The following is a 57,671-nucleotide window of genomic DNA, read 5'->3' as shown; positions in this document are numbered from 1 at the left end:
CCTCCTCGACGCTGATGACGCGGTATCCCGAGGGGGAGTGCACCGCAGGGAGGACGAGGGGTACGGGGGGTACGGAAAGGCCTCTCGGGGATTCCTCATGAGCCATATCGGCCATCTTTGGTTGCTCCGTGGGGTGAAGTGCCGGTAAGGGGGGCCTGGTGGGGAAAGCGCGGCACGGTCGTGCTGCCGCGGCCGGCTGGGGCGGGCCGGGCCGTCAGGCCGGAGGTGACGCCCACTCAGCGGGTCTCGGCCTGCGGTTCCGTTCGGAAGACGGGCAGGCCCTCGCGCAGCCGGGCGGAGAGCAGGCAATGGTCGAACATCTCCTCGTCATCCTCGTCTTCGTCGACGGCGAACACCTCGTCGACCAGCAGCTCGCGCAACTGCACCTGTACGCCGTCGCCGTACCCCTGCTGGTACTCGTCCAGGTCGAAGTGGAGGTCGGCTCGCACGCTCGCGATCGTCTCGTGCCCGTCCTCGACAACCAGGCGGGCGCGGATCGTGCCCGCCTGGAGCGTGTTGTCGTTGTAGTACCCGTGGACGACCTCGGCCTCGATGTCGCCCCCGACGCACATCTCGCCGTCGGTGAACACCCCGCGGGCCGTCACGCCACCGCCGATCGTCACCACCGACTCGGGGCCGCAGTCGGCCAGCACACCGTCGACCGCCAGCGAGCCGGTGACCACGAAGGGGGCCATCACGTCCAAGCCGCCCTTGACCACCAGGTCGCCGTGGTGGAAGAACGGCACGTCCACCCGTTGATCGCCGGTCAGTGTCTTCGTCGTACCGGTGTCGCCGAGCGCCCTGGCGCACAGCTCGGGGACATGCGACAGATCGTCGGGATCGCAGTTGTCACGCACCCCGATCACGAGATCCTGGTAGCTGTCGTAGTCCGGCCCCACGAGCCTGGTGAGCCAGCCGCTGTCGTCGGGAATCCCGGCGGTCCCACACACCGCCGCCTGCTCGGCCCGCATCGCTCCCGCGACCTCACGGACCGCGTCCATATCGATGGGCAACGGCCCGCCTTCCACGAAGGAATACGGCATATGCGCCGGGGCACCCGCCGCCTGGAGCATGGTCACGATCTCCGCGCGCGCCTGCCGCTGCATCTCGCTGTACTCCGGCAGGCGCAGGGCGATCCCCAGCGGGGTCTTGCCGAGGCCGTTGACCGCGGCGGCGTCGGCGCCGCGCTCCAGCAGCAACTTCACCAGTCCCGGTCGCGCCGAGCGGACGGTGGTGTGCAGCGGTGTGTCGCCGTGCTCGTCGGTCGCGGCGATCGGCGCGCCGTGGTCGAGCAGGAAGGCGTAGAGCGACACGGCCACGGTGCTGTGGTGGGCGAGGGAGCCCCTTGTGGTGAAACGGCTCTTGCCGTCCAGCCGCGCACCGTGGTCGACGAGCAGGGCCAGCACCTCCACCGAACGCTCCGCCCAGGCCGCCGGATCGGAGTCGTTCAAGGCCACGGCCCACACGGCGGAGGTGTCACCGTTGTTGTCGACGGCGTGCACATCCGCGCCGCACTCCAGCAGCGCCCGTATCACCTCAAGGGACGGCAGCGGGTCGTCGGCGCTGTACGGGGCCTTAACCGCCCGGTGCAGCGGGGTGGCGCCCTGCTCGTCGTGCGCCGAGACATCCGCCCCGTCGGCGATCAGTGAACGAACCAGTGCGACGCCCTCGGCGGGGTCACCGCCACGGTCAGGCGCGACAGCAGCAAAAAGGGATTCGCTCATGACTTCGCTCATGGTGAGGACTCCTGGAGGCGCACTGGCAACGGATCCCGGCAGGCCGGACGCCGGACCTGACGGAACGTAGAACAAGTAACCAGGCCGTTGCTCATGAGCAGGCAGGTTCCGGTGGTTTCCGTGGCCGATTGCGTAGTTCTACTGACATGGGCGCCGGTCGATGCGCACGTGGGGGGAGTGCGGCGCGCCCTGCGCTGGGCGCGGTACGCGTCGCGGACCTCACCGGGCGGGAAAGGGAACTTCACCGGCCTGCCGGGCAAGTCCGCGGACACCGGGAACGGGGACGGAAACGAGAGCGGGGGTGAGAGCGGGAGCGGGAGTCGGGGAACCTCGCTGATCGTTCCGCCAAAACGCAGGCCGCCGCGCCATCGGCGCAGCTGGGAGCGGCCTCGAGGGGCACTCGGTCCGCGTCCCGCCGACGGCACTGGTCAGGAGGGCGGCGGCGTACCCGGTGCCGTGACCGTGTGGCGTGCCACCAGGGTGGCCAGGGCGGCGCGGGACGGGACGCCCGTCTTGCGGTAGACGCGGGCGATGTGGCTCTCGACCGTGCGCGGACTGAGGCATAGCCGGGAGGCCACGGCCTGGTTGGTGAGACCCTCGGCGACCAGTTCCGCTACCTCCCGTTCCCGCGAGGTCAGTTGGGCAAGCGCGGCGGCCGGCCCGGACGGCTCCGCCGCCCCGTCCGTGTCACCCAGCACCTCCGGGCGCTGCTGGTCGGCCAGGGCGACCAGCAGCGTGGCCCCGCCCTCGGCGGCCTGCCGACGGGCACGGCGCCACATGGCTGCCGCGCCGGCGCCGTCACCAGCGGCCTTGATGAACACGGCGCCGAGCAGCAGGCTCTGCGCCTCCCGGAGCGTCGCCCCGCACAGCGCGCTCTCCCGGGCGGCTTCGGCGAACGCCCGTGCCGCCGCGGCCCGGTCCCCCCGATGCGCCTCGACCCGGCCCAAAGCGCGCAGCGCCGCTGCCCGGCGGGTCGGCAGGTCGATCCGTTCGGCCTCCTTCAGGGCGCGCTCGGCCGCGTTCTCGGCCTCCTCCGTCTCGCCCACGGCCAAGGCGGCGGCGACGAGCAGTTCCAGGAACTCGGGCAGCAGCGAGGGCTGCAATCGGGGCAGGTCCCTGCCGCCGCCCGCGTCCAGCAGGACGTCCCGTGCGCGGTGCGGGTCACCGGCGCCCATCGCGGCGAAGGCGAGCAGGGACCGTGCCAGCGTGGACCACCAGCTCTCGCCGGTGCCCTCCGCCGCTGCCGCCGCCTCCTCCGCTGCGGCCAGGACGTCCGGGTCGCCCGGCGGGTGGGCCTGCATGAGGAGCAGGGTCCGGATCGCGAGGGTGAAGCCGAGTAGTTCGCCGCTGCCCAGGGCGCGGGCGATGGTCGCGGCCTCGTCGGCCAGCTCCAGCGCCGTGGTGACCCGGCAGGTCAGGAAGTGGGCGTACGCCTTGCACAGCAGGAGCTGCGACAGCATGTAGAGTCGGCCGGTCCGCCTGGCGATGCCCACGCCCCGGTCGGTGTGCCGTTCCGCATCGGCGTACCGGTCGAGCATCACCTCGGCCCAGCCCAGCCTGACCAGGGGTTCGCACAGCCCGGCGAGGTCGCCGTCGGTGAGCGCGTCCGCCAGCCCCGCCGCGGTCCGGGCGAGCCGACGGGCCTCGGCCGTGTCACCCTCGTACGCCTCGCTCATGGCGGCCAGCGTCAGGGCGCCCATCTCGCCGAGTCCGTCGCCCAGATCGCGGGCACCGCGCAGCGCCCCGGCCAGTTCTTCCCGTACGTCCGGGAAGCGGGCGACGAACTGCGCGCGGCAGCACCATTCGATGACGAGACCGATCCGCTGGGCCGGTGACGGCCCGGGCCGCCGGTCTAGTTCGCGGCGCAGCAGCGCGTCGGCCTCGGCGTAGCGCCCGAGCTGACGCTCCATGACGGCACACTGCACGACGGCGGAGGTACGGAGCGCGTCCTCGCCGCCCTCGTTGCCGGCGGGCATGTCGATCATTTGGTGGAAGAGGTCTCTGCTCTCCCACAGCGCCCCGGTCGTGCCGAGCGCCCCGGCGCGCATCAGTATCAACTCACGGCGTTTGTCGCGGTGTCCGGGGGTGTTGGGCAGGATCGCGAGAACGACACCGAGCCAGTGGGCCGAGGCGGCCGGGGCCGTCACGGCGGTCTGTTCGGCGGCGCTGGTCAGGATCGCGGCGGCCTCCGGGTCCCAGCCGGTCAGTGAACGCTCGATGTGGTGCGCCCGCTCGGCGAGGGGTGCGCCGGCCTCGGCCAGTTCGGCCGCCGCCCTGCGGTGGAGCTCCTGCCGCCGCCAGGGGTCGGTGCTGTCGTGGACCAGCGCCCGGATCAGCGGGTGGCGCAGTGCCAGACGGCGTCCGGCCTGGTCCGTGCGGATCAGATCGCGGCGCATCACCCCGCGCAGGGCCTCGACGACGTCGGGGACGGGTGAGCCGGTGAGAGCGGCGATGAGGTCGGCCGTGGCGTGGTCGCCGAGTACGGCGGCGGCTTCCACGGTGCCGCGCTCCAGTGGGTCCAGAGGGGCGAGTTCGTCGAGCAGCAGTGCTTCCAGGCCCGCGGGCGGACCACCGTCCCGGACCGGGGGCCCGGGCAGCCGGGCGGTGCGATGGGCCGTCAGGAGCGCCAGGAAGTACAGCGGGTTACCCTCGCTCGCGGCGTACATCTCGGCCGCTCGCTGCTGCGGCAGGTCGCGGGCCAGTTCCTCGACGCAGTCGCGTTCGTCGAGCGGGCCGAGGGAGATCCGCAGCACCGCGCCGGTGTCGGCCCCGCGCGCCAGCGCCGTGGTGAGCGCCGCCGGGGCCTGGCGGTCGCGGCGCGACACGACGAGCAGGAAAGGGGTCTTCACGGGGTGCCGCACGAGGTGGTCGACGAGTTCCAGGGACGCCGGGTCCGCCCAGTGCAGGTCGTCGAGGACCACGACGAGCCGCGCGCCCCGGATGCGGCGCAGTGCGTCCGCGGTGGCCCGGTAGAGGCCGAAACGGTCCCTGCTCCACGGCTCGCCCGAGGGCTCGGCCCTCCCCCGCAGCACCGGAGGGAGCTCCCGCAGCGACGGGAACACTCTGAGCACCCGCTGGTCGAGGTCGGCGAGCGCGTCGGCGAACGGCTGGAACGGGCTGTGCCGTTCGTACTCGGTGGCCCGGCCGCGCAGTACGGCCGCCCCGCGGCGGCGGGCGAGCGTACCGAACTCCGCCAGCAGCCGGCTCTTGCCGATGCCCGCCTCACCGGTGATGTCCACGACCGCAGGCCCTCCGGCTCCCATGTGTCTCAGGGCCGCGTCGAGCCGGCCGAGCTCCGTGGACCTGCTGACGAACGGCACCCTCTCCGCGCGTTTTGTCGGTCCCCCCCCGTGCGTCTCAGCCACCACGATCTCCCTCGGAACGAACGCCGCCACGGCATGCCGGAGCCCCGGTGACGGCAGCACGGGGAGGGCATCGGTTTCTGTCAGGCAGCTTTCTACAACAGGGGTGTGACAACGCCGTTCCCCTCAGGGCCCGGCCGCGCGACGGCCCGGGCGCATTGTGACCGACGGAGGCGTAGCGCGTCACACTACTGACCAGTCACGATGTGAGGCTCCGCCGCTGACTGGCCACAGCGTGCTCTGCCAGGGTGTGCGGACATGGGCGGTGGCCTTCTCTGCGAAGCGGTCAGGGGTCGTCAGGCCGGCCGGATGGAAGAGCTCCCAGAGGCGACCGGATCGCCGTCACCGAACCGCTCGACCAGCACGTCCAGGGACTCCAGCAGCGGCCGGTCCCCTCCGCGCCGGAGGCCGTGGCGTACGCGGGGCGGGCGCGCGGTGTCCCCGTGACGGTGTTCGCCGCCCTCGACGCCACCCCGGTCAAGGTGGCCCGGATGCGGGACTCTGCGCGGAGGTCATGCAGACAGGAGCGGACTTCGACGAGGCCAAGGACGCGGCCGCCACCCGTCCCGGCTCCGTGCTCGTGGAGGACGGCGACGAGCCGCTCATCGCCGAGGGCGCGGGCACCATCGCCGCCGAGCCGGCCCCGCTCGGCCTCGACACGCTGCTCGTCCCGGTCGGCAACGACGGGCTCATCAGCGGCATCGGCTGCGGCGCACCGGCGTGCCCGAGGCCACCGGCCGGGTGAGCACAATGGCGGACGGCATCGCCGTACGGGCGCCCGTGCTCGGCGCCGTCGCGTGGATGCGCGAGTACGTCGACGCCATGCCGCTCGTCGACGAGAAGGACTGCCGCCGTGCCCTGCGGACGGTACGGGACGCCCTGGGGCTGATCCTGGAACCCTCGGGCGCGGTCGGGATCGCCGCGGCCCTGCGTCACAAACTCCGAGCCGGCTCGCTGGGCACGATCCTCTGCGCCCGAGGCACCCCAATCGACTGCCGTCGGCTTCCGTCTGAACTGGGTACACGACAAGGTACCCAGGATGCCTCTATCCATCCGATAGGGCATGGCATGGACCCCGGCGACGACACTCGGCATACATGTACGCGTCGTCTCGCGTCGCCCCAGTGAGAATTCGATCCGGATCACCCTCGAGGGGCAAATGCCAAGTCGGTCATGAGGTCAGCCCGCCGCGGCAAGCACCAGCGGCAGAACCTGGTCGGCGCCTGCCTGGCGCAGTAGGCGGGCGCCGACTGCGAGGGTCCAGCCGGAGTCGGTGTAGTCGTCCACGAGCAGAACGGGGCCGGGAGAGCCGGCCAGGGCACCAGTCAGCTCCTCAGAAACGTTGAAGGCGCCGGACAGCGCCCTGAGGCGTTGGGCGGAGTTGCTGCGGCGTGCCACGTGCGCGCCGCTCGGCCCCGTGTACGTCAGGGTGCCCAGGAAGGGGAGGCGGCCGATGGTCGCGACTCCTTGAGCGAGGGAACCGACCAGTTGCGGCCGGGTCAGGGACGGCACAGCGACGACTCCTACCGGCCGGGCAGAGGCGTCCGGGACATTCGGCGCCCAGCCGCCCGGCGAGCGCGCCCAGTCGGCGAGGACCGCCACCGCGGCCTGCAGGACATCGTCCGGGACCGGCCCATCGGGCGCGTTCTCAGCCAGCAGCGGGCGCAGCCGGTTGCCCCAGCCGATGTCCGAGAGCCGCCCCAGGGCACGCCCCGTGGAGCACTGCTCCTTGGCCGGGATACGCCCCTTGAGGTCGATGCCCAGTGCGGGCATCCCCGTCGGCCACATCCGGCGCGGCTCGACCTCCACCCCCGGTCGATCCAGTTCCTTCGCCGCCCCCGTCAGCGTCTCCGCCGAAACAGAGGAATCGGCCCAGGCCCCCACGCAGTTGTCACAACGCCCGCACGGGATCGCCCCCTCATCGTCCAACTGCCGGCGCAGGAACTCCATCCGGCACCGGGTCGTACTCACGTAATCGCGCATGGCCTGCTGCTCGGCAGCACGCTGCTTGGCCACCCACGCATAGCGCTCAGCCTCGTACACCCACTCGGCCCCCGTGGCCGTCCAGCCGCCCTTCACCCGCTTGACCGCGCCGTCGACATCCAGCACCTTCAGCATCGACTCCAGCCGACTGCGTCGAAGGTCCACCACCGCCTCCAGAGCCGGCACGGACAGCGGCCGTCCCGCACCGGCAAGGGCCGAAAGAGTCTGCCGAACCTGCGCCTCGGGCGGAAAGGCGGTATCGGCGAAGTAGCGCCAGATGGCCTCGTCCTCCTTGCCCGGCAGCAGAAGCACATCGGCGTGGGCCACACCGCGTCCCGCACGCCCCACCTGCTGGTAGTAGGCGATCGGCGAGGACGGCGAACCGAGATGAATCACAAACCCCAGGTCAGGCTTGTCGTAGCCCATGCCCAGTGCCGAAGTCGCGACCAGCGCCTTGACCCGGTTCTCCTGCAGGTCGACCTCGGCCTGCAGCCGGTCAGCGTTTTCCGTTTTTCCGGTGTACGAAGCCACGCGGAAGCCGCGCTGCCGCAGGAAGGCCGTGGCCTCCTCGGCCGCGGCGACGGTGAGTGTGTAGATGATCCCGGAGCCCTGTAGCTCGTCCAGATGCTCGGCGAGCCAGGCCAGGCGGTGCGCGGCGTCCGGCAGCCGGACCACGCCCAGCCGGAGGCTTTCCCGCTCCAGGGGGCCGCGCAGGACCAGGGCCTCGCCTGCACCGGTGCCCAGCTGCTCGGCCACATCCGCAGTAACTCGCGCGTTGGCGGTCGCGGTGGTGGCCAGCACCGGCACACCGGCGGGAAGCTCAGCCAGCATCGCCCGCAACCGACGGTAGTCGGGGCGGAAGTCGTGACCCCAGTCGGAGATGCAGTGCGCCTCGTCGACCACCAGGAGACCAGTGGTGGCCGCAAGCCTGGGCAGCACCTGATCGCGAAAATCTACAGAATTAAGACGTTCCGGACTTACGAGGAGAACGTCGGTCTCGCCGCGCTCGACCTCCCCATAGATCGTTTCCCACTCCTCCGGGTTGGCCGAGTTGATGGTGCGCGCCTGGATACCGGCCCGCGCCGCCGACTCGACCTGGTTACGCATCAGCGCCAGCAGCGGCGAGATGATCACCGTGGGACCGGAGCCACGTCGGCGCAGCAGAGCGGTGGCGACGAAGTACACCGCCGACTTACCCCAGCCGGTGCGCTGCACCACCAGTGCCCGTCGGCGCTCCTCCACCAGAGCCGCCACCGCCTGCCACTGATCCTCCCGCAGCCGCGCCGAACCCCCCGGGGCACCGACGAGCTCGGCGAGGATGGCATCGGCTTCAGCACGGAGCTCCAGGTTGTCCATGCCCCCATGCAACCCGATGGCACTGACAATCGGCGAATCCAGCGTGACAAAGGGCTAGTGCCGCGTCAGCCAAGGTTCGCCCCGTCGCGACGCCCGGCACGCACTCTCGCCGCACCGGCCGAAAACCCGAGTACGTCCAGTACGAGGACTTCCGGCCGGCCCGCCGAGAGCACGCACCTGACGCCGCTCCTCACCGGGCAAACCTTGGCTGACACAGCACTAGCTGTTCTGTCCATGGAGGTTGGTGACAGCGATCACGGGCGAGTGATCTTGAACGAGTGAAGGCCTTCCGGGTTCGGTGTGGATTGCGATATCTCCACCGACCAGCCGAAGGCCCTCGTGCCCCACCGTAATGCACCCCTGACCAAGCAGGTGCGCCGCACCCTGGACGTTCTGGCCCGTGCGGAGCGGCCGGTCTCCCTCCCCGCACTGGAGCCCTTGGTCGATCTGCGCCGGACCGGATGAAGACGATGCTCAAGGTGTGCTGGACGTCGACGGTGTGGTGAAGCGCGTCAAGGGCGGCTGATCTCCACGGGTGAGCCCTGGCTCTACGACGCCGAGCGCTACGCCCGGATCGCCCGGCAGCGGGAGACCGAGCGGCAGGCCATGCGTGACTACGCCTCCACGACGGCGTGCCGGATGGAGTTCCTGCGGCTCGACGACGAGGAGGCCGCGCCCTGCTGCGCGGGCGCCCGCTTCGACGACAAGGTCTCCACCGCCGCCCTGGACGGAGCGCGCAACGAGCTGGGCCGGCCCGGTGTCGAGGTGGATCCCCGCAAGATGTGGCCCACCGGCCTGCCGGCGGTGGGCATCGATCTCAAGGGGCGCATCCCGCGGCGAACTGCCGCAACTGGTCCAGTCGCTCGGCCGGCGCATCTCCGAGATCGGCCGGATACCGCTGCTCGGGACGGTCTCCCACGCGCCGGGCGCCGAGGACCTGCGGATGTCCCAGACCAACAGTGCGCAGCGGGTGCGCGCACTGCACGAGGCCCTGGTCGTGGAGCCGGAGCTGGCGCAGGCGTTGGCGTCCGCGGGCGGCCCCGTTCTGCTGGTGGACGACCTGTCGGACACCGGCTGGACCCTGGCCGTGGCCGGGCGGCTGCTGCGACGGGCCGGAGCGCGGGGGGTGTTTCCGCTGGTCCTCGCGGTTCAGGGGTGACAGAGGGAGTCATCCTGGGCGGACTTGGGCAGGGATATCAGTGCCATTCCGGCTGATTCCCGTCAGGCGCAGCAATTGCTCGTTGCCGCCTGCCGGTAGGCCAGGGAGAATTGGAGCTGCCCCCGTACAGTTCCTCACCGGGCCCGGAAGGGCTGTGCCGCGGCGCGCCCTCACTCGACCCTGCCCGCACCACGGGCGCGTAGCGAAGGGAGGACCGTGACCTTCGGATTCGCCCCGTCCACAGCCACTTCGACAGCGGCGTCCTCGGTTCCCGCAGACTCCGTCAACCGCCTTGCCCGGATGCTCGAACCAGCGGAGTGGGCCTCGGCGGGCATACCCCTGCTCCGCAGTCCCCGGGAGGTCGTCAGCGGACTGCACTCCCGGCACCGGCCTGCTCCGGCCACCGCTGTGGTCGCGGTCCTCGATCATGAGGAACGGCTCACGGCGAGCGCTTCGTTCGCCCGCCGGGCGACGGTGGCCGCGGACGGCTGGGAGTTCCGCAACGCCCTGCTGGCACAGCTGCGGCGCGTCATCCCGCACGATCTGCGCCGTCGCACACCGGTCCGTACGGCCGTCCTTCTGTACTGCCGTGAGGGCGACGAACGGTGGACCGAGGAGGACGGTGCGTGGATGTGGGGTCTCCGGGACGCCTGCACCCTGCACGGGCTCCGCTGCGGCGCCTACATCACACTCACCCGCGGGGGCTGGCAGGTGCTCGGCGAGGGACGGGGCGGACGGCGGCCGAGTTCGCTGTCGGAGCCCGCGCTCCTGGCCGACGCCGTCGCCGACCACGGGACCGCCCCGACCCGGTCGGGCGGCGGAGCGGTGGAGGCACTGCGCCGCACCGCGGCCCGCTGAGCGGGCGTCCATCCGTCTGGCCCATCCGCCCGGCCCATCCGTCCGCCGGTCGGCCCCGGTCGTGGCCGGGAGACCGGCGGTGGGTGGCGCCGCCGGCCGCCCGTACGGGCGGCCGGGGACACCGTGAAGCGGGGTGTCAGACCCCGGCGCCGAGTGCGGAGTTGATCGTCTGCGGGTCTCCGCAGACGATCAACAGCGCGGCGGCACGGTCACGTGCGACGGGCAGGGTACGGGCCGCCACGGCCCGGTCGGCGTCGTCGTTGACCGCGACGACGACCACGGGGCGGGAGCGGGCCTTCTCCGCCGCGGAGACGTCGGCGAAGAAGACGTCGTCGCCCGCGTCGTGCTGGGCCCAGTAGGCGGCTTCGCCGAAGGACAGCTCGTGGGCGGCCCACGGGTGCTGTTCGCCGGTGGTGAGCACCAGGATGTCGCCCGGTGCTCGACCGGACTCCAGCAGCAGGTCGACAGCTTCCTCGGCCGCGTCGAGTGCACCGGCTGCCGGGGCCGGGATCAGCTGGATCTGCGGCGCGGAACGATTCTCCGCAGGCTCCGGGCGGGTGGGCGCCGGAGCGACGGGTGCCGCCGGGGCGGGGTGGGCGCGGGGCGCCGGGGGCGCGGGACGCGGGCCCGGGCGACCGGGACGCGGGGTGGCCGCGGAACGCGGACCGGGTACGGGACGGGGGGTCGGCGCGGTGCGGCCGGCGGCCGGAGTGACGCGGGGACCCTGGGCGCTCTCGGGAATCTGAGGCTCCTCGGAGATCAGAGGCATGAAGGTGGTCTGTGGCGAACGCCGATGTCGTCGGCGTCGGTAAAAGGGGCGCGTGTGCGCGATCAGAATTCGAAGCCGAGCTGGCCCCCGCTTTCGAGTGCGGCCGCCTCGGCGGAAAAACGGACCTTCTTCAGGTGCTGCCACCGGGGCAGCGCGTCCAGATACGACCAGGAGAGGCGGTGATGGGCCGTAGGCCCCCGCTCCTCCAGTGCGGCCCGGTGCACGGGCGAGGGGTACCCCGCGTTGGCATCGAAGGCGAAGTCGGTGCAGTCCTCGGAGGCGGCGCCCAGCTCGGCCATCATCCGGTCACGGTGCACTTTGGCGATCACCGAGGCCGCCGCGACCGCGATGCAGGACTGATCGCCCTTGATCACGGTGCGGACCTTCCAGGGAACGCCCAGATAGTCGTGCTTGCCGTCGAGGATCACCGCGTCGGGCCGTACCGGCAGCCCCTCCAGGGCCCGCACGGCGGCGAGCCGGAGGGCGGCGGTCATTCCGAGGTCGTCGATCTCCTGCGGGGAGGCGTCACCCAGCGCGTAGGCGGTGACCCAGCTCCGCAGCACGGGGGCGAGTTCGGCACGCCGCCGGGGGGTCAACAGCTTGGAATCGGTGAGACCTTCGGGCGGTCGGCGCAGGCCGGTGACGGCCGCGCACACGGTGACGGGTCCGGCCCACGCTCCGCGTCCGACCTCATCGACACCGGCGACGGTCCTGGCACCGGTGGTAGCGCGAAGCGAGCGCTCGACGGTGTGCGTGGGTGGTTCGTACGGCATGGCGCCAGCCAGCGTACGCCGAGAGCCACGGCAGCAACACCCCGGGGCACCGTGCAGACCGCGAATCATCCATCGGAGGCGAGTTCGAGGCCCCACGGGCCCCCTCAACCCGTGGGCTCGGAAGGTCCGTGGGCCCGGAAGGCCGTCGGCTCAGTACGGGTCGTAGCCGTCGTCGTCCGGCTCGTATCCGTCGCGGGATCCGCCCCTGCCCACGCCGTAGCAGTCGCGGCCGTCACCCTTCACCGGGCGCTTCTCCAGGATCTCCTTCGCCCGCGCCTCTCCCCAGCTGGTCGCGTACCAGGGGGTGTCGGCGTGGATGACCTCGTTCTGGATGATCCGCAGCGCACAGGAGCGTTCCGGTTCGGGGAGTCGGTCCAGGGCCGGTACGGCGTCGGCGGACAGGTCCTCGACGTAGTCGATGTCGATGGCGGTCGACTTGCCGTCCTCGAAGCGCTGGACGTTCTGCTCGGCGATCAGTCCGTCCGGCGAGAGCAGCCCGAAGGCCAGGACACCGGCCGCCGCACTCACCGCGACGGCCCGCGGCAGGAACCGGGCCCCGAAAACCCCGGCCGCCAGGATCAGGACCAGCACCACCCCGAGCCAGAGCTCCATCGCGGCCACGGATATCCGGAGCCTGGTCAGGCCGTACTCGTCGACGTACAGGTCCATGCGGCGCAGCGCGGAGGCGACGACGACGAGGGTGAGCACGCACAGGGTGCCGAGGACGGCGCGCACCAGCGTCCGGTCCCGGGTGCCGCCGCGCGGCGCCCAGCGCAGGGCCAGGGCGATCACGAGGAGCGTGAGCAGGGTGGCCCACAGCAGCTGCCAGAAGCCCTGGCGGGCGTACTCGGCGTGATCGAGCCCGGTCTCCGCCCGCACCTTGTCGTAGCCCCCGAGGAGGACGACGAGCTGGAGCGTGATGAACGCGGCGAAGAGCAGGTTGAGCACGATCAGCGGAAGGGCCCATTCGGCCCGTCCCCGGGGTTTGCCGGGCCGGACGGTGAGCCCGTCCCAGCGCACCGGCGCCGCCGCGGCGTACGCGGCGGCGAGTGCGCCGGCCAGGCCGAGGGCGAACAGGAAGATCCGCCACGGTCCGTCACCGACCGAAGCGTCGGGCAGGAGACTGCCCAGCAGATCGGCGAACGCGGCGTCCGCGCTGGCGAAGAGGGTTCCGAACACCACCAGCAGCACGAGGGCCACCGCGGTGGTGCGCACGGCGGCGCCCCAGCGCGCCCGGGAACCGTCGGCCCGTGCGCGGATCCCCCGTACGCCCCAGATGATGCCGGGGACGACCGAGTCGAACAGCCCCAGCGAGCCGATCAGCACGCCCGGCCAGCTGCGGCTGCCGTGCAGCGCCAGGGAGCCGAGCGCGAAGGCCGACACGACGGCGAGGAAGGTGGGCCAGCCCGCGTCCCGCAGCGCCGGCACCGCGAGCAGCGCGAGCCCTCCGACCGCCCAGGTCGCGGTCCAGGGCCGCAGCCGACGGCCTGCCGACCGGGCGGCGAAGTACGCCGCCAGCGCGGCGGGCGCCGCCACGATCAGGAGGTTCACCCCCAGCCCCTCGCCCAGGAGGAGCGCGCTCAGGACGGCGGTGGCCAGGACCGACCAGAGAACGGCGGGGCGGACAAGGGGCGGAGCGGCCGGCCGGAGCCGGGCCGTCACACCCTCGTCCTTGGCACCGGGTGCCCCCGCGGCGTGCTGCCAGGGGCTGCCCGGCCGCGCGGCTGCCGCGGCCTGCGCCCGGGCGGTATGCGCGGCAGCGCCCCGCACACCGGGTGTCTGCGCGCCGGACGGCTGCGTCTCGGACGGCTGCGTCTCGGACGGCTGCGTTCCGGACGGCGTCGTCTCGGACGGCTGCGTCTCGGACGGCGTCGTCTCGGACGGCTGCGTCTCGGACGGCTGCGTTCCGGACGGCTGCGTTCCGGACGGCTGCGTCGTGTTCACCGGCGGCCTGTCGGCGGCCTCGGACGCCACCGGCGGCTCCGACGGCCGCCGCGGTTCCGGTGGCCTGGGCGTACCGGCCTCCGGGGACTTCTGCGGCGGTCGGGACGCCTCGGACGGCTGATCGGACATGGGACCCCTCCCCCGCCGGGTCCACGCGCGGCCCGCGGCCGTACGCCTTTCCCGGCGTCTCATTCGGCGCACACCCTCAAGATCAACCAGGGGCGGCGTGGGCGAAAGAGTAATCCCGAACTCGCGTTCGCAAACCCTTCACGGACACACAGAGTGATCCTGTGGCAGGACCGTGACAGACAGGGTCAGCGCGAGGACGGGGTCAGCCACGCCGGTGGCTCCTCCGTCTGTGCCAGCCAGTCGGCAGGCGGCGCTCCGGCCTCCCCCGAGGCGACGACCCCACCGACGATGGCGCACGTCGTGTCCACGTCGCCGCCCGCCTGGGCCGTGACCCAGAACGCCTCCTCGTAGTCCCCGAGGCTCCTGGCGGCCGACCAGAGCGCGAACGGCACGGTGTCGTGGGCGCTGGTCCGGCGGCCGTTGCCGAGGACCGCGGCGACCGTCCCGGCGTCCCGGTAGTCCAGCATGTCGCGGGCGCGGCGCAGTCCCGCGCCGACGGCGCTGCGGGGTACGAGCGCGATGACGCCGTCGAGGAGGTCTTCAGGGCTCGGCGGTCCGCCGGGGGCGGCGGCGAGCGACGCGGCCGCGGCGACGGCCATCGCGCCGACGACGGCCTCGCGGTGCTGGTGCGTGGTGTACGAGGAGATCTCCGCCTGGTGCGTGGCCTGCTCGGGATCGTCCGCGTACCAGGCGCCGAGCGGAGCGATGCGCATCGCCGAACCGTTGCCCCAGGAGCCCTGGCCCTTGAACAGCGCCGAGGACAGCTCCCGCCAGTCGCCGCCCTCCCGTACGAGCCTGAGGAGCCGGTTGACGGCGGGGCCGTAGCCCCGGTCGAAGTCGTGGTGCTCGGCGAAGGAGCGGGCGAGCGCGTCCTGGTCGATGCGGCCGTGCGCGGTGAGCACGGCGAGGACCGAGCAGGCCATCTCGGTGTCGTCGGTCCACTGCCAGGGCCCGGGCGGCAGGGCCCGCTGTTTCAGCAGGGGGTAGTTGACGGGGACGAAGAACTGGGAGCCCAGGGCGTCTCCCACGGACAGCCCACGCAGGCTGTCCAGGGCGCGTTCGAAGCGCCGCTCGGAAGCAGAATCAGCGGTCATCGCCCTGCCACTCTATCCGGTGCGGCCGTACGGCTCAGGAGTACGCCAGCGCTGGAAGGGCCGGTCGAGGGTGTAGCGGCCGTTCTCGCCCAGCAGCAGGGTCCGCGTCTCGCCGTTGCCCGGGTTGGACAGCGACTCGAACTCCGCGACCGACCAGTGGAACCAGCGCATGCAGAACAGCCGCATCGTCAGTCCGTGGGTGACCAGCAGGACGTTCTCCGGGTGGTCCGGCTCCTCGAAGCTCCGGTGCAGGCTCTCCAGGAACGCCCCGACCCGGTCGTAGACGTCGGCGCCGGACTCGCCTTGGGCGAACCGGTAGAAGAAGTGCCCGTACGCGTCCCGGTAGGCCTTCTGCAGCCGTACGTCGTCCCGGTCCTGCCAGTTGCCCCAGTCCTGCTCGCGCAGCCGGGGCTCCTCGCGGACCCGGACGCGCGCCGGGTCGAGATCGAAGGCCCGGAACGTCTCGTGGGTGCGGCGGTAGGGCGAGATGTAGACGCTCACCCGTTCCCCGCCGAACTGCTCTCGCAGCCCCTCCCCGGTCTCCCGGGCCTGCCGCAGACCTGTGTCGGTGAGCCGGAGCGCGTGGTCGGGCTCCCGCTCGTACACCGTGTCGTCGGCGTTGCCCTCGGACTCGCCGTGCCGGACGAGGACAATGCGCTGCGGTCGTGCCATGTCCCGAGCCTAGATCGAATCGGGCCCGCGCGACGGGTCGGGGCCTCACGCACCGCGGTCCGCGGTGCGGGCGCGGGTCACACCGTCCAGGACGGTTCCAGCTCCACGACGTCTCCGGTCAGCTCGATCACGTCCGCCTCGGTCTGCGCGCGGGCCGCCAGCCGCTCGGCCCCCGCCGCGCGGTACTTGCCGCGCTCGGCGCTCGACTTCCACAGGGACAGCGCGAGAAACTCGTTGCCTGGCGCCTCGCCGAACACGCCGCGCAGCATGCCGGGTGATCCGGCCATGGCGGGATTCCACACCTGTTTCTGCATCAACACGAAGTGCTCGGCGCGCTCCTCGTGCACCCGGCTGTGCGCGACCCGGACGACGTCCGCCTCCGCGAAGTGGGGCTCGAAGTCCGTCTTCACGTCGAAGCGGCGCTCGAAGAGGGTGACCTGCATGTCGCGGAACATGCCCGACTGCCCGGCGGCCAGTCGGTCGTGCCCGCGAGCCATGAAGGAGTCGTAGAAGACGCGGTTCTCCCAGAAAGCGAAGACATGGGCGACGTCGGGGCGCGTTCGGCTCCACCCGCCGCTCTGTCCTCTGAACCCCGGCTCGCCGAGCAGCCCCGCCCACTTCCGCTGTCCCCGTTCGAAACCATGACGGTCCACCACGGAGCAGCGAATCCACTTCACCAGCACCGCGCCATCGTACGGCGCGGAGCGTGGCGCGCGTCACGGTCCCGGGGAGTGCGCCCCGGCCCACCGTTCCGCTCGCACAATGATCGTCATGACGACGCTGCACGCTCACCCCCTGTTCGGTCGGCTCGCCTCCGCCCGGCGCATCCTCGTCGCGGGGGCCGGAGGGGGCTTCGACATCTATGCCGGGCTGCCGTTGGCCCTCTCGCTGATGCACCAGGGCAAGGAGGTCCAGCTCGCCAACCTCACCTTCAGCGCGGTCGAAGGGCTTCCGCTGGAGTCCTGGGCGGCCCCCGATCTGGCGGTGATCACCCCGGACACCGCCCCGCACCAGCCGTACTTCCCCGAGCGTGCCCTCGCCCGGTGGCTCACCCTGCACGGCTACCCGGGCACGGTGCACGCGCTGTCACGGGTCGGGGTCCAGCCGTTGCGCGCCGCGTACCGGGCGCTGATCGAGCGGTACGACATCGACGCGGTCGTCCTCGTGGACGGCGGCACGGACATCCTGATGCGCGGGGACGAGGCGGGGCTCGGCACGCCGGAGGAGGACCTCGCCGGCGTGGCCGCCCTCGCTGGGATCGAAGGCCCCGAACGCCTCGTCGTGTCCATCGGGTTCGGGGTCGACGCCTATCACGGGGTGAGCCACGGCCTGGTCCTGGAGAACATAGCGGCGCTGGAGCGCGCGGGCGCGTATCTGGGGGCGTTCTCCGTACCTCGTACGACCCGGGAGGGCGCACTGTTCCTCGACGCGGTCGCGCACGCACAAGAACAGACACCGGACCACCCCAGCATCGTCAACGGTTCCATAGCGGCAGCCGTACGGGGGGAGTTCGGGGACGTGCAGTTCACCTCGCGCACCAAGGGGAGCGAGCTCTTCGTCAATCCGCTGATGGCCCTGTACTTCGCGTTCGAACTCGAAGGGCTGGCCGCGCAGTGCCTCTATCTGGACCGGATCGAGGACACGCACCTGATGCGGCAGGTCAGCAGTGCGATCGAGTTGTTCCGCGAGGAGGTACGGCAGCGCCCGCCGCGCAGGATCCCCCACTGAGGCACGGGCGGGGTGCAGCGCGGCCGGCGAATGGCCCGAATCCGCCGTCCGTGACCGGGGCAGTTGGTTCCGAGGCCGGTTCCGTACATGATCGGGTGAATCATGTATCGGGTGATGAGAACGGTCCGCGGGCCGTCGGCCGGGAGGGAAGTCCCTTGAGCACTCCGAACAAGGACATCGAAAAGGTCGAGGTGCGGGTCAAATGGGATCCCAGCCCGCACGGGGCGGCGGCCAACGACCTCGACATCATCGCGGCGACGTATCCGGCCGAGGAGCCGTACGGCGCCCCCGCCTACCTGGTGCACTTCGACAGCCGCTCGCCGGACGGCACCATCACGCTGAACCGGGACAGCCGGACCGGCCTGGGTTTCGGCTTCGACGAGGTCATGACCATCGAGCTGGGCCGGCTGGCGGACCGGTACGGACGCGTGGTGGTCGGTGTCGCCATCCAGCAGCGCGACGGCCACAAGACCTTCGGCGCCATAAGAAGCACGGCAATGGAGATCGGCGAGGGCTACACCATCCTGGCCGAGAACGACTTCTCCGGCGTGGCGTGGGCGACCGCGGCGGTCATCGGGGAGTTCGTCCGGGAGGACGCGGGGCCCTGGGTGTTCCGGTCGTCGGTGCGCGGCTTCGACAGCGACCCCGAGGTGTTCGCCACGGTGATGGGAAGCCGGGCCGCCGAAGCGTGACATCGGCCGTTTCCGGACAACCCGGCGCAGCTGCCGAGGACATGCCGGAGCGGCTCGTTCCGCCGTCGGTCGACCGTCTGCTGTGCTCCTGGCGCGGCATGGTCGGAGGGGTGGAGGAAGACAGTCCGCGCGGACCGTCGGTGATCCCGCGCTGATCACCGCTGGTTCCGCCTCGGCTGCGAGCGCCGTCAGAACCCGGCTCTAAGCAAGCATGTACTGGGCGGCCGGCCGCTCGTCGAGCGGGTGGCCGGTGCTGTGCTCGGCGAGCGGCACCAGGGGCGGCGTGTTCAGGAGCTGTGACGTGAACGTCTACGCCGGCAAGAACCACACCGACTTCATCACTACGGTGAAGCGCGGGTACAAGGGCGCTGGGACGAGGCCCCTGTCAAGACCGTCTCCAACGAGTGGGTCAACTGCGAGTGAGCGAACCACACCCCGAAGGGGAGGTGCGCCGGCCCGGAGCCGGCGCACCTCCCCTTCGGAGATCACACCGCGGGTTCGGCGTCGGATGTCTCATCCGACGCGATCCCGCTCGGTTCAGCTGCAGCCGCTCGTCGAGCCGCAGCCCTCGCAGATGTAGCAGGAGCCGGCGCGCTGCATCTTCGTACCGCAGGAGAAGCAGAGCGGGGCGTCGGCGCTGATGCCGAGCTGCATCTCGACCAGTTCGGCCGACGTGTGCGCCGTCTTCGGTGCGGGCTTCACGGCGGACTCCTGGGGAGCCGCCACCACCTTCAGGGGCTCGGCGTGGACCGGGGCCGACTGGGTCAGGCTGTCCGCGTCCAGGCCGTCCGGCTCGAACGACGGCTCGTAACTGCCGGTGTCCAGGTGACGCTGACGCTCCTCGGCGGAGTGGATGCCGAGGGCCGAGCGGGTCTCGAAGGGCAGGAAGTCGAGCGCCAGGCGACGGAAGATGTAGTCGACGATCGACTGCGCCATCCGCACGTCCGGGTCGTCCGTCATACCGGCCGGCTCGAAGCGCATGTTGGTGAACTTCGAGACGTACGTCTCCAGGGGGACGCCGTACTGCAGACCGACCGAGACGGCGATGGAGAAGGCGTCCATCATGCCCGCGAGGGTCGAGCCCTGCTTGGACATCTTCAGGAAGACCTCGCCGAGACCGTCGTCCGGGTAGGAGTTGGCGGTCATGTAGCCCTCGGCGCCGCCCACCGTGAAGGAGGTGGTGATGCCGGGACGGCCCTTGGGGAGGCGCTTGCGGACCGGGCGGTACTCGACGACCTTCTCGACCGCCGTACGGATGGTCTCCTCGGCCTTCGCGGTGACCTCTTCCTTCTCCTTGTCCTTGGTCTTGGCGGAGAGGGGCTGGCCGACCTTGCAGTTGTCGCGGTAGATCGCGAGCGCCTTGACGCCCATCTTCCACGCCTCGAAGTAGACCTCTTCGACATCCTCGACGGTGGCCGTCTCGGGAAGGTTCACCGTCTTGGAGAGCGCGCCGGAGATCCACGGCTGGATGGCCGCCATCATCCGGACGTGACCCATCGCGGAGATGGAGCGCTCGCCCATCGCGCAGTCGAAGACGCTGTAGTGCTCGGTCTTCAGGCCGGGGGCGTCGATCACGTTGCCGTTCTCGGCGATGTGGGCGACGATCGCCTCGATCTGCTCCGGCTGGTAGCCGAGACGGCGCAGCGCCTGCGGCACCGTGCCGTTGACGATCTGCATCGAGCCGCCGCCGACCAGCTTCTTGAACTTGACCAGGGCGAGGTCGGGCTCCAGACCGGTGGTGTCGCAGGACATCGCGAGACCGATGGTGCCGGTGGGCGCGATGACCGAGGCCTGCGCGTTACGGAAACCGTTCTTCGCGCCGAGCCGGATCACGTCCTGCCAGGCTTCCGTCGCGGCGGCCCAGACCGGCGAGTCGAGGTCGTCGACGTGGACGGCCTTGGCGTTGGCGTCGGAGTGCTGCTTCATGACGCGCTGGTGCGGTTCGGCGTTGCGGGCGTAGCCGTCGTACGGGCCGACGACCGCGGCCAGTTCGGCGGAGCGCCGGTAGGAGGTGCCGGTCATCAGCGAGGTGATGGCGCCGGCCAGGGCCCGGCCGCCGTCGCTGTCGTACGCGTGACCGGTCGCCATCAGCAGGGCGCCGAGGTTGGCGTAGCCGATGCCCAGCTGACGGTAGGCGCGGGTGTTCTCGCCGATCTTCTGCGTGGGGAAGTCCGCGAAGCAGATCGAGATGTCCATCGCGGTGATGACCAGCTCGACGACCTTGGCGAAGCGCTCGGACTCGAAGGACTGGTGGCCCAGGCCGTCGTCCTTGAGGAACTTCATCAGGTTCAGCGAGGCGAGGTTGCACGAGGTGTTGTCCAGGTGCATGTACTCGCTGCACGGGTTCGAGCCGTTGATCCGGCCGGACTCCGGGCAGGTGTGCCAGGCGTTGATGGTGTCGTCGTACTGGATGCCCGGGTCGGCGCAGGCCCAGGCGGCCTCGGCCATCTTGCGGAAGAGGGACTTGGCCTCGACCTCTTCGATGACGTCGCCGGTCATCCGGGCGCGCAGCCCGAACTTGCCGCCCGCTTCGACGGCCTTCATGAACTCGTCGTTCACGCGGACCGAGTTGTTGGCGTTCTGGTACTGGACGGACGTGATGTCGTCGCCGCCCAGGTCCATGTCGAAGCCCGCGTCGCGCAGGGCGCGGATCTTCTCCTCCTCCTTGACCTTGGTCTCGATGAAGTTCTCGATGTCGGGGTGGTCGACGTCGAGAATGACCATCTTGGCCGCGCGGCGGGTGGCGCCGCCCGACTTGATCGTTCCGGCGGACGCGTCGGCGCCGCGCATGAACGAGACCGGTCCCGAGGCGTTGCCGCCGGAGGAGAGGAGCTCCTTGGAGGAGCGGATACGGGAGAGGTTCAGGCCGGCGCCGGAGCCGCCCTTGAAGATCATGCCCTCTTCCTTGTACCAGTCGAGGATCGACTCCATGGAGTCGTCGACGGCCAGGATGAAGCAGGCGGAGACCTGCTGCGGCTGGGGCGTGCCGACGTTGAACCAGACCGGGGAGTTGAAGCTGAAGACCTGGTGCAGGAGCGCGTAGGCCAGCTCGTGCTCGAAGATCTCCGCGTCCGCGGGAGAGGCGAAGTAGCTGTTCTCCTCACCGGCCTTCCGGTACGTCTTCACGATCCGGTCGATCAGCTGCTTGAGACCGGTCTCGCGCTGCGGCGTGCCGACAGCGCCGCGGAAGTACTTGCTGGTGACGATGTTGACCGCGTTCACCGACCAGAAGTCGGGGAACTCGACGCCACGCTGCTCGAAGTTGATCGAGCCGTCGCGCCAATTGGTCATGACGACGTCACGGCGCTCCCACGCCACCTCGTCGTACGGGTGCACGCCGGGGTTGGTGTGGATGCGCTCGATACGCAGACCCTTGCTCGCCTTGGCGCCCTTGGTGCGGGAACCTCGTGCCGGGCCGCTCGCCGTCTCTGTCATGCCGCCTCCCATATGTGGGCGAAAACGCCCTGAAGTGCCCAGATCTTCCCAGGCACAATGTGTGTCAGATGCTCCGGAAGCCGTGCTCGGCAGCCGGAAGCACATCTCATGTCGCCCTGCCGCCGCTCCGCAGAGATACCTCTGCGGGCACGGGCGTCCCGGGCGGGTACCGCTCAGTCGGCGGCAATGGCGGGGGCGGGGACCTCAAGGGTCTCGCCGCTCCCGCAGTCCTCTGCGGAAGGCCGCTGCGCACGCAGTTCCACGATGGCGGCCTCGAAGTCTTCCAGGGAATCGAACGCCCGGTACACGGACGCGAAGCGCAGATACGCGACGAGGTCGAGTTCCTGCAACGGGCCGAGGATGGCCAGTCCCACGTCGTGGGTGGTCAGCTCGGCGCTGCCGGTCGCGCGCACCGCCTCCTCGACCCGCTGGCCGAGCTTGGCGAGGGCGTCTTCCGTGACGGGTCGCCCCTGGCATGCCTTGCGGACGCCGGAGATGACCTTGGTGCGACTGAAGGGCTCGGTCACGCCGCTGCGCTTGACCACCATCAGTGAGCAGGTCTCCACCGTGGTGAAACGGCGGGAACAGTCGGGGCACTGCCGACGGCGACGGATCGACGTCCCGTCGTCGGTGGTGCGACTGTCGACGACCCTGCTGTCGGGGTGCCTGCAGAAGGGGCAGTGCATGGCTCCCAACCCTCCTTCACACGCACGACTGAATAGCCTCTTCAGGGCCCTTCTCGGGCCCCTGGAAGCAGTCCCAGCATAGGCGATGACCACGGCGCGATTGAACCGAGACCACAACTTCTGGGCGACTGGAGCAATCCAACCACTAGATCTAGGGTTGAGTCGCGTTTTCGGCCCTATCGCGTGTCGCGCGCCGGACCTCACTCGGAGGCGTTTCGGGGGGAGCGTGGGCCAGGGAAGAGGGTACGGGAAACGCGGGGCCGTCGAGCCGCCGGGGCTCCGGCACGGGTCCGGATGAAGGACCCCATGGGTCCGGATGAAAGACTGGGTCCGGGACCGCGGCGGAGCCTCCATTGGAGACCGCGCGCGATCCCCATCCTGCCGCTCATACACCTGCCGGTTGCACCGCGGCACCCCTTTATTCGTTTTTCACTCGAACGTGTGTTTGGCGCAACCTTTCGAAAGCTACTACCGTTGTCCAGCTAGGGAGAACATTCGAGAGGGGCCGACGTGACCACCACCGCAGACAGTGCCACCATCACCGCCCGGGACCATCGCTCCCAGAGCCGACTTGAGCCGGTGCATGCCATGAATGACTCAGTCACGAACACGGACGGGCCCGAGCCCGCACGCCCGGGGCGTTCCATGCCCGGCAGGCCTCCCGGTATCCGGGCGGACAGCTCGGGGCTCACCGACCGGCAACGGCGGGTCATCGAGGTCATCCGCGACTCCGTGCAGCGGCGCGGGTACCCGCCCTCCATGCGGGAGATCGGTCAGGCGGTGGGCCTGTCCAGCACATCGTCCGTCGCCCATCAGCTGATGGCCCTGGAGCGCAAGGGCTTCCTCCGCCGGGACCCGCACCGGCCCCGTGCCTACGAGGTGCGCGGGTCGGACCAGTCCAGCACGCAGCCGACCGACACGACGGGCAAGCCCGCCGCGTCCTATGTGCCGCTGGTGGGCCGGATCGCCGCCGGTGGCCCGATCCTCGCCGAGGAGTCCGTCGAGGATGTCTTCCCGCTCCCCCGCCAGCTCGTCGGCGACGGTGAGCTGTTCGTCCTGAAGGTCGTCGGCGACTCGATGATCGAGGCCGCGATCTGTGACGGTGACTGGGTCACCGTCCGTCGCCAGCCCGTCGCGGAGAACGGGGACATCGTCGCCGCCATGCTCGACGGCGAGGCGACGGTCAAGCGCTTCCGCCGGGAGGACGGTCACGTATGGCTGCTCCCGCACAACGCCGCGTACCAGCCGATCCCCGGCGACGAGGCGACCATCCTGGGCAAGGTGGTGGCGGTGCTGCGTCGGGTCTGAGGACGTCGGGTCCGATACGAGCGTCGGCCACGGCGGTCTGCCCCGGGATCTCTGCCTAGGACGTCGATCAAGACGTCGGTCCCGGGGCTTTGCCTTGCCCGCCTGAAAGGCAGGCCTCCTCCTACGCCTTGTCAGCCTTGGCCTTGGCGTCGATCGCGGCCAGGGAGCGGCGCGCCTGGTTCCGGTCGGTGGTGTACCAGAAGTCCGGCAGTGAGGCGCGCAGATAGCTGCCGTACCGCGCGTTGGCGAGCCGCGGGTCCAGCACGGCGACGACGCCCTTGTCGCCCGTGGCCCGGACCAGCCGGCCCGCGCCCTGGGCCATCAGCAGAGCGGCATGCGTCGCCGCCACGGCCATGAAGCCGTTGCCGCCCGCCTCCTCGACCGCCTTCTGCCGGGCGCTCATCAGCGGATCGTCGGGTCGGGGGAACGGGATCCGGTCCATGACCACCAGCTGACAGCTCGGCCCCGGGACGTCGACGCCCTGCCAGAGCGACAGGGTCCCGAAGAGACAGGTCTCCGGGTCTGCCGCGAAGTTCTTGATCAGCTCGCCGAGCGTCTCCTCGCCCTGGAGCAGGATCGGCCTGTCCATGCGGCCCCGCAGTTCCTCGGCCGCCGCCTTGGCTCCGCGCATCGAGGAGAACAGCCCCAGCGTGCGCCCGCCGGCCGCCTCCACCAGCTCGGCGAGCTCGTCCAGCATGTCCGTACGCGATCCCTCCCGACCCGGGGTGTTCAGATGCCGGGCGACATAGAGGATGCCCTGCTTCGGGTAGTCGAACGGGGAGCCGACGTCCAGCCCCTTCCACTGCGGGACGTCCTCGCCGGCCGTGCCCTCGGGGGCCAGCCCGAGGGACGCGCCCACCCCGTTGAAGTCGCCGCCGAGCTTGAGGGTGGCCGAGGTCAGCACCACGGACCGCTCGGCGAAGAGCTTCTCGCGCAGCAGCCCGGAGACGGAGAGCGGGGCGACCCGGACGGAGGCTCCGAACCGGTCGTGCTGCTCGTACCAGACGACGTCGTACTCGGAGCCCTGGGTGATGCGCTCGGCGACGCCGTGGATCGACTCGACCGAGGCCAGGGCCTGCTTGCGTACGGCGTTCTCGTCCTCGACGGACTTGTCCCGGGTGGCGCCGATCGCGGAGATCACCGTGCGCGCCGCGTCGCGCAGCGCCATCAGCGCGTACCCGAGATCCTCGGGCACCTCCTCCAGACGCCCGGGGAGCGCCAGTTCCATGACCCGCTCGAAACCCTCCGCTGCGGTCTGGAGCGCGTCGGCCGCCTTCTCGTTGACCAGCTTCGCCGCACGGCGGACCGCGCGGTTGACCTGGGCGGGGGTGAGCTCCCCGGTGGCCACGCCGGTGACCCGGGAGACCAGCTCATGGGCCTCGTCGACGATCAGCACCTCGTGGGAGGGCAGCACCGGCGCGCCCTCGATGGCGTCGATCGCGAGCAGCGCGTGGTTGGTGACGACCACGTCCGCGAGCTTCGCGCGCTCGCGGGCCGCCTCCGCGAAGCACTCCGCGCCGTACGCGCACTTCGTCGCGCCCAGGCACTCGCGCGAGGAGACCGAGATCTGCGCCCAGGCCCGGTCCGAGACGCCGGGGGTCAGATCGTCCCGGTCGCCCGTCTCCGTCTCGTCCGACCAGTCCCGCAGCCGCAGCAGGTCCTGCCCCAGCTTGCTGGACGGGGCGGCCGCCTCGAACTGGTCGAACAGTCCCTCCTCCTCGTCCTGCGGCACCCCTTCATGGAGCCGGTGCAGACAGAGGTAGTTCGACCGGCCCTTGAGCATGGCGAACTGCGGGCGCCGGCGCAGCAGCGGATGCAGGGACTCGACCGTACGCGGAAGGTCCCGCTCCACGAGCTGGCGCTGGAGGGCGAGGGTGGCCGTGGCCACGACGACCCGCTCCCCGTGCGCCAGGGCCGGCACCAGATAACCGAGCGACTTGCCCGTACCGGTGCCGGCCTGGACGAGCAGGTGGGATTGGTCGTCGACGGCCTCGGCAACGGCCTCGGCCATGGTGACCTGGCCGGGCCTTTCCGTACCGCCGACGGCGGTGACGGCGGCGTGCAGGAGCTCGGGGAGGGATGGCTTAGTCATAGCCCGACCACCCTACGGCGCACCACTGACAACGGCGATCACGCCCGGACGCGGGCGGAGGGGTGCAACGGGTTGGGAACCGTGCCGTGGATCGCCGCGTGCGGGCGGCTGGCACGGTCCCGGTAGCCGTCGACGAGCAGGCGGTTGCGGTTCAGACAGAGGCGCTCGATCTCCGGGGTCAGCATGTCGAAGAGCTCGAACCGCTCCTTCAGCTCCGGAAAGCGGGCGTGGTGGCGGACGATCTCCGCCCGGACGAGTGACCAGAAAGAGTCCTCGGAGACCCCGAGCTGCTCCTCGCACAGAGGAGACAGATAGCGGAAGACGCCGACGAAGAGGCCGGAGTGGATGAACTGGGTGAGGAAGGACGGCTCCTCGGTGAGAAGGACGGCGCGCACCTCGTCGGGCATGGTGCCGTGCTCCGGCAGCGGGTGGGCGCTGACGTTGACGTCGTCGACGAAGTCCTTGATGGCGAGCCGTACGGGCACATCGTTCTCGTCGAACACCACGATGGCGTTCTCGCCGTGCGGGGAGAAGACGGTGCCGTAGCGGTAGAGGAAGTGCAGCAGGGGCGGCAGCAGTGCGGCGAAGAGCCGCTTCAGCCAGGTGTCCGGGGACAGCCCGGAGCGCTCGACCAGCTCGGCGGTGAACGCACGGCCCGCCGGATCCGTATGGAGGAGGGAGGCGAGCGTGCGGGCGCGTTCGCCCGGGGCGAGGCGGGGCGGCAGGGGCTCCCGCCAGATCGCGCCGAGGATTTCCTTGTACTGGTAGGGCGCTTCGGGGAGGTGGTCGTACAGCGGGTGCTCGACGGCGACGGAGGCGACCTCGCCGAGGAGGACGACCCGGCAGGTGTCACGCAGGAACGGGTCGTCCGCGCACAGCCCCTGGACCCAGGCGGTGACCGCGGGGGCGGCGAGGGTCCGCTCGGTCGGCAGGCCGCGCCAGACCAGGGTGTTGAGGATGGAGAGCGGGAGCTTCACGGTGTGCCGCTCGGGCCGTTCCACGTTGGCGAACGTGCGGATGGACTGCTGTGGGAGGCGGGCGTCCCCGTCGGTGTGCAGGGCCACGATGTCGCCGTCGGCGATGGCCGGCGCGAAGAGCGGCACGATCCACTCGTCCCACTGCCAGGGGTGTACGGGGAGGAAGAGGTAGTCCTGCGGATCGTGTCCGCGGGCCCGCAGGACCTCGCCGAAGGCGTCCCGGACGCTCGGGTCGAGCTCACCGGCGTACAGCTGCTCGGGGGTGGTGAGGCGGCCCACGCCCCGGTACTGCGCGATGCGGGTGCTGACCGCGATCCACGGCAGCCGGAGCGGGCTGCGGGTCTCGGGGGTGAAGCGGGCGGCGTCGGCGGCGGAGAAGCCGAGCCGGCCCTTGCTCGCCACCAGCCAGGGGTGGCCGGTCTGATGGCCTTCCAGCTCCGCGTAGTCCAGGGCGGCGAGCCGGTCCGCGGTGAGCGCGGTGTGGTCGAGCCGGGCGTCGGCGGAGAGGGTCAGGGTCAGCTCGCGGATGAGGTGGCCGAGGGTGGTGCCGTCGAGTCCGAGGAGGCCCCGGGCCCGGGTGAGGAACGTCAGCGGGTCGCGGAACGGCCGGGACCCGGTGGCGGAGCCGTTGGACTGGGCGTCGGCGGATCCGGAGGCCGGTGAGCCGTTGTGCTGTGCGTCGGCGTGCGCGGCGGCCGGGGGCTGCGCGGTGACCTCGATCGAGTCGGGGTCGACCCGCCAGCTGCCGTAGACGCCGCGCCGGGCGGTGAAGGCGAGCACTCCCCCGTCGTCGAGGGTCAGTCGGTGGAGTCCGCCGGTCCCGGGCCCCGGGACGGGCTCGATGATCTTCTCGTAGGCGAACTCGCCGAGCATCTTGGCGAGGAGCCGTGCTGCGGCCCGGTCCCAGATCTGTCGGTTCAGCTCCGGAGGGCTGAACAGCTGCGGGGACTCGGCTGAATCACGGCTCGCGGGATATGTCGGCACGGGGACTCCTCCGGATGGAACCTATGAGGTTCGAGCGGTGTGGAAGGTGCGGCGAGTAAGTCACAGTTGGGCTCGGTACGTTCGGTCGCGGATCATCAGCGCGGCGCGTTTGCCGGGGAGGTCCACTTCGGCGGAGAAGCGGAAGCCGGCGCTGAGGAACGCGGATACGGATGGGGTGTTGCGCAGGTCCGGCTCGGCGACGACCCGTCCGCACCGCGGAAGGTTGTCCAGGACGAGGTCGGCGACGGCGCGGAGCAGGGTGGTTCCCACGCCCCGGCCCCGGTTGTTCACGCCCCCGATGAGGAGGTGGACACCGGTGTCGTGGGGGCGGGCCGGGTAGTGGCGGGCCAGCGGGTCGAGGTCGGCGCGGTAGATCTCCCAGTAGCTCATGGGCGTGCCGTCGAGCACGCCGAGGCAGGGGATGCTGCGTCCGTCGCCTTCGAGCTGGGGCCTGAGGTGGTCGGCGGTGACGGACTCCGGTCCGGCGAGCTCCCAGAAGGCCGCCACCGCGGGGTCGTTCATCCAGCGGCTGAGAACGGGCAGATCGCGCTCCGGCCGGACGGGCAGGAGCCGGAACTCCCCCGCCTCCGTGGCCGCCGGCGGCCAGGTGCCCGGGTCCCCCAGCAGCTCGCCGGGGACGGATGCGGGGGCCGTCCCGGTGTGCCGCTCCTCGGCGATCAGGGCGAGGAGCTCCTCGGTGAGCTTCAGGTCGAGGGTGTCCTCGACTCCGATGCTCCCACCGTCGGGTGCGGCGCCGGGTTCCGCTGAGGCGTCGGCGGGAGGCACGGTGGCGCTCTCCTCTCTGGACCGGGTGCGGTCGGTGGGCTGCTCCGGGGCGGTTGCGCTCGGAGTCTGCCTGGTGCGGGTGCTCAGCTGTGCAGCGGGTTGGCGATGGTGACGTACACGGACTGGGTGTCGACCGGTCCGACGAGCTCGTCGAGGCCGTGCAGCCGGGTCAGCAGGTTGGCCTTGCAGCGCAGTTGGCTGTTCTCCAGGAGGTACGCGGGCAGGGGTGAGCCCAGTTCCGCGGTCTCGGTGAGGAATCGGCGCAGGACGGTGAGGAGTTCCTGCTCGTCGGCCAGGCGCTGGGACCCGAACGCCCCGATGAGCCCGAGGACGTTGTTGATGCCGAGGTAGTACGCGAACCGCTCGTCGGTGACCGGGTCGGAGACGAAGGTGTCGCTGACGGTGCCGATGCCGGGGAGCCGCCGTTCCAGCTCGGCGCGGCGGGAGTCACGGAAGTAGTAGCCCTGGTTGTCCCGGTAGCGGCCGCCGACGGGCCAGCCGTCCGGGTCGAGGAGGACGAGGGTGTTCTGCTGGTGGGCTTCGAGGGCGACTCCGCCGTGGGCGTCGAGCCAGAGCACGGGGCGCACGACGTGGTGCAGATAGCGGCGGAACCATTCGGCGGAGACGTCGGTGGTGCCGCGGCCGGTGCGGGCGGCCAGCTGGGAGACGGCTTCGGCGAGCCGGGAGCGCATGCCGGGCCGGCCGGGCCGGGGGCGCTGCGCGGTGAGTCCCGCGATGCAGGCGGCGTCGTCACCCGGGCCGAAGGGGTTGTCGCGGAGCATCACGTCGAGCCCGGTGACGGGTGCGCCCTCGGGGTCGTCGACGGCGAGCCAGGCGGGGTCCCGGACGATGTCGAAACCGGGGTGTTCCCGCTGCCAGCGTTCGGCGAGTCCGGTCGACAGGAGGCGGTGGACCTCGACGCCCCGGTGCAACTCCTTGCGGAGGTTCTCCCGGCGGGAGTTGGTGATGCGTACGCCGAGGGAGAGCTTGAGCATCACCCGCGCGTCGGGCCGGTGCACGGTGCGGATGGAGGAGGTGGGGTGCCACCGCTCGCCGTGCGGGCCGAGGTCGTGGAGCAGGCCGGTGTCGGCGAGGGCCCGGACCTGGGGGCGGTGGAGCAGGTCGGCGGCCTGCCATGGGTGTACGGGGACGGCGACGGTGCCGGGGGGCAGGGTCAGCCCTTCGGCGTGCGGGGCGAGCAGCTCCTCGGCGGTGGCCGGACCGCCGTCGGTCCAGGCGGAGTCGGTGGCGATCAGCGACCGGTCGACGGCGAACCAGTGGAGCGGGAAGGACCCGTGGAGCTCCGGCGAATAGCGGCGGGACTCCGATTCGGAGAGGCCTTCGCGGCTCTTGGGCGTGGGGTGGAGGGGGTGGCCGAGCAGCAGGGACTGTTCGGCGGTGAGGAAGAGGTCGGCCTCGGCGGGGTCCGCCGGGCTGCGCCGCCGCTGCTCGATGAAGCCGGCGGTGTGGCGTACGGAGTCGGCGACCCGGGCGACCAGATCACCCGCGCCGCTCCCGCCGCCCTCGCGGCCGATGAGCACGGCGACGGTGGCGGCGTCGGCGGGCGGGGCGTCGGCGGGGGCGCTCTCCAGGGCGGGTGCGCCGAAGCGGTGGGCACCGGTGGCGGACCAGTAGTGCACGGGGGCCAGGAGGGCGGTGCCACTGGCGGGGAAGGCGATGCGCAGGGTGTCGTCTTCGGGGCGGGGCAGGTCGCTCTCCCGGGTCCAGCACCGCAGGAGGCTCTCGGTGCCCGCCGCGTCGGCGGCCCGCAGCGGGTCCGGATCGTCGAGCGGGTCGGGCCCTCGGTCCAGGTCCTGCTCCGCCGGCGCCTCAGGTCCCGGACCCGGCCCGTACGCCGAGGGGTTCGGGTCGCCGTCGTGCACGGATTTCTGGCGGGGCACGGTCGTCGCCTCGACCGTGCCGGGGGCGGCCGGTCCGTCCTGCCCTCGGTGCTGGGGGGTGCCGGGGCCGTCGGCCTCGGACGCGGGGGTGGGGTTCACGGCGTTCTTCCTTGTGGGGATTCCGGGATCAGGTGGTCGGCCCGGCGGTGGTCCGACGGTGCGGGGAGCGTGTCGCGGCTGCCAGCGCGTCGGCGAGACGGTCGACGACGGCACTCGCCTGCTCGTCGGTGAGGGTGAGGGGCGGCAGGAGGCGGACCACGGCGTCGTGCCGGCCGCCCAGTTCGACGATGAGGCCGCGCCGCAGGCATTCCTGCTGGACCGCGAGGGCGAGGGCCGGGTCGGGCGGCGGGGCCGGGTCCTGGTCGCCGGCTTCGGCGGGCAGGGGCGCGCGCTCGGGGTCCACCAGCTCCAGGCCGATCATCAGTCCCCGCCCCCGTACGTCACCGATGCCCGGGTGGTGCGCCCGCAACTCCGTCAGGCGGGCGAGCATCCGGGCCCCCAGGACCGCCGCGCGGTCCGCCAGTTGATTCTCCCTGACGTACGCGAGCGTGGCCGCGCCCGCCGCCATGGCGAGCTGGTTGCCACGAAACGTACCCGCGTGCGCGCCCGGCTGCCAAAGATCCAGCTCAGCGCGGTAGACGATCACGGCGAGCGGCAGGGAACCGCCGATCGCCTTGGAGAGGACCATGACGTCGGGCACGACGCCGCTGTGCTCGACGGCCCAGAAGGCGCCGGTCCTGCCTACCCCGGTCTGCACCTCGTCGACGATGAGCGGGATGGAGCGGTCCGCGGTGATCGTGCGCATGCGGCGCAGCCAGCCGTCGGGGGCGGGGTTGACGCCGCCCTCGCCCTGGACCGGCTCCACGATCATCCCGGCCGGGGCGGGCACGCCGCCCTTCTCGTCGTCCAGCAGGTGCTCCGTCCACCGTGAGCCGAGGGCCGCGCCGCGCTCGCCGCCGGTCCCGAACGGGCAACGGTAGTCCTGCGGGAAGGGCAGCCGGGTGACGCGTACGTCGGTCGCGCCGCCGGAGGCCTCCAGGGCGCCGGCGGTCATACCGTGGTAGGCACCGGTGAAGGTCAGCAGGCCGGTGCGCCCGGTCGCGGCGCGGACCAGCTTGAACGCGGCCTCGACGGCGTCCGTGCCGGCGGGGCCGCAGAACTGGATCCTGGCGTTGTCGGCGAACTCCCGCGGCAGCGTGGCGAACAGCTCGGTGGTGAAGGCGTCCTTGACCGGGGTGGCGAGGTCCAGCACGTGCAGGGGTGCGCCGGAGTCGATGACCGTACGGATGGCTTCGAGCACGACGGGGTGGTTGTGCCCGAGCGCCAGGGTGCCGGCGCCCGACAGGCAGTCGAGGTAGCGGCGCCCGTCCGCGCCCTCGATGGTGAGCCCGCGGGCGCGCACCGGGACGATCGGCAGGGATCGCGCGTAGGTGCGGGCGGCCGATTCGCGCAGGGACTGGCGGCGGAGGATGCCTTCGTGCGCGGAGGGCGGTGCCACCGGTGCGGGTTCGGTCACGGACACGGCTCTTGATCCTCCTGCGGTAACGGTTGCGTTGCACGTCGGTACGATTTCGCGCGGACGCACCGAGGGCGTGAACGCTGTCCTGGTGTCCCCCGTACGTACCAACGACGCCGTCCGCGATGGATCACGGGTAAATCGGAACATCCTCGCGGCGACGGAACCGCGGACCTGCCGCGCGCCGTCACCATCGGCACCGGCATAGTGGGGGCCGCACAGCGGCCCGGAAGCACCTGCTCCGGCGCCCGGAGTGTCCGCAATGCAGTACGAGTACCGAGTGACGAAGTCCCAGGGGGATCACGAGATGCGACCCATTCGCCCGACCGATACCGCACGGCGTGGGAGGCGCGCACGGCGCATGCCCTCCTCCGCGCTCGCCGCGACCGCCGTCGCCGCTGTGCTGGCGCTCACCGCCACCGCCTGCGGCCCGGAGGAGGACAACGCGGGCTCCACGCCCAGCGCCTCCGCCGAACAGTCTTCCGACGGCAAGGTCACCATTCCGGACGACCTCAAGAACCGTCTCAAGGAGCACGGGATCGACCCCGACAAGTGGCGGGACGGGGAGTGGAAGAACTGGGACAAGGACAAGTGGCTGCGTGAGGCCAAGGACTTCGTCAACCCGGTCATCGACGGGCTGTGGGACCCGGACCGGATGCGGGAGGCCGACAAGCCCCCGGAGAACCCGGTCGAGGACGACATCTCGGGCGACGACGGCGTGACGGACCCGACGCCGGCCCCGGTCCAGGCCGCCGGTGTCGCGACGCCGTACCACGACAACGCCCCGGAGTCCGGGAAGTTGCTCTTCGACGGCCCGCAGGGCTCGATGGTCTGTTCCGCGACCGTGGTGAAGGACCCGGCGAACCCCGGCAGGTCCAACATGGTGTGGACGGCCGGGCACTGTGTGCACGCGGGCAAGAAGGGCGGCTGGTACCGCAACATCGCCTTCGTCCCGGCGTACAACAACGACGGTCTGTCGCTGGACCAGCTGGAGTCCGCGCCCAAGGAGAAGATCGCTCCCTACGGTGTGTGGTGGGGCCAGTGGGCCCAGACCTCCGAGCAGTGGATCGAGCAGGGCGCCGCGGTCGGCGGCCAGGGCGCCCCGTACGACTTCGCCGTGCTGCACGTGACGCCGGAGAAGGGCGCGGGCGGCAAGTCGCTGGAGGAGACGGTCGGTTCCGCACTGCCGGTGGAGTTCAACGCCCCCGTCGTGCCGGAGATCGCCGGTATGACGGCCACGGGCTACCCGGCCGCGCCGCCGTTCGACGGTCAGAAGCTGCTCCAGTGCCAGGACAGGCCGGGCCGGCTCTCCGTCTTCCAGGACCAGCCCACGATGTACCGCATCGGCTGCACGATGACCGGCGGTTCCTCCGGCGGCGGCTGGGTCGCGGCGGGCAAGGACGGCAAGCCCGCCCTGGTCTCGAACACCTCCATCGGCCCGGTCACGGCGGGCTGGCTGGCCGGTCCGCGGCTCGGCAAGGAGGCCGAGGGCATCTACCGCGCGGTCAGCGAGAAGTACGCGGGTCAGTAGGTCCCGGTCACGGAATGCTCCGCACCGATCTCATGCGCGGCCCCCCGGCACGGCAGTCGCCGTGCCGGGGGCCGCGCATGACCGGCGGTGGATCCCGGCCAACGCATGACAAGCGCATGACAGAATGCACGACCGCATATCCGTGCACGCGTGCCAACCGCACGACTCAGGTTCTCGGGGGGATCTCTTCCATGCGATCGATACGTCCGCTGCTGGCCGTCACCGGCCTCGTCGCGGCGCTCATACTGACGGCCACGGCCTGCGGCCCGGAGGAGGACGCCGCCGCGAAGCCGTCGGCAACCGACGGAGCAGCCGGCAAGGACCCCGCCGCCGGTCTTCCCGGTGATCTGGGCGACGCCCTGGACAAGCACGGGGTGGACCCGGAGGAGTGGAAGGACGGGGGGTGGAAGGACTGGGACAAGGACGGCTGGCTCCGCAAGGCCGAGGACTTCGTCAACCCGGTCATCGACGGCCTGTGGAAGCCGGACCGGATGGCCGCGGCCGACGAGCCCGCCAAGACGATGACGGCCGGTGACCTCTCCGCCGGCCAGGACGTCAGCGATCCGGAGCCCGCGCCCGTGCAGGCCAAGCCGGAGAAGCTGCCCTACCACCGGCACGCCGCCCCGGTCGGCAAGGTCTTCTTCGACTCGCCCAAGGGCTCCATGGTCTGCTCGGGCACGGTCGTGAAGGACCCGAAGAACCCCGGCAGGTCCAACCTGGTGTGGACCGCCGGACACTGCGTGCACGCGGGTGCTGGCGGCGGCTGGTACCGCAACATCGTCTTCGTGCCCTCGTACAACGACCAGGGCAAGAACGCGGCGCAGCTGCGGACCGCGCAGCCGCAGGAGGTCGCCCCCTACGGCACCTACTGGGCGGACTGGGCCGCGTCCTCCGGAGAGTGGATCTCCGGCGGCGGCCCGACGGGCGGAGCAGGCGCGCCGTACGACTACGCGATCCTGCATGTGAAGCCGGAGAAGGGCACGAAGTCGCTGGAGGAGACGGTGGGCAACGCGCTGCCGGTCTCCTTCGACGCTCCGGAGATCCAGCAGATCAGCGGCATGGGCGCCTGGGGCTACCCGGCCGGTCCGCCGTACGACGGACTGCTGATGCACCAGTGCGTCGACCGTCCCGGCCGGCTCTCGATCGCCCCCGGCACGCCGACGATGTACCGCATCGGCTGCACCATGACCGGCGGCTCCTCCGGTGGCGGCTGGTTCGTCGCCGGGCCGGACGGGAAATCGATGCTGGTGTCCAACACCTCGATCGGCCCGGTCACCTCGGGCTGGCTGGCCGGTCCTCAGCTCGGTGAGGACGCCCGGCGCACCTTCACGATGATGAGCGACAAGTTCGCCGGCCGGTAGTCCCGGCCGCTGTACGTACGCCGAAGGCTCGGCCCTCCTGGAATTCACCGGAAGAGGGCCGGGCCTTCGGCTTGTCGCGTGGCTACGCGGCTGTCAGTGCGCGGCGGGGACGAAGGTCCCGAGCTCCGCGGCCAGTTCCTCGTGGACCTGAGCCTTGAGCAGGGTGCCCTCGGCGGTGTGCTCCTCGGAGAGCACCTCGCCCTCGGCGTGCACCCGGGAGACCAGGGCCCCCTGGATGTACGGCACGAGCACCTCGATCTCGACGGACGGACGGGGCAGCTCGGCGTCGATGAGCGCGAGCAGCTCGTCGATTCCGGCGCCGGTCCTGGCCGAGACCGTGATGGCGTACTTCTCGTTGCGCAGCAGCCGCTGGAGGACCAAGGGGTCCGCCGCGTCCGCCTTGTTGATCACGACGATCTCGCGTACGTCCACCGCACCGACATCCCGGATCACCTCGCGCACGGCGGCGAGTTGCTCCTCCGGCACCGGGTGGGAGCCGTCCACCACGTGGAGGATGAGATCGGACTCGCCGACCTCCTCCATGGTGGAGCGGAACGCCTCGACGAGGTGGTGCGGCAGGTGCCGTACGAACCCGACGGTGTCGGCGAGGGTGTAGATGCGGCCGCTCGGTGTCTCAGCCCGGCGCACGGTCGGGTCCAGGGTGGCGAACAGGGAGTTCTCCACCAGGACACCGGCTCCGGTGAGGCGGTTGAGCAGCGAGGACTTGCCGGCGTTGGTGTATCCGGCGATGGCGACGGAGGGCACCTTGTTGCGCTTGCGCTCCTGCCGCTTGATCTCGCGGCCGGTCTTCATCTCCGCGATCTCCCGGCGCATCTTCGCCATCTTCTCGCGGATCCGTCGCCGGTCCGTCTCGATCTTGGTCTCACCCGGACCACGGGTTGCCATGCCGCCACCGCCGCCGGAACCGGCGCCGCCCATCTGGCGGGAGAGCGACTGACCCCAGCCTCGCAGTCGCGGCAGCATGTACTGCATCTGCGCCAGCGAGACCTGCGCCTTGCCCTCACGGGACTTGGCGTGCTGGGCGAAGATGTCGAGGATGAGGGCGGTCCGGTCGACCACCTTCACCTTGACGACGTCTTCCAGGTGGATCAGCTGGCCCGGGCTGAGCTCACCGTCGCAGATGACGGTGTCGGCCCCGGATTCGAGGACGATGTCGCGCAGTTGCAGCGCCTTGCCCGAGCCGATGTAGGTGGCCGGGTCGGGCTTGTCGCGCCGCTGGTACACCGCGTCGAGCACCTGTGCGCCCGCCGTCTCCGCGAGTGCGGCGAGCTCCGCGAGGGAGATCTCCGCGTCACGCACCGTCCCCGAGGTCCAGACGCCCACCAGCACCACGCGCTCCAGACGCAGCTGGCGGTACTCGACCTCGGTGACGTCCTCGAGCTCCGTGGAGAGACCGGCCACGCGTCGCAGCGCGGCACGCTCGGAGCGGTCCAGCTGTTCGCCGTCCCTCGCTCCGTCGATCTCCTGGCTCCAGGCGACGTCCTCTTCCATCAGGGCGTCGGCCCGAAGGCTCTCGGTGAGGCTCTCGGGGGTGTTCTCCGTAGCGCTCTGCGCGTCCTGCGCGTCCTGGGGAAGGGAAGAAGAGGAGGTCATTGGATCCTTACGTCGATAGAAGTCTTTACGTCAGTCACAACGTGTGATCTTCCCGGATGATTCCCTTCCGGGAACTCCGGTGCGGTCCGCCGCGCCGACGCGTCGATAGTGGCACGGCCCCACCGGACCCGTCACGCGGGTTTCGCACTGCTCCAGTCGGGGTGTCCGGGCATCGGCGGAGTCTTCTGCCCGTACAGCCAGCCGTCGAAGAAGGCGGTCAGGTCCCGTCCCGCGATGCCGGACGCCAGCCGGGTGAAGTCCGCGGTGGTCGCCGTGGAGTCCCGGTGCACCCGGACCCAGGCGCGCTCCAGCCGGTCGAAGGCGGCCTCGCCGATCTCCTGGCGCAGGGCGTAGAGTACCAGCGCGCTGCCGTCGTACATGACCGGGCGGAACAGGCTGAGCTTTTGCCCCGGGGCCGGTCCTTCCGGGTGCGCCGGGGGGCCGCCGTCCGCGCGCCAGCCGTCGGAGAGCCTGTACGCATGCCGCATCCGCCGCTCCAGGGTCCCGCCGCCGTGCTCCTCGGCGTACCGCGCCTCGTACCAGCTGGCGTGTCCTTCGTTGAGCCACAGGTCGGACCAGGTCGCGGGCGAGACGCTGTTGCCGAACCACTGGTGGGCCAGCTCGTGGATCATCACCGAGTCGACGTACCACTCCGGGTAGCCGGGCTCGGTGAAGAACGACTTCCCGAACAGCGAGAGCGTCTGGGTCTCCAGGGCGAAGCCGATGGGACTGTCGGCGACGAGCACCCCGTACGTCTCGAAGGGGTAGCGCCCGACCTGCTCCTCCATCCACTCCAGCTGGGCCGGGGTCTTCTTCAGCCAGGGCTCCAGCGTCTTCCGGTCGGCTGCCGGGACGACGTCGCGGACCGGCAGCCCGTGCGGTCCTGTGCGGTGCAGGACGGCGGAGCTGCCGATGGAGACCTGGGCCAGCTCGGTGGCCATGGGGTGTTCGCTGCGGTAGGTCCAGGTGGTCGTGGCCCCGCGCCGGGTCTTCCCCGCGGGCCGCCCGCCCGCGACCGCGGTCAGTTTCTCCGGGGCGGTGATCCGGAAGGTGAACCAGGCCTTGTCCGAGGGGTGGTCGTTGCTCGGGAAGACGCGGTGGGCGGCGTCGGCCTGGTTGGCCATGGCGAGCCCGTCGGCGGTACGCACCCAGCCGCCGTCGTCCCCGGATCCGCTCGGATCGCTGGTGTGCCGGACGGTGATGTTCAGCGCTACGCCCGCGGGGAGCCGGCGGGGGGCTTGGACGACCAGGTCCTCGCGCTTGCTGCCGAAGTCGGCGGCGAGACCGTTGACCTCGACCCCGTGGACGGTGCCCCGGGCGAAGTCGAGGTTGATCCGGTCCAGCGGGGCGGTGGTGCGGGCCCTGATCTTCGTGACGGCGTCCAGGGGCTCGGTGTTGCTGCCGTGGTACGTGAGGGCGATGTCGTACGCGAGGACGTCGTATCCGGGGTTGCCCAGCTCGGGGAAGAGCCGGTCGCCGATGCCCAGGGGCTCGGGGGCGGGCAGGGTGGCGGCTACGAGAGTGGCCGAGGCGGTCGCCAGCAGGGCGGCACGCAGGCGGCGGGGCAGGAGCGGCATGGACTACCGCTATCAGCGCTCGGCGGTCCCGGCGGGGAGCCGCGCGCCGCGCCACCCGAACGAGAACGCGCCGCCCGTGCGGGGAGCGGTCGGCCGGCCGGGACGGGCTGCTGCCGGACGGGGCGTTTCCGACGTGCTCAGCCGGCCGGGGCCGGGTGCTGGGCCCGGCTGACGTCGTAGACGCCGGCGACCTCGCGCATGGCGCGCATCAGGGCGGGAAGGCCTGCCGCGTCGGGGAGCTGGAGGGTGTAGGTGTGGCGGACCCGCTGCTCGCTGGGCGGTTCCACGGTGGCGGAGACGATCGCCGCTTCGGCGGTGGCGATGGCCTCGGTGAGGTCGGCGAGGAGCCGGGGGCGGCCGAAGGACTCGGCGACGAGGGTGACCCGGCAGCCCGCGTCGGACTCCCGGCCCTCGGCATCCGCCCAGCGGGCACCGACCGGGGCGCGGCCGATCCCCTGCATGGCGGCCCCGGCGGGGCACTCGCGGCGGTGCACGGTGACCGCTCCGCCGCGGACGACGAAGCCGGTCAGCTCGTCGGGGGGCACCGGCGTGCAGCAGCCGGCCAGGCGCACCGGCCCGCCGCCCCCGTCGACGACGACGCCCGTGGCGCGGGGGCCGGACCGGGTTCGCGCCGGTGCCGTGGCCTGGGGCTCGCGTTCCGGGGCGCCTGCCGCGGGCACGGCCTGGCCGGGTCCGCCCGCGTCCACGGTCTCCGGATCGGGCTTCGCCTCGTCGGGGTGGTCGGTGAGCCAGCCGGTGATCGCGATCCGGGCGGCGGGGGTGCGCACATGGTCGAGCCAGTCGGGCGAGGGGCCGGAGGCGGTGTCCTGGGCGAGCAGCAGCTGCACGGTGTCGCCGTCGCTGAGGACGGTGCTCAGGGTGGCGAGGCGGCCGTTGACCCGGGCCCCGATGGAGGTGTGCGCCCGGTCGCCGTACTGCGCGTAGGCGGCGTCGACGCAGCTGGCCCCGGCGGGCAGCCCGAGGGTGCCGCCGTCGGTGCGGAACACGGTGATCTCGCGGTCCTGGGCGAGGTCGTCGCGCAGGGTCGTCCAGAAGGTGTCGGGGTCGGTGGCGGACTCCTGCCAGTCCAGCAGCCGGGAGAGCCAGCCGGGCCGGGTCGGGTCGGCGCGCTCGTCGGACGGCTCGGTCTGCGGGGTGGCGGTGTGGTCGTGGACGTACGGGTTGCCCAGCGCGACGACGCCCGCCTCGGCGACCTTGTGCATCCGGTGCGTACGGATGAGGACCTCGGCTACGGCGCCCCCGGGGCCGACGACCGCGGTGTGCAGCGACTGGTACAGGTTGAACTTGGGGGCGGCGATGAAGTCCTTGAACTCGGAGATCACCGGGGTGAAGCAGGTGTGCAGTTCACCGAGGACGGCGTAGCAGTCGGAGTCCTCGCCGACGAGGACGAGCAGCCGGCCGAAGTCGGTGCCGCGCAGCTCGCCGCGTTTCCTGCGGACCCGGTGCACGGAGACGAAGTGGCGGGGCCTGATGAGGACTTCGGCGCTGATGCCGGCGTCCCGCAGGGTGTGCCGTACGTTGTCGGCGATGGTTTCGAGGGGGGCGTCCGGGCCTGCCGCGGCGGCGATCAGGGCGCGGGTGCGCTCGTACTCCTCGGGGTGCAGGATCGCGAAGACCAGGTCCTCCAGCTCGGTCTTGAGCGCCTGCACACCGAGCCGTTCGGCGAGCGGGATGAGGACGTCCCTGGTGACCTTGGCGATCCTCGCCTGCTTCTCGGGGCGCATCACACCGAGGGTGCGCATGTTGTGCAGCCGGTCGGCGAGCTTGATCGACATGACCCGGACGTCGTTGCCCGTGGCGACGAGCATCTTGCGGAAGGTCTCCGGTTCCGCGGCGGCGCCGTAGTCGACCTTCTCCAGCTTGGTGACGCCGTCGACGAGATAACAGACCTCGTCACCGAACTGCTCGCGTACCTGATCGAGCGTCACTTCCGTGTCCTCGACGGTGTCGTGGAGCAGGGAGGCGGTCAGTGTCGTGGTCTCGGCGCCGAGCTCGGCGAGGATCAGGGTGACGGCCAGCGGGTGCGTGATGTACGGCTCGCCGCTCTTGCGCATCTGGCCGCGGTGCGAGGACTCCGCGAGGACGTAGGCCCGGCGCAGGATGGTGAGGTCGGCGTCGGGGTGGTGGGCGCGGTGCGCCTCGGCGACATGGCCGATGGCGTCGGGCAGCCGGTCGCGGGAGACGGGGCCGCGCAGTGCCACCCGGCCCAGTCTGCGCAGATCGATCCTGGGGCGGCTCCGCCTGCGAAGGGGAGCGCCCGGATCGGCGGCCTCTGCACTCATGGGCACCTCCGGCGACGTCGACCGGCACGGGGGAGGAGCGGATGCCCCTCGGGGCCGGTGCTTGATGCTATCGACCCCACCACGTGGCGCAGTACAGCTCTCGCCCAGCGTGAAACGGATCACCCATTCGAGCGAAGCTCCGGCCGATCACCGTTTCGAGCAGATCCGGCCGGGTGGCTGCTTCGGACCGGTCGAAGGGCTCAGTCGGTCACGGTGTCGAGCCAGGACGGGTCGATGACGCCCTCGGCGACGATCACGGCGGGGCCGGTCATGTCGATCGCGCCGTCCGGGTGCTCGGTGATGACGAGGGTGCCGCCGGGGAGATCCACCCGGTACGTGACGGGGAGCCCGGTCCCCGCGGGGTCGGCGCCGTCACGGCGGGCGGTGGCGACGGCGACCGCGCAGGCGCCGGTGCCGCAGGAGCGGGTCTCTCCGGAGCCCCGCTCGTGGACGCGCATGCCGACGTGGCGCGGGCCCCGGTCGACGACGAACTCGACGTTGACGCCCTCGGGGTAGACGGCCTCGGGGCTGACGGGCGGGGCGGTGAGCAGGTCACCGGCGTGGTCCAGGTCGTCGACGAAGGCGACCGCGTGCGGGTTGCCCATGTTGACGTTGCGGGTGGGCCAGCTGCGGTCGCCGACGCTGACCGTGACGCTGTCCTCGGGCAGTAGGGCGCGTCCCATGGAGACCGTGATGTCGCCGTTCTTGGCGAGGTGCACATGCTTGGGGCCGCCCCGGGTGGCGACGGTGAGATCGCCCTCCTCGACGAGGCCGGCGCGCTGGAGGTAGTGGGCGAAGACACGCACGCCGTTGCCGCACATCTCGGCGATCGAGCCGTCCGCGTTGCGGTAGTCCATGAACCACTCGGCCGCGTCCGCCATGTCCCGTGCCTCGGGGTGCGCGGCGGACCGCACGACGTGCAGCAGGCCGTCCCCGCCGATGCCGGCCCGGCGGTCGCAGAGCCGGGCGACGACGGCGGCGGGCAGCGTGAGGGCGTTGTCCGGGTCCGGGACGATCACGAAGTCGTTCTCGGTGCCGTGACCCTTGAGGAAGGCGATCTGCGAGGTGCTCACACGCCAACTGTACGAGGCGGCGCCGACAACCCGCACGAGCGGCCCGGTCGTGCGGGCCTCACCGCGACGCCGTCAGCGCAGTCGGGCCACGCGCCAGACGGCGAGGGCGACCAGGACGAGGCCGGTCGCGACGTACAGCGCGATCACCCGCCAGTCGGGGCGGTCGCCCGAGCCGCGGGAGGGCAGTCCCGGCCAGGTGTGGCCGACGCGGCGGGCCGCCATCATGCCCCAGCCGGCCGCGCAGCAGCTGATCAGGAGCCCCAGCATGGCGACGATCGCTCCGCCGTCACCGAACTCGAAGGCGAGGGGGAAGGCGAACATCAGCGAGCCGACCGCGGCCAGCACGACGATGGGCGCGAGCTGCCAGATCCGCAGCTTGCGGGTGGGCCGCAGCTCGACCTCGACCTCGGGGGTCAGGTCCTGCTCGTCGGGCCCGTCCGGACTCAGCCGTCCCGCGTTCTCCCGCGGTGACGGCACGTCGTGCTCTGTGTCGCGCTGCTCCGTGTCGCGAGGGCCGGCCTCCATCGCCACGCGCCCTCCCAACTCGGACTCCACTGGTGGATCGATGCTCGATGATGGCACGATCACGGGTGCCGAATTGACGGGCGGAGCTTCCCGATGCCATCACGTGATCAGGCTGTGACCGCTCGTTCGACCAACGTCAGCGCCCGGTCCGGGAGTTCCCCCCGGTCGCGGTGTCCGCCGCCGAGCCACACGACACGCGGGTCACGACGGAACCACGAGTCCTGACGGCGGGCGAAGCGCTTGGTGGCGCGCACGGTCTCGGCCCGCGCGTCGTCCTCGGTGCACTCCCCCGCGAGCGCCGCGAGGATCTGCTGATATCCGAGGGCCCGCGAGGCCGTGAGCCCCTCGCGCAGCCCGGACGCCTCCAGGGCGCGTACCTCGTCCACGAGTCCTTCCTCCCACATCCGGTCGACGCGCAGGGCGATGCGCTCGTCCAGTTCGGGGCGGTCCACGTCGACGCCGATCTGTACGGCTTCGTAGACCGGCTCGTCGCCGGGGAGGTTCGCGGTGAAGGGCTTGCCGGTGATCTCGATGACTTCGAGGGCGCGGACGATGCGGCGGCCGTTGCTCGCCAGGATGGACCGGGCGGCGTCCGGGTCGGCGGCGGCGAGGCGTTCGTGCAGGACGCCCGAACCGCGCTCGGTCAGTTCCGCTTCGAGGCGGGCGCGCACCTCGGGATCCGTACCGGGGAACTCCAGGGCGTCGATCGCGCCCTTCACGTACAGGCCGGAGCCGCCGACCAGGACAGGCGTGCGCCCTTCGGTGAGCAGCCGGTCGATCTCCAGGCGGGCCAGGCGCTGGTACTCGGCGACGCTGGCGGCCTCGGTGACGTCCCAGATGTCCAGCAGCCGGTGCGGCACGCCGTCGCGCTCGGGGAGCGTCAGTTTCGCGGTGCCGATGTCCATCCCCCGGTAGAGCTGCATGGAATCGGCGTTGATCACTTCGCCGCCGAGCCGCTGGGCGAGAAAGACCCCCAGATCCGATTTTCCGGCGGCGGTGGGGCCTACGACGGTGATGACGCGGGGGGCGGAAGCGGGAGGGGTCACCCGGACAGTCTCCCAAATATCCCGGCCGTCCCGAACACGCCGGGTGCGGAGGGCGGGCGACCCCGTACGGGGCGGAGGGCGATGTCAAGGATGCGCTCGAAAACACTGCAGAACGCTATAGGGCGAGTAGAAACGGCAGGAACGGACAGGTGACGGACAATGGGGGCGGGAGAACGCTCCCGCGAACAGTCCTCACTGCACGGAAGGTGACCCAATGGGGTTCCTGGACAACCTGAAGGCCAAGCTGGGACCGGCCAAGGACAAGGTCGGCGACCTCGCGCAGCAGCACGGGGGCAAGATCGAGCAGGGCCTCGACAAGGCCGCGCGCACGGTCGACCAGAAGACCAAGGGCAAATACAGCGACAAGATCGATTCGGGTACGCGCAAGGCCAAGGGGGCCGTGGACAAGCTGGGGCAGAAGGGCGGAGGCACGCCCGGCACCACGCCTCCCCCTCCGCCGCCCGCTTCCTGACCCGCCAGCAGCAGGCCCTTGACGGCGGCACCGGTTCTCCCCGGTGCCGCCGTCGGTCTGTTCAGGACCAGGCGGCGACGGTGTAGCCCACGCCGTACGGGGCGTCCTCGTACAGCAGCCGTCCGGCGAGCCCGGCGTCCCGCGCGGCGCCGCCGAGCAGCTGCCAGGGGGCCCGTCCGGCCGCCTTGAGCTCGTGGGCGAGCGTCGCGTCGAGCGCCGCGAGGGCGTCGAGGTCCGCGGAGCCGAGCGCTTCGGAGGCCCGTACGTCGAAGGCGGCGGCCCGGTCGTCGAGGTAGCCGGGGGCCTTGAGGGTGCGGCAGGCACTGCCGTCGCCCATCACCAGGAGCGCGACCCGCTCGGCCCGGCCGGCGAGGGAGCGTCCGGCCTCCGCGCACTCCTCGGCGGCCTCCCGCTCCGCCACGGCGAGCCCTTCGACGGGAGCGCCCGCCCATCGGGCCCGGTCCAGCAGCCACGCGCCCACGGTCAGGGACTGCGGCAGCGGCCGGTCCGGGGCGGCGAGGTCCCCAGGTGTGTCGCCGAGCGTCACGTCGAGGTTCACGCCGACGCCCCGGAAGGAGCCGTGCGCTCCCGCCGGGTAGGTCCCGGCGGACCGGTCGTCGCCCGGGCCCACGACGACGAGCAGGTCCGGGCGCGAGGCGGCGAGCACCCCCACGGCGTCGAGACACGCGTCCCGCGCGGCGTCGAGCTCGGGGGCGGCCCCGGCGGCGACCTCGGGCACCAGGAGCGGCGGACAGGGGCACACGGCGGCGGCGACAAGCATGCCGGTCAGCGTACTTGTCGGGAGCCGTCGGCCGATCCCGCACGCTGGGCCGTGGTCGGCGACCCGCCGCCGGGCCGGAAGCCGTCAGCCGAAGCCGCAGGCCGGAGCCGTCAGCCGATGCCGCAGGCCGGGGCCGCGGCGGCCGGGAGCGGGTCCGGGGCGCCGATGCCGGGGAGGCCGAGCATCACTCCGGCGGGCTTGGCGGCGGCCTCGGTGGTGCGCTTCTCCCAGGCGTCGCCCGCGCGGGTGGACCGTACGGCGAGCGGCGTGCCCTCGGCGAGCAGGTGGTGCGGGGCGGCGTAGGTGATCTCGACGGTCACCACGTCACCGGGGCGCACGGCCTTCCCGGGCTGCGTGAAGTGGACCAGCCGGTTGTCGGGGGCGCGGCCGGAGAGGCGCCGGGTGGCGCCGTCCTTGCGGCCCTCGCCCTCCGCGACCATGACGTCCAGTGTCCGTCCGACCTGCTTCTTGTTCTCCTCCCAGGAGATCTGCTCCTGGAGGGCGGACAGGCGCATGTACCGCTCCTGGACGACCTCCTTGGGGATCTGACCGTCCATGTCGGCGGCGGGGGTCCCGGGGCGCTTGGAGTACTGGAAGGTGAACGCGTTGGCGAACCGCGCCTCCCGGACGGCGTGCATCGTCTGCTCGAAGTCCTCCTCGGTCTCGCCGGGGAAGCCCACGATGATGTCCGTGGAGATGGCGGCGTCCGGCATCGCGGCGCGCACCTTCTCGATGATTCCCAGGAAGCGCTCCTGGCGGTAGGAGCGGCGCATCGCCTTCAGGATGCGGTCCGAGCCGGACTGCATCGGCATGTGCAGCTGCGGCATCACGTTGGGCGTCTCGGCCATGGCGGCGATGACGTCGTCGGTGAAGTCGCGGGGGTGCGGCGAGGTGAAGCGGACGCGCTCCAGGCCCTGGACGGAGCCGCAGGCGCGCAGCAGCTTGGAGAAGGCCTCGCGGTCGCCGATGTCGGAACCGTACGCGTTCACGTTCTGGCCGAGCAGGGTGATCTCGGAGACGCCCTCGGCGACCAGGGCCTCGATCTCGGCCAGGATGTCGCCGGTGCGGCGGTCCTTCTCCTTGCCGCGCAGCGCCGGGACGATGCAGAAGGTGCAGGTGTTGTTGCAGCCGACCGAGATGGAGACCCACGCGGCGTAGGCGGACTCGCGGCGGGTGGGGAGCGTCGAGGGGAACGCCTCCAGGGACTCGGCGATCTCGATCTGCGCCTCTTCCTGGATGCGGGCGCGCTCCAGGAGGACCGGCAGTTTGCCGATGTTGTGGGTGCCGAAGACGACGTCGACCCAGGGGGCCCGCTTGACGATGGTGTCGCGGTCCTTCTGCGCGAGACAGCCGCCGACGGCGATCTGCATCCCGGGGCGCTTGGTCTTCATGGGCGCGAGGCGGCCGAGGTTTCCGTAGAGCTTGTTGTCGGCGTTCTCCCGCACCGCGCAGGTGTTGAAGACGACGACGTCGGCGTCGCCGTCGGAGCCCTCGGGGGCCCGGACGTAACCGGCGCCCTCCAGGAGACCCGACAGCCGCTCGGAGTCGTGGACGTTCATCTGGCACCCGTAGGTGCGCACCTCGTAGCTCTTCTGGACGTCCACTGCTTCGCTCCGGTTGCCGCTGCTCATGGGACAAGGGTAGGCGGTTGCCGGGCAGCGCCCTCCCGTCGCCCGCCCCTGCCCCTCCCGCCCCGCCCCGTCCGCTGTGGGCCGGGCCTCACGGGGAAGCCTGGCCAGGGGGCGGATGAGCTGGCAGGATCGCGCGCATGTCCCACGCTCTGTCCCGATTCGGCCGTCGGCGCACCCTGCAGACGGGCGCCGTCCTCGCGGTCGTGCTCGGGCTGCTCGCGTGGTGGCTGCAGCCCCAGGGGGACGGGAGGGACCCGAGCGGGTCGCTCACCTTCTCCACCGGGGTGCCCAGCGGTGTCTACCAGCGGTACGGGGAGCGGCTGGAGGGCGCGCTCGCCAAGGACATGCCGGAGGTGTCGATACGGCTGCGGACCAGCGAGGGGTCGCAGCAGAACCTCGCCCGGGTGGCGACGGGCGACGCGGACTTCACCATCGCCACCGCCGACGCCGTGGCGACCTATCTGCGCGACGGCAGGCCCGGGGCCCAGCGGCTGCGCGGCTGCGTCCGGCTCTACGACGACTACGTCCAGCTGGTCGTCCCCCGCGACTCCGACATCCGCAAGGCCTCCGACCTGCGGGGCAAGCGGGTGGGCGTCGGCCAGGAGGGCTCCGGGGTGCGGCTGGTCGCGGACCGGCTGCTGACGGCGGCGGGGCTCGATCCGGCCGACGACATCACCCCGGTGCCGGTCGGCATCGACACCATGCCCGTACGGCTGACCCAGGGCCAGCTCGACGCCTTCTTCTGGTCGGGCGGGCTGCCGACCGCGGCCGTCCAGGAGCTGTCGGAGCGCTTCGACATCCGGCTGGTGCCGCTGGAGGCCGCCCTGGTCGCGAAGTTGCAGGCCGCGACCGGGCCCACCCGTTTCTACCGGTCGGCCATGATGCCCGCCGACGCCTATCCGCAGGCCCAGCAGGGTCAGTCGGTACCCACGGTCGCCGTCGCCAACCTGCTCGTCACGACCGACCGTACGGACGCGGCCATGACGGAGGCCTTCACCCGGACGGTGATCAACAGCCGGGACCGGATCGGCCGCGAGGTCCACGCGGCGCAGTTGGTCGATCTGCGGACGGCGATCTACACGGATCCGCTGGACGTGCACGACGGGGCCAAGGACTACTACCGCTCGGTGAAGCCGTGACCGCTCTTGGATGAGGGCATGAGGGCACCCGCCCACCCTTCGGCTCAGCCACCGCCCGGCAGGTCGCGGGGGACGGAGACGGTCACCCGCAGACCGTGCGGTTCGTGGTGCTCGTACGCGATGGAGCCGCCGCCCGCCGCGAGCAGCACCCGGGAGATGGAGAGGCCCAGGCCCGATCCGCTGACGTTCTGGTGGCGGGTGCTGCGCCAGAAGCGGTCCCCGACGCGCTCCAGCTCCGCCTCGGTGAGGCCGGGGCCCCGGTCGGCGACGACGACGGTCGCCGCGAGGGCTCCGGCGGCGACGGTGACGGTGACGTCCTCTCCGGCGGGGGTGAACTTCAGGGCGTTGTCGATCACCGCGTCCAGGGCGCTGGAGAGCGCGATGGGGTCGGCCCAGGCAGTGGCCGCCGGGGCGCCGTCCAGGGTGAGGGCCACCCCCTCCCGCTCCGCCATGGGGCGCCAGGATGCGACCCGCTCGGCGGTGAGCGGAACGATGTCGATCAGCTGGAGGTCGGCCTCGGCATGCTCGGCCAGCGCGAGGTCCAGGAGGTCGTCGAGGACCCGGGCCAGCCGCTTGCCCTCGGTGCGCACGGCCGCGATCTCCTCGCTGCCCTCGGGCAGCTCGAGGGCGAGGAGCTCGATACGCAGCAGCAGGGCGGCGAGCGGGTTGCGCAGTTGGTGCGAGGCGTCGGCGACGAAGGCGCGCTGCTGCTCCAGCACGTCCTCGACGTTGTCCGCCATCTCGTTGAAGGAGCGTGCCAGATGCCTGAGCTCCGGCGGCCCTGCGGAGGCGGCGACCCGGGAGCGCATGCGGCCGCCGGCGATGTCGCGGGTGGCCGCGTCCAGGGTCCGCACGGGCAGCAGGACCCAGCCGGTGAGCCGGACCGCCGCCCCGACCGCCACCAGCAGGGCCAGCGCCTCGCCGAGGCCGATGGCCAGCCACGTCCGCAGGGTCCGGGACCGCATCTCGCCGGTGGGCGAGTCGATGACGACCACGGCGACCACGTCACCGTCGCGCACGACGGGCGAGGCGACGACGACACGGCCCTCGCGCCAGGGCCAGACCTGCGGGGGGTCGTGCGAGCGGCGGCCCAGCAGCGCCTCGTTGAAGGCCGTGCGTCCCTCCCCCTCGGCGGGCAGGGCCCAGGAGCCGGGGGCCTTGCCGAGGGCCCGGTCGTCCGGGAAGAAGACGCCGGCGCGGATGTCGTACACCGAGGCGTAGAGCTCCAGGTCGGTCTGGAGGGTGCGGCGGCGCTCCTCGCTGTCCGGGGAGGTGTCGGTGATGGACTGCGCCAGGGCGGCGAACCGTGCGGTGTCGTCTATCCGGTCGATCACCAGGCGCTGCTGTTCGGCCGCCGCCACGCTGACCGCGAGCGGAAAGCCGAGGGTGAGCAGCACGGCGGCCATCAGGACGATGAGCAGTGGGAGCAGACGGGAGCGCACCGGGAGAACGTACCCGCCGGTCAGGCGGACGGCGCGACGAGCCGGTAGCCGACGCCCCGCACGGTCTCGATCAGGGCGGGCAGTCGCAGCTTGGAGCGCAGGGAGGCGACATGGACCTCCAGGGTGCGCCCGGTGCCCTCCCAGCTGGTGCGCCAGACCTCGCTGATGATCTGCTCGCGGCGGAAGACGACGCCGGGGCGCTGGGCGAGGAGGGCCAGCAGGTCGAACTCCTTGCGGGTGAGCTGGACTTCCGCACCGTCGACGCTGACCCGGCGGGTCGGCAGCTCGATGGTGACCGGCCCGAGGCGCAGGGCGGCGACGGGGGTCGGCGCGGTTTCCTCACCGCTGGTGGTGCGCCGGGCGACCGCGTGGATACGGGCGAGCAGCTCGCCGGTGTCGTACGGCTTGGTGACGTAGTCGTCGGCGCCGAGGTTGAGTCCGTGGATGCGCGAGCGCACGTCGGCGCGGGCTGTGACCATGATCACGGGGGTCGCGGTGCGCCTGCGGATCTTCCCGCACACCTCGTAGCCGTCCTGGTCGGGCAGGCCTAGGTCGAGGAGGATCACCCCGAAGGGCTCCTTCTCGGCGGGCAGCAGCGCGCGCAGGGCCTCCTCGCCGTTGCGTGCGTGCACGACCTGGAATCCGTGCCGGGCGAGCACGGCGGACAGGGCCGCCGCGACATGGTCGTCGTCCTCGACGAGCAGCAGTCTCATGGCCCTCCTCATCCGTGTCTCCCGGGGCCGTAGGGCTCTTCGGGTTCGTTCGTACAACCGTTGCACGGTGTCACCGGGCGTTATCTCACGTTTCACCCTGCTCCACCCGGAAGATCCTTGGCGAGACCTTCCGTTCACCGACGCTTCGCGTCCACCTCTCCCAAGGCATCCACGCCGATGAGCGGCACGTCAGTCAAGAGCCTGCCGGTTACAGCAGGGTTTCCGTTATGCACCCGGTACGCCCCGGCGCGGCGCGGGCCGTCCTGTTCACACGGAGTGTCCGGTTGCCGCCGGATCGTTATGCTCAATTTCCGCTCAGATGTAATGACGTTGGTAGCACTGCGTCATTAGTGTCCTTCTTCAACCGAGGAGGACGGAGCAAGAAGCCGATGAGCGGAGTTTCAGTGACCAAGGCCGCGGAGGATGCCGCGCCTGCGGCGAACGACCTGGTCGTACTGAGCGACGTCAACAAGCACTTCGGCGCGCTGCATGTGCTCCAGGACATCGACCTGACCATCGCCCGTGGCGAGGTCGTGGTCGTCATCGGGCCTTCCGGGTCCGGCAAGTCCACGCTGTGCCGCACGATCAACCGCTTGGAGACGATCGATTCGGGAGCGATCTCGATCGACGGCAAGCCCCTGCCCCAGGAGGGCAAGGAGCTGGCCAGGCTGCGTGCCGACGTGGGCATGGTCTTCCAGTCGTTCAATCTCTTCGCACACAAGACGGTGCTGGAGAACGTCATGCTGGGCCAGATCAAGGTCCGCAAGGCCGACAAGAAGGCGGCGGAGGAGAAGGCCCGAACCCTGCTCGACCGGGTGGGCGTCGGTGTACAGGCCGACAAGTACCCGGCGCAGCTCTCCGGTGGCCAGCAGCAACGCGTCGCGATCGCACGGGCGTTGGCGATGGACCCGAAGGTCATGCTCTTCGACGAGCCCACGTCGGCTCTCGACCCGGAGATGATCAACGAGGTCCTCGAAGTCATGCAGCAGCTGGCCCGGGACGGGATGACGATGATCGTCGTCACCCACGAGATGGGCTTCGCCCGATCCGCCGCCAACCGCGTCGTGTTCATGGCCGACGGGAAGATCGTCGAAGAGGCGACCCCCGACCAGTTCTTCAGCAACCCGCGCAGCGACCGGGCCAAGGACTTCCTGTCGAAGATCCTTCACCACTGACGACAACGACCTACGACCTAAGGATTGTTCACATGAAGCTCCGTAAGTCCGCCGCCGTCGCGGCCATCGCCGTCCTCGCCCTGACCGCGACCGCGTGTGGTGGCAAGGAGGGCTCCGCCGGTGACAAGCCGGGCGGCACGAAGCCGGGTTCCTCCGAGGCTCCCGCACTCCCCACGTACACCGCCGCCACCGGCGTCGACCTGGACTCGCCGGTCTTCAAGAAGGCCAAGGAGCGCGGCAAGCTGATCCTCGGCGCCAAGGCCGACCAGCCGTACCTCGGCTTCGAGGACCAGTCGACCAAGGAGCGCTCGGGCTTCGACATCGAGATCGCCAAGATGGTCGCGGCCGACCTCGGCTTCTCCGACAAGCAGATCGAGTGGAAGACCGTCGACTCCGGCGTCCGTGAGACGGCCATCTCCAAGGGCCAGGTCGACTACTACGTCGGCACGTACACGATCAACGACGAGCGCAAAAAGCAGGTCGGCTTCGCCGGGCCGTACTACAAGGCCGGCGCGGACCTCCTGGTGCGCAAGGACGAGGAGTCGATCACCGGTAAGGATTCGGTGAAGGGCAAGAAGGTCTGCTCGATCGTCGGCTCCACGCCGCTCCAGGAGATCAAGAAGCCGGAGTACGGTGCGAGCGTCGTCGAGCTGGCCAAGTACTCCGACTGCGTGCAGCAGCTGCTGACCAAGCAGGTCGACGCCGTGACCACGGACGACTCGATCCTCAAGGGCTACGCCGCCGCCAACTCCGGCAAGCTCCGCGTCGTCGGCAAGCCGTTCACCGACGAGCCCTACGGCATCGGTCTGGACAAGGACGACAAGGTGCTCCGCGAGGCCATCAGCAAGTCGCTGGAGGAGCGCGTCAAGGACGGCACGTACAAGAAGATCTACGAGGCCACGCTGGGCCTGTCCGGTTCGGACTACGTCGACCCGCCCGCCATCGAGCGCTACTGACGCCGTCGGCCGTCGGACCGCAGGCTCCGTCCCGCCGTCCGACGGTCGCCCCCGTCACCCCGTCACCGACGCCCCGCGAGTGACCCAGGCGTCCCGTACGCCCCCGCCGTCCCGGCGTTCCCAGGGACGGCGGGCGTACGGGGCGCCCCTTCCCCTGCCCTGATGCCGCTGACCGCCGACGCGGAGACCTCATGAACGTACTGCTCGACAATTTCCCAGAGTTCCGCGACGGCTTCATAGGAACCGTGTCGATCACCGCCGTCAGCTCGGTTATCGCCCTGGTCCTCGGTGTGCTCATCGCCGGATTCCGGGTCTCGCCGGTGCCGCCGCTGCGGTACTTCGGCACCGCCTGGGTGACGCTGATGCGCAACACCCCGCTGACGCTGCTCTTCCTGATCTTCTTCTTCGTCGTACCCGAGATCCTCTTCCCGGGGATGAGCTCGTTCGTGCTCGGCTCGCTGGCGCTCGGCTTCTACACCTCCTCGTTCGTGTGCGAGGCGGTCCGCTCCGGCATCAACACCGTGCCGCTGGGACAGGCCGAGGCCGCGCGCTCGATCGGCATGACGTTCGCGCAGACGCTCCAGATCGTGGTGCTCCCCCAGGCGACCCGGACCGTGATCCCGCCGCTGAGCAGCATCTTCATCGCGCTCACCAAGAACTCCGCGATCGCCGGAGCCTTCAGCGTCGCCGAGCTGTTCGGCTGGCAGAAGCTGATGAGCGACAAGGGTTACGACATCGTCCCCGTCTTCATCTGGGTGGCCCTCGGCTACCTGGTCGTCACGTTTACCATCAGCGGCCTCTTCCGGCTGCTGGAGCGTCGCATGGAGGTCGCCCGATGAGCGCCAGCGTTCTCTACGACGCCCCGGGCCCCAAGGCCGTCGTCCGCAACCGGATCTACGCCGTCGTCGGCACCCTCGCCATCGCGGCGCTGATCACCGTCAGCATCGTGCGGCTCGCCGACAAGGGGCACCTCGCCCCGGCGATGTGGGACATCTTCAACTACACGGGCATCCGGCAGAACATCGCCGACGCCCTGCTCGCCACGCTCAAGGCGTTCGGCCTCGCCGCGATCGGCTCGCTGGTCCTCGGCGTGCTCCTGGTGGTGGGCCGGCTCTCCGACCACAAGCCGATTCGCTGGGCGGCGACCACCTTCATCGAGCTGTTCCGCTCGCTGCCGCTGCTGATCACCATCTACGCCATCTGGGTCGGCTTCCTCACCGACTACTCGATGTGGGCGCTGGCCGCCGGCCTGTCCGTCTACAACGGCTGTGTGCAGGCCGAGGTGCTGCGGGCCGGCATCAACTCGGTGCCCAGGGGGCAGAGCGAGGCTGCGTACGCGCTCGGCATGAGCAAGACGCAGGTCATGGTCAGCGTCCTGATGCCGCAGGCCGTCCGGTCCATGCTGCCGACGATCATCGGTCAGCTCGTGGTGACCCTCAAGGACACCTCGCTCGGCTTCATCATCCTGTACCCGGAGCTGCTCCAGACCGCGCGTCTGATCGCCTCCAACACCCAGGTGAACGGCCAGTACCCGTACGTCTCCACGATCGTCGTCATCGGAACGATCTACATCGCGATGTGTCTGCTGCTCTCGGCGCTGGCGACGTGGATCGAGAAGCGCGGCCGTCGCGCCAAGACCGGCATCAAGGTGGCGCCCGGCGCCCCGGCCTCCGGCATCCCCACGATGGACGCCGTTCCCGGCCCGGACCTGGGGGGCGCAGGGGGCGCGGGCCCGACGGGCGACGGTGCCGGTGGGACCGGTGTGACGAAGAACTGACCTCCCCGGGGCCCTGTCGGCCCTTCCCGGCAGGAGCATTCGAGGCAGCGGCGCACGCGTCGCTGCCTCGGTCACTTGACGCAAGCACCACCAGTGGGTTGCATACGTTCTGTGATCACGCACCCGGCTTCCTCTGCCACGTTCCGCATGACCGTACGGGCCGGAGGGTACGCGCCGTGGACCCGGTGATCGTCGTCGGCGCCGGGCCCGTCGGCCTGACGCTGTCGCTGGCCCTCGCCGCCCAGGGCGTCCCCTCGGTCGTGCTCGACGAGGGCCCCGGCACGGAGGAGCCCCGTCCCGCCCGCACGGTCGTGCTGCGCGAGGACACCGCCGACCTGGTGGGCCGTCTCGGCTGCCGGGAGCTGGACCGGGTCGGGCTGCGCTGGGCCGGGTGGCGTTCGATGCGCCGGAAGCAGCTGGTCCGGAACGTGCCGCTGGGCGGGGCCCGGAGGGACGGGGAGGGTCCCCTCCCCGGACTCCTTCCCGGGCCGCTCCATGTTCCGCAGCATGCGCTGAGCGCCGCGCTGCGTGCGGCGGTGGACAAGGCGCCGCTGATCCAGCTGGCACCGATGAGCCGGATCGACACGCTGGAGCAGGACCCCGACGGCATCACGGTGCACACCAGGGAGCCGGGATCGACCTGGTGGCGCGGGAGCTATCTGGTCGGCTGCGACGGTGCCCGGTCGACCGTGCGCAAGCTGCTGGACATCCGCTTCCCCGGCCGTACCGCGGTGGAGCGGCATGCCGTCGCCGCCCTCCGGGCCGAACTGCCCTGGCCCGACGAGGCCGTCCTGCACCGGCAGCCGCCCTGGCGGACCGGGGGCGCGGAGGTCTCCGCCAGGCCGCTGCCGGACGGCGTCTGGCGGCTGGACTGGCTGCTGCCGCCGCGCGGCGAACTGGTCACCCCCGAAGCCCTGATCACCCGGATCCGGGACACCCTGGCCGGCTGGTGCGGCGAGACCCCGGCGTACGAACTGCTGGACACCGGCGTCCACACGCTCCACCACCGGCTCGCCCGGCGCTGGCGCGAGCAGCGGGCCTTCCTGGCGGGGGACGCGGCACACCTGCTGGGTGCCCTGGGCACGCAGGGGCTGGACGAGGGCCTCCGGGACGCCGAGAACCTGGCCTGGAAGCTGGCCCACGCCTGGCACCACGGCCCCGCCGAGCAGCTGCTCGACAGCTACCAGGCCGAGCGCCGGGCCGCGGTGGCCTCCCGGCTCCGCGCCGCCGACCAGTCGCTGCCGATACTGCGCGGCGGAGGCGGCCTGCGGACCCTGGTCCCGGGCACCGTACGCGGTCACGACACCCTGCTCGCCGACGGCCATCTGGGCTGCGGAGCGCTGGGGGCGCCCCCTTCGTACTCGCACTCCCCCCTTTCACCGCCGCACGCCGAGGCGCACACCGTTGTCGGTACGCCCCCCGGTGCGCCGGTCACCGACGTGACGGTGACAGCACCGGACGGGACGACGACGCGTCTGCGGGAGCGGCTCGGGCAGGGGCACTTGCTGGTGATCCTGGTCGCGCCGGGGACCGGTGTCTGGGACCGGCGGCACTGGCGGACCGCGGGCGTCATGCCCCGTCTCACCGACGCCGTGGCAGCCCTCCCGGGGACGACGGAGCTGCTGGTCACCGAGAACTATCCGGGGGCATCGGCCCATACCGTCCTGCTGGTCAGGCCGGACGGGCACCTGGTGGCCGCCTTCGGCGGGGTACGGCCCGCGGAGCTGTTCACCGCGGCACAGGCCGCTCTGGGTGGTGCGCCCCTCAGCGCGCAGGAGCCCGTGGGGCCGGAGGACGGCGGGGACGAACGAGGCCCGGGGCGCGAGCAACGGCACGGGGCACGGGTCCATGCCGACGGGGCCGCCGGGATCCATTGACGATGGACCGTCACAGGCGCGCATGCTGTCCAGATCATGACCGACACCGATGTGCGCCTGTGGCGGAGGGCTCATGTGGACCTCGTCCGTTACGCGGGCTGCGCGTGTCGCCCGTCCTGCTGAATCGTCTCCCTCTGGCCGGTACGTGCCGCTTTCCGCGCGGCCGGAACCCCGCGCCGGTGGGCATCGACGAACTGCTGGAGCGGGTCCGGGCCTTCTCGACCGGATCGGCCCGCCCGAGGCCGCCGAGGCGGCGGAGGCCGGTGCCCTGCTGGTGGACATCCGGTACGCGGCGCTCCGCGATCGGGACGGACTGATCCCGGGCGCGCTGGTCTTCGAACGCAATGAGCTGGAATGGCGGCTCGACCCCCAAGGCAGCCACCGCGCCGCCGAGGCGGTCGGCCAAGACCTCCGGGTCGTCGTCATCCGCAACGAGGGTTACGCCTCCAGCCTTGCGGTCGCCTCGCTGCGACAGCTGGGACTGTACCGGGCCACCGATCTGATCGGCGGCTTCCAGGCGTGGCGCGCCGCGGGACTCCCGGTCACGTCCGCCTGACACCCGGGGCCTGACGACACCCGGGGTCTGACATCCGGGCCTGGCACCTGAGCTCAGGTGCCAGCTGTCAGGTGTCAGGCCCGCGGGTGCCACACACCCGAACGCCACGTTCCGCTGGAGCAATCGCCGTGCGTGACCGACATTCGCCTCACACAGAGGACCGAAATGTACGGAGATGACGCACTTATGGCGATCGCAGTCCTCACCCCCGACCAACTCGACGGCCAGGCCTCGCGGCTGCACGACACCCAGGCGTGGCAGCAGATCGTCACGGGGTGGGAGTGCACCGCCCCGGAGCCCGTGATCACCCCGGCGGAGCCGACGCCTCCACGGCTCGTGGAACCCCCGGAACTCGAGCCCGCGGAGCCCTCCGACTGGCGGAACCTGCTGTCCGTGCCCGTGGAGCGGCTCGTCGACGACACTCTGCGCACCCTGCCCGCTCCGCCTCCGCACGAGCGCCCGCTGCCCGGACGGCTGGGTGCGATGCTGCCCGATCGCGTCCACCTCTGGCGGCGGGTCGGGCAGCGCGACCTGCGGCCCTCGACCCACCTCGGCTACGCACGGCAGATCCTGGCCGAGTGGGGCTGGCAGAACACCCCGTACCGGTTGCGGAACGCCCGTGGCGCACGCTGCGTCTGCGGTGCCCTGATCTCCGCGCACCGCCTCGGCTACGGCTCCCTCGACACCGTGGACCGGGCCGGCGCCTGGCTGATCACGGAGCTGCGCGCGCAGGGGTGGACCGGGCTGATCGGCCCCTGGAACCGCGTGCCGGGACGAACCGCGGCGGACGCGCTGGCCCTCGTCGACGGGGCCGCCCGCCGCGCGGCCTCGGCCGGACACTGACCTGCCGACGGATCCTGCCCCCGCTTTCCTCAGAAAGGCTCGTCCAGGCCTTCCGTGTCCTCGCCCTCCTCCTCCAGCGCCCGACGCACCACCCGAAGGGCCATGCCCTCCCCGTATCCCTTGCGTGCGAGCATTCCCGCCAGACGGCGCAGCCGCTTGTCACGGTCCAGGCCCCGCGTGGAGCGGAGCTTGCGGGCCACGAGCTCGCGTGCCGTCTCCTCCTCCTGATCCGCGTCGAGCTGCCCGACCGCCTCGTCGATCACGGCGGAGTCCACGCCCTTCGTCCGCAGCTCACGAACGAGGGCACGGCGTGCGAGCCCCCGGCCGTGGTGCCGGGACTCCACCCATGCCCCGGCGAACGCCGCATCGTCGATCAGCCCGACGTCCTCGAAGCGCGCGAGCACTTCCTCGGCCGCCTCGTCCGGGATCTCCCGCTTGCGCAGGGCGTCCGCGAGCTGCTTGCGCGTGCGCGGCGTCCCGGTGAGCAGGCGCAGGCAGATGTTGCGCGCCTGCTCGACCGGGTCACGCGGCTCCCCCTTCTCGGCCCTCGACGAGGAAGGGGAGCCGCTGCTTCTGGATCCGGAGCGGGCACGGCGGCCCGCCCCTTCGCCGAATCCGCTCCCGACGCCCGCTCCACCGCGTGAGCGGCCGGACCGCGCCCCGGCACCTGCCCCCGGCTCGGTGACGGAAGCGTCGGCGGGCCCGTAGCCGGATTCGGGGCCGGATTCGGGGCCGCCGCCGGGCTCGGCAGGCCTGCCCGGCCACTCCGTACGACGTGTCACGGCCTAGCTCTTGGCCGCCGCGGTCTTGGCCGGCTTGGCCTTGGCGGCCGCAGTGGTCGCCGGCTTCGCCGCCCACCGAGGCGTAGAACTTCAGCGCCCGGCCACCGGTGGTGGTCTCCGGGGAGCCGAACATCACGCCGATCTTCTCGCGGAGCTGGTTGATGAAGATCGCGGTGGTCTTGGACTGGTTGAGCGCGCTGGTGATCTTGCGGAGGGCCTGGCTCATCAGACGGGCCTGGAGACCCACGTGCGAGTCGCCCATCTCGCCCTCGATCTCCGCACGGGGCACCAGGGCCGCCACGGAGTCGATGACGATCAGGTCCAGGGCACCGGAGCGCACCAGCATGTCGACGATCTCCAGCGCCTGCTCACCGTTGTCCGGCTGGGACAGGATGAGGTTGTCGATGTCGACGCCGAGCTTCTTCGCATACTCCGGGTCCAGCGCGTGCTCGGCGTCGATGAACGCCACCGAGCCACCGAGCTTCTGCGCGTTCGCCACGGCGTGCAGCGTCAGCGTCGTCTTGCCGGAGGACTCCGGTCCGTACACCTCCACCACA

The 57,671-nt window shown here is 71.4% G+C and carries 46 protein-coding genes and 3 pseudogenes (1 of these 49 running past the window's edge); 20 read left to right on the top strand and 29 right to left on the bottom strand.

Annotated features, from left to right (window positions below; translation table 11 throughout):
* From IG90_RS0103330 to IG90_RS0103320, 3 genes are all read right to left on the bottom strand, one after another.
* Positions 1–43, bottom strand: partial view of a leucine-rich repeat domain-containing protein gene (locus tag IG90_RS0103330; RefSeq protein WP_030577187.1) — the 5' portion only. The gene continues 2,252 nt to the left of window position 1, outside the view; the window shows 43 of its 2,295 coding nt (coding positions 1–43); it begins with the start codon at positions 41–43; the stop codon falls past the left edge of the window.
* Between the two features lie 193 nt (positions 44–236).
* Positions 237–1,736 carry an ankyrin repeat domain-containing protein gene (locus IG90_RS0103325; RefSeq protein WP_051860208.1) on the bottom strand — a complete coding sequence of 500 codons (1,500 nt, stop codon included), beginning with the start codon at positions 1,734–1,736 and terminating at the stop codon, positions 237–239.
* 428 nt (positions 1,737–2,164) lie between these two features.
* Entirely contained in the window at positions 2,165–5,056 is a 2,892-nt protein-coding gene (locus IG90_RS0103320; RefSeq protein WP_030577180.1) for a helix-turn-helix transcriptional regulator, read from the bottom strand.
* Between the two features lie 556 nt (positions 5,057–5,612).
* Here IG90_RS0103320 and IG90_RS45490 point away from each other — a divergent pair.
* Together IG90_RS45490 and IG90_RS45485 are read left to right on the top strand one after the other, a co-directional pair.
* Positions 5,613–5,843 carry a pyridoxal-phosphate dependent enzyme gene (locus IG90_RS45490; RefSeq protein WP_051860207.1) on the top strand — a complete coding sequence of 77 codons (231 nt, stop codon included), beginning with the start codon at positions 5,613–5,615 and terminating at the stop codon, positions 5,841–5,843.
* Positions 5,844–5,848: 5 nt separating this feature from the next.
* A complete protein-coding gene (locus IG90_RS45485; RefSeq protein WP_051860206.1) occupies positions 5,849–6,226 on the top strand; it encodes a PALP domain-containing protein in 378 nt (125 codons plus the stop codon).
* Positions 6,227–6,277: 51 nt separating this feature from the next.
* Here the strand turns inward: IG90_RS45485 and IG90_RS0103310 are convergent, their stop codons facing one another.
* On the bottom strand, positions 6,278–8,437 hold the full coding sequence (locus IG90_RS0103310; RefSeq protein ID WP_030577177.1) for a RecQ family ATP-dependent DNA helicase: 2,160 nt from the start codon (positions 8,435–8,437) through the stop codon (positions 6,278–6,280).
* 357 nt (positions 8,438–8,794) lie between these two features.
* Between IG90_RS0103310 and IG90_RS41360 the strand changes: the two are divergent.
* A pseudogene (locus IG90_RS41360) lies at positions 8,795–9,596 on the top strand (recombinase RecQ); the annotation flags it as partial.
* A 216-nt stretch (positions 9,597–9,812) separates the two neighbouring features.
* A complete protein-coding gene (locus tag IG90_RS0103295; RefSeq protein ID WP_030577168.1) occupies positions 9,813–10,454 on the top strand; it encodes a hypothetical protein in 642 nt (213 codons plus the stop codon).
* Positions 10,455–10,590: 136 nt separating this feature from the next.
* Here IG90_RS0103295 and IG90_RS0103290 read toward each other — a convergent pair whose 3' ends face one another.
* The 3 genes from IG90_RS0103290 to IG90_RS0103280 all read right to left on the bottom strand — a co-directional run bounded on the left by IG90_RS0103290 (position 10,591) and on the right by IG90_RS0103280 (position 13,658).
* Positions 10,591–11,223 (bottom strand): hypothetical protein, encoded by a 633-nt coding sequence (locus IG90_RS0103290; RefSeq protein WP_030577165.1) that lies wholly within the window; start codon positions 11,221–11,223, stop codon positions 10,591–10,593.
* A gap of 62 nt (positions 11,224–11,285) precedes the next feature.
* Entirely contained in the window at positions 11,286–11,996 is a 711-nt protein-coding gene (locus IG90_RS0103285; protein WP_030577162.1) for a ribonuclease HII, read from the bottom strand.
* A 150-nt stretch (positions 11,997–12,146) separates the two neighbouring features.
* Positions 12,147–13,658, bottom strand: a complete 1,512-nt coding sequence (locus IG90_RS0103280; RefSeq protein WP_233436064.1) for a DUF4153 domain-containing protein — start codon at positions 13,656–13,658, stop codon at positions 12,147–12,149.
* 10 nt (positions 13,659–13,668) lie between these two features.
* On the opposite strand from IG90_RS0103280, the gene IG90_RS45480 reads away from it, so the two are divergent.
* Positions 13,669–14,061, top strand: a complete 393-nt coding sequence (locus IG90_RS45480; RefSeq protein WP_233436063.1) for a hypothetical protein — start codon at positions 13,669–13,671, stop codon at positions 14,059–14,061.
* 193 nt (positions 14,062–14,254) lie between these two features.
* On the opposite strand, the gene IG90_RS0103275 is transcribed toward IG90_RS45480, so the two are convergent.
* The 3 genes from IG90_RS0103275 to IG90_RS0103265 form a co-directional block, all read right to left on the bottom strand.
* Entirely contained in the window at positions 14,255–15,163 is a 909-nt protein-coding gene (locus tag IG90_RS0103275) for an ADP-ribosylglycohydrolase family protein (protein ID WP_030577156.1), read from the bottom strand.
* A 12-nt stretch (positions 15,164–15,175) separates the two neighbouring features.
* Positions 15,176–15,835, bottom strand: a complete 660-nt coding sequence (locus tag IG90_RS0103270) for a histidine phosphatase family protein (protein ID WP_030577153.1) — start codon at positions 15,833–15,835, stop codon at positions 15,176–15,178.
* A gap of 77 nt (positions 15,836–15,912) precedes the next feature.
* Positions 15,913–16,518, bottom strand: a complete 606-nt coding sequence (locus IG90_RS0103265; protein ID WP_030577150.1) for a YdbC family protein — start codon at positions 16,516–16,518, stop codon at positions 15,913–15,915.
* A gap of 88 nt (positions 16,519–16,606) precedes the next feature.
* Between IG90_RS0103265 and IG90_RS0103260 the strand changes: the two genes are divergently transcribed.
* Together IG90_RS0103260 and IG90_RS0103255 are read left to right on the top strand one after the other, a co-directional pair.
* Positions 16,607–17,563 (top strand): DUF1152 domain-containing protein, encoded by a 957-nt coding sequence (locus IG90_RS0103260; RefSeq protein ID WP_030577147.1) that lies wholly within the window; start codon positions 16,607–16,609, stop codon positions 17,561–17,563.
* A gap of 155 nt (positions 17,564–17,718) precedes the next feature.
* Complete coding sequence (locus IG90_RS0103255) at positions 17,719–18,255, top strand: TerD family protein (RefSeq protein ID WP_030577144.1); 537 nt, start codon at positions 17,719–17,721, stop codon at positions 18,253–18,255.
* Positions 18,256–18,792: 537 nt separating this feature from the next.
* On the opposite strand, the gene IG90_RS0103250 is transcribed toward IG90_RS0103255, so the two are convergent.
* Both IG90_RS0103250 and nrdR read right to left on the bottom strand, forming a co-directional pair.
* Positions 18,793–21,690 carry a vitamin B12-dependent ribonucleotide reductase gene (locus IG90_RS0103250; protein WP_030577141.1) on the bottom strand — a complete coding sequence of 966 codons (2,898 nt, stop codon included), beginning with the start codon at positions 21,688–21,690 and terminating at the stop codon, positions 18,793–18,795.
* Positions 21,691–21,863: 173 nt separating this feature from the next.
* A complete protein-coding gene (gene nrdR / locus IG90_RS0103245; protein WP_030577138.1) occupies positions 21,864–22,376 on the bottom strand; it encodes a transcriptional regulator NrdR in 513 nt (170 codons plus the stop codon).
* 510 nt (positions 22,377–22,886) lie between these two features.
* On the opposite strand from nrdR, the gene lexA reads away from it, so the two are divergent.
* Positions 22,887–23,684 (top strand): transcriptional repressor LexA, encoded by a 798-nt coding sequence (gene lexA, locus IG90_RS0103240; RefSeq protein WP_030577135.1) that lies wholly within the window; start codon positions 22,887–22,889, stop codon positions 23,682–23,684.
* Positions 23,685–23,805: 121 nt separating this feature from the next.
* Here lexA and IG90_RS0103235 read toward each other — a convergent pair whose 3' ends face one another.
* The 5 genes from IG90_RS0103235 to IG90_RS0103215 form a co-directional block, all read right to left on the bottom strand.
* Complete coding sequence (locus IG90_RS0103235; RefSeq protein ID WP_030577132.1) at positions 23,806–25,776, bottom strand: ATP-dependent DNA helicase; 1,971 nt, start codon at positions 25,774–25,776, stop codon at positions 23,806–23,808.
* A gap of 38 nt (positions 25,777–25,814) precedes the next feature.
* Complete coding sequence (locus tag IG90_RS0103230) at positions 25,815–27,737, bottom strand: IucA/IucC family protein (RefSeq protein ID WP_030577128.1); 1,923 nt, start codon at positions 27,735–27,737, stop codon at positions 25,815–25,817.
* A 60-nt stretch (positions 27,738–27,797) separates the two neighbouring features.
* Positions 27,798–28,523, bottom strand: a complete 726-nt coding sequence (locus tag IG90_RS0103225) for a GNAT family N-acetyltransferase (RefSeq protein ID WP_030577125.1) — start codon at positions 28,521–28,523, stop codon at positions 27,798–27,800.
* An 83-nt stretch (positions 28,524–28,606) separates the two neighbouring features.
* Positions 28,607–30,523, bottom strand: coding sequence for an IucA/IucC family protein (locus IG90_RS0103220; RefSeq protein WP_030577122.1), 1,917 nt, complete (start codon positions 30,521–30,523; stop codon positions 28,607–28,609).
* Between the two features lie 28 nt (positions 30,524–30,551).
* A complete protein-coding gene (locus tag IG90_RS0103215; protein ID WP_030577119.1) occupies positions 30,552–31,946 on the bottom strand; it encodes a diaminobutyrate--2-oxoglutarate transaminase family protein in 1,395 nt (464 codons plus the stop codon).
* Positions 31,947–32,301: 355 nt separating this feature from the next.
* On the opposite strand from IG90_RS0103215, the gene IG90_RS0103210 reads away from it, so the two are divergent.
* Positions 32,302–33,471, top strand: a complete 1,170-nt coding sequence (locus IG90_RS0103210) for a trypsin-like serine peptidase (protein ID WP_030577118.1) — start codon at positions 32,302–32,304, stop codon at positions 33,469–33,471.
* A gap of 191 nt (positions 33,472–33,662) precedes the next feature.
* The gene (locus IG90_RS0103205) at positions 33,663–34,832 is read left to right on the top strand and encodes a trypsin-like serine peptidase (RefSeq protein ID WP_030577116.1); all 1,170 of its coding nucleotides are present in this window, start codon (positions 33,663–33,665) and stop codon (positions 34,830–34,832) included.
* 93 nt (positions 34,833–34,925) lie between these two features.
* On the opposite strand, the gene hflX is transcribed toward IG90_RS0103205, so the two are convergent.
* From hflX to miaA, 6 genes are all read right to left on the bottom strand, one after another.
* Complete coding sequence (gene hflX / locus IG90_RS0103200; protein ID WP_030577113.1) at positions 34,926–36,446, bottom strand: GTPase HflX; 1,521 nt, start codon at positions 36,444–36,446, stop codon at positions 34,926–34,928.
* Between the two features lie 131 nt (positions 36,447–36,577).
* Complete coding sequence (locus IG90_RS0103195; RefSeq protein WP_030577111.1) at positions 36,578–38,023, bottom strand: M1 family metallopeptidase; 1,446 nt, start codon at positions 38,021–38,023, stop codon at positions 36,578–36,580.
* A gap of 137 nt (positions 38,024–38,160) precedes the next feature.
* On the bottom strand, positions 38,161–40,326 hold the full coding sequence (locus IG90_RS0103190) for a RelA/SpoT family protein (RefSeq protein ID WP_030577109.1): 2,166 nt from the start codon (positions 40,324–40,326) through the stop codon (positions 38,161–38,163).
* A 200-nt stretch (positions 40,327–40,526) separates the two neighbouring features.
* On the bottom strand, positions 40,527–41,399 hold the full coding sequence (gene dapF / locus IG90_RS0103185; protein ID WP_030577105.1) for a diaminopimelate epimerase: 873 nt from the start codon (positions 41,397–41,399) through the stop codon (positions 40,527–40,529).
* A gap of 72 nt (positions 41,400–41,471) precedes the next feature.
* A complete protein-coding gene (locus IG90_RS0103180) occupies positions 41,472–41,924 on the bottom strand; it encodes a hypothetical protein (RefSeq protein ID WP_030577101.1) in 453 nt (150 codons plus the stop codon).
* Positions 41,925–42,031: 107 nt separating this feature from the next.
* Positions 42,032–42,970 carry a tRNA (adenosine(37)-N6)-dimethylallyltransferase MiaA gene (gene miaA / locus IG90_RS0103175; RefSeq protein ID WP_030577099.1) on the bottom strand — a complete coding sequence of 313 codons (939 nt, stop codon included), beginning with the start codon at positions 42,968–42,970 and terminating at the stop codon, positions 42,032–42,034.
* Positions 42,971–43,184: 214 nt separating this feature from the next.
* Here miaA and IG90_RS0103170 point away from each other — a divergent pair, with 214 nt between their 5' ends.
* Positions 43,185–43,442, top strand: coding sequence for an antitoxin (locus IG90_RS0103170; protein WP_030577096.1), 258 nt, complete (start codon positions 43,185–43,187; stop codon positions 43,440–43,442).
* Between the two features lie 61 nt (positions 43,443–43,503).
* Here the strand turns inward: IG90_RS0103170 and IG90_RS0103165 are convergent, their stop codons facing one another.
* Together IG90_RS0103165 and miaB are read right to left on the bottom strand one after the other, a co-directional pair.
* Positions 43,504–44,223 carry a class III extradiol dioxygenase subunit B-like domain-containing protein gene (locus IG90_RS0103165; protein WP_030577093.1) on the bottom strand — a complete coding sequence of 240 codons (720 nt, stop codon included), beginning with the start codon at positions 44,221–44,223 and terminating at the stop codon, positions 43,504–43,506.
* Positions 44,224–44,333: 110 nt separating this feature from the next.
* The gene (miaB, locus tag IG90_RS0103160) at positions 44,334–45,854 is read right to left on the bottom strand and encodes a tRNA (N6-isopentenyl adenosine(37)-C2)-methylthiotransferase MiaB (RefSeq protein WP_051860205.1); all 1,521 of its coding nucleotides are present in this window, start codon (positions 45,852–45,854) and stop codon (positions 44,334–44,336) included.
* 137 nt (positions 45,855–45,991) lie between these two features.
* Between miaB and IG90_RS0103155 the strand changes: the two genes are divergently transcribed.
* Complete coding sequence (locus IG90_RS0103155) at positions 45,992–46,993, top strand: TAXI family TRAP transporter solute-binding subunit (protein WP_030577087.1); 1,002 nt, start codon at positions 45,992–45,994, stop codon at positions 46,991–46,993.
* A 44-nt stretch (positions 46,994–47,037) separates the two neighbouring features.
* Here IG90_RS0103155 and IG90_RS0103150 read toward each other — a convergent pair whose 3' ends face one another.
* Together IG90_RS0103150 and IG90_RS0103145 are read right to left on the bottom strand one after the other, a co-directional pair.
* The gene (locus IG90_RS0103150; RefSeq protein ID WP_030577085.1) at positions 47,038–48,435 is read right to left on the bottom strand and encodes a sensor histidine kinase; all 1,398 of its coding nucleotides are present in this window, start codon (positions 48,433–48,435) and stop codon (positions 47,038–47,040) included.
* 20 nt (positions 48,436–48,455) lie between these two features.
* Entirely contained in the window at positions 48,456–49,148 is a 693-nt protein-coding gene (locus tag IG90_RS0103145; protein WP_030577081.1) for a response regulator transcription factor, read from the bottom strand.
* A gap of 389 nt (positions 49,149–49,537) precedes the next feature.
* On the opposite strand from IG90_RS0103145, the gene IG90_RS0103140 reads away from it, so the two are divergent.
* The 8 genes and pseudogenes from IG90_RS0103140 (at position 49,538) to IG90_RS0103110 (ending at position 56,332) form a co-directional block, all read left to right on the top strand.
* The gene (locus IG90_RS0103140) at positions 49,538–50,323 is read left to right on the top strand and encodes an amino acid ABC transporter ATP-binding protein (RefSeq protein ID WP_030577079.1); all 786 of its coding nucleotides are present in this window, start codon (positions 49,538–49,540) and stop codon (positions 50,321–50,323) included.
* 32 nt (positions 50,324–50,355) lie between these two features.
* A complete protein-coding gene (locus IG90_RS0103135) occupies positions 50,356–51,279 on the top strand; it encodes a glutamate ABC transporter substrate-binding protein (RefSeq protein WP_030577076.1) in 924 nt (307 codons plus the stop codon).
* A 191-nt stretch (positions 51,280–51,470) separates the two neighbouring features.
* Positions 51,471–52,118: an amino acid ABC transporter permease gene (locus tag IG90_RS0103130; RefSeq protein ID WP_030577073.1), complete on the top strand. Its 648-nt coding sequence runs from the start codon at positions 51,471–51,473 to the stop codon at positions 52,116–52,118.
* A complete protein-coding gene (locus IG90_RS0103125) occupies positions 52,115–53,056 on the top strand; it encodes an amino acid ABC transporter permease (RefSeq protein WP_030577070.1) in 942 nt (313 codons plus the stop codon). The genes IG90_RS0103130 and IG90_RS0103125 overlap by 4 nt, the downstream gene beginning before the upstream one ends.
* A gap of 176 nt (positions 53,057–53,232) precedes the next feature.
* Entirely contained in the window at positions 53,233–54,933 is a 1,701-nt protein-coding gene (locus tag IG90_RS0103120; RefSeq protein ID WP_030577067.1) for an FAD-dependent monooxygenase, read from the top strand.
* A gap of 36 nt (positions 54,934–54,969) precedes the next feature.
* Complete coding sequence (locus IG90_RS47010) at positions 54,970–55,056, top strand: putative leader peptide (RefSeq protein ID WP_411572642.1); 87 nt, start codon at positions 54,970–54,972, stop codon at positions 55,054–55,056.
* An 11-nt stretch (positions 55,057–55,067) separates the two neighbouring features.
* Positions 55,068–55,489 (top strand): annotated as a pseudogene (locus tag IG90_RS39085) (rhodanese-like domain-containing protein).
* A gap of 186 nt (positions 55,490–55,675) precedes the next feature.
* Positions 55,676–56,332: a DUF6197 family protein gene (locus IG90_RS0103110; RefSeq protein ID WP_030577064.1), complete on the top strand. Its 657-nt coding sequence runs from the start codon at positions 55,676–55,678 to the stop codon at positions 56,330–56,332.
* 29 nt (positions 56,333–56,361) lie between these two features.
* On the opposite strand, the gene recX is transcribed toward IG90_RS0103110, so the two are convergent.
* Positions 56,362–57,114: a recombination regulator RecX gene (gene recX, locus IG90_RS0103105; RefSeq protein WP_030577061.1), complete on the bottom strand. Its 753-nt coding sequence runs from the start codon at positions 57,112–57,114 to the stop codon at positions 56,362–56,364.
* Positions 57,115–57,187: 73 nt separating this feature from the next.
* Positions 57,188–57,671 (bottom strand): annotated as a pseudogene (locus tag IG90_RS0103100) (recombinase RecA family protein); the annotation flags it as partial.

This window comes from Streptomyces anulatus (assembly GCF_000721175.1).
GTDB classification, from domain to species: Bacteria; Actinomycetota; Actinomycetes; order Streptomycetales; family Streptomycetaceae; genus Streptomyces; species Streptomyces anulatus_C.
The sequence above is the reverse complement of the archived record's forward strand: the minus strand, read 5'-3'. Positions and strand labels throughout refer to the sequence as shown.

What these genes read in the sequence shown, in the direction of transcription:
- miaB (WP_051860205.1), bottom strand. Translation starts at nt 45,854, where the DNA reads ATGAGCAGCGGCAACCGGAGCGAAGCAGTGGACGTCCAGAAGAGCTAC.
- IG90_RS0103275 (WP_030577156.1), bottom strand. Translation starts at nt 15,163, where the DNA reads ATGACCGCTGATTCTGCTTCCGAGCGGCGCTTCGAACGCGCCCTGGAC.
- IG90_RS0103210 (WP_030577118.1), top strand. Translation starts at nt 32,302, where the DNA reads ATGCCCTCCTCCGCGCTCGCCGCGACCGCCGTCGCCGCTGTGCTGGCG.
- IG90_RS0103235 (WP_030577132.1), bottom strand. Translation starts at nt 25,776, where the DNA reads ATGACTAAGCCATCCCTCCCCGAGCTCCTGCACGCCGCCGTCACCGCC.
- hflX (WP_030577113.1), bottom strand. Translation starts at nt 36,446, where the DNA reads ATGACCTCCTCTTCTTCCCTTCCCCAGGACGCGCAGGACGCGCAGAGC.
- IG90_RS0103165 (WP_030577093.1), bottom strand. Translation starts at nt 44,223, where the DNA reads ATGCTTGTCGCCGCCGCCGTGTGCCCCTGTCCGCCGCTCCTGGTGCCC.
- IG90_RS0103260 (WP_030577147.1), top strand. Translation starts at nt 16,607, where the DNA reads ATGACGACGCTGCACGCTCACCCCCTGTTCGGTCGGCTCGCCTCCGCC.
- IG90_RS0103140 (WP_030577079.1), top strand. Translation starts at nt 49,538, where the DNA reads ATGAGCGGAGTTTCAGTGACCAAGGCCGCGGAGGATGCCGCGCCTGCG.
- IG90_RS0103135 (WP_030577076.1), top strand. Translation starts at nt 50,356, where the DNA reads ATGAAGCTCCGTAAGTCCGCCGCCGTCGCGGCCATCGCCGTCCTCGCC.
- IG90_RS0103325 (WP_051860208.1), bottom strand. Translation starts at nt 1,736, where the DNA reads ATGAGCGAAGTCATGAGCGAATCCCTTTTTGCTGCTGTCGCGCCTGAC.
- IG90_RS45485 (WP_051860206.1), top strand. Translation starts at nt 5,849, where the DNA reads ATGGCGGACGGCATCGCCGTACGGGCGCCCGTGCTCGGCGCCGTCGCG.
- IG90_RS0103190 (WP_030577109.1), bottom strand. Translation starts at nt 40,326, where the DNA reads ATGAGTGCAGAGGCCGCCGATCCGGGCGCTCCCCTTCGCAGGCGGAGC.
- IG90_RS0103250 (WP_030577141.1), bottom strand. Translation starts at nt 21,690, where the DNA reads ATGACAGAGACGGCGAGCGGCCCGGCACGAGGTTCCCGCACCAAGGGC.
- IG90_RS0103110 (WP_030577064.1), top strand. Translation starts at nt 55,676, where the DNA reads ATGGCGATCGCAGTCCTCACCCCCGACCAACTCGACGGCCAGGCCTCG.
- nrdR (WP_030577138.1), bottom strand. Translation starts at nt 22,376, where the DNA reads ATGCACTGCCCCTTCTGCAGGCACCCCGACAGCAGGGTCGTCGACAGT.
- IG90_RS0103170 (WP_030577096.1), top strand. Translation starts at nt 43,185, where the DNA reads ATGGGGTTCCTGGACAACCTGAAGGCCAAGCTGGGACCGGCCAAGGAC.
- IG90_RS0103130 (WP_030577073.1), top strand. Translation starts at nt 51,471, where the DNA reads ATGAACGTACTGCTCGACAATTTCCCAGAGTTCCGCGACGGCTTCATA.
- IG90_RS0103290 (WP_030577165.1), bottom strand. Translation starts at nt 11,223, where the DNA reads ATGCCTCTGATCTCCGAGGAGCCTCAGATTCCCGAGAGCGCCCAGGGT.
- IG90_RS45490 (WP_051860207.1), top strand. Translation starts at nt 5,613, where the DNA reads ATGCAGACAGGAGCGGACTTCGACGAGGCCAAGGACGCGGCCGCCACC.
- IG90_RS0103195 (WP_030577111.1), bottom strand. Translation starts at nt 38,023, where the DNA reads ATGCCGCTCCTGCCCCGCCGCCTGCGTGCCGCCCTGCTGGCGACCGCC.
- IG90_RS0103285 (WP_030577162.1), bottom strand. Translation starts at nt 11,996, where the DNA reads ATGCCGTACGAACCACCCACGCACACCGTCGAGCGCTCGCTTCGCGCT.
- IG90_RS0103180 (WP_030577101.1), bottom strand. Translation starts at nt 41,924, where the DNA reads ATGGAGGCCGGCCCTCGCGACACGGAGCAGCGCGACACAGAGCACGAC.
- IG90_RS0103270 (WP_030577153.1), bottom strand. Translation starts at nt 15,835, where the DNA reads ATGGCACGACCGCAGCGCATTGTCCTCGTCCGGCACGGCGAGTCCGAG.
- IG90_RS0103145 (WP_030577081.1), bottom strand. Translation starts at nt 49,148, where the DNA reads ATGAGACTGCTGCTCGTCGAGGACGACGACCATGTCGCGGCGGCCCTG.
- IG90_RS0103205 (WP_030577116.1), top strand. Translation starts at nt 33,663, where the DNA reads ATGCGATCGATACGTCCGCTGCTGGCCGTCACCGGCCTCGTCGCGGCG.
- IG90_RS47010 (WP_411572642.1), top strand. Translation starts at nt 54,970, where the DNA reads ATGACCGACACCGATGTGCGCCTGTGGCGGAGGGCTCATGTGGACCTC.
- IG90_RS0103125 (WP_030577070.1), top strand. Translation starts at nt 52,115, where the DNA reads ATGAGCGCCAGCGTTCTCTACGACGCCCCGGGCCCCAAGGCCGTCGTC.
- IG90_RS0103155 (WP_030577087.1), top strand. Translation starts at nt 45,992, where the DNA reads ATGTCCCACGCTCTGTCCCGATTCGGCCGTCGGCGCACCCTGCAGACG.
- IG90_RS0103310 (WP_030577177.1), bottom strand. Translation starts at nt 8,437, where the DNA reads ATGGACAACCTGGAGCTCCGTGCTGAAGCCGATGCCATCCTCGCCGAG.